This is a genomic window from Agreia bicolorata (assembly GCF_000938265.1).
In the GTDB taxonomy this organism is placed as follows: domain Bacteria; phylum Actinomycetota; class Actinomycetes; order Actinomycetales; family Microbacteriaceae; genus Agreia; species Agreia bicolorata.
The window spans coordinates 1-57671 of sequence record NZ_JYFC01000004.1 but is presented as its reverse complement, the minus strand read 5'-3'; the positions used below and the strand labels follow the sequence as shown (position 1 = coordinate 57671).

Annotated in this window: 49 protein-coding genes (1 of these 49 running past the window's edge); 12 read left to right on the top strand and 37 right to left on the bottom strand. The window is 65.4% G+C overall.

What is annotated here, in order from left to right; all coding sequences use genetic code 11:
- Nucleotides 1–492, bottom strand: partial view of a MetQ/NlpA family ABC transporter substrate-binding protein gene (locus tag TZ00_RS10475; protein ID WP_044441594.1) — the 5' portion only. 405 nt of this gene lie to the left of the window's left edge; the window shows 492 of its 897 coding nt (coding positions 1–492); the start codon lies at nt 490–492; its stop codon lies beyond the left edge, outside the window.
- Between the two features lie 166 nt (nt 493–658).
- Here TZ00_RS10475 and TZ00_RS10470 point away from each other — a divergent pair, with 166 nt between their 5' ends.
- The gene (locus TZ00_RS10470; protein WP_202965845.1) at nt 659–2410 is read left to right on the top strand and encodes a M1 family metallopeptidase; all 1752 of its coding nucleotides are present in this window, start codon (nt 659–661) and stop codon (nt 2408–2410) included.
- Here TZ00_RS10470 and TZ00_RS10465 read toward each other — a convergent pair.
- The 7 genes from TZ00_RS10465 to TZ00_RS10435 form a co-directional block, all read right to left on the bottom strand.
- Nucleotides 2380–2937, bottom strand: a complete 558-nt coding sequence (locus TZ00_RS10465; protein WP_152631164.1) for a hypothetical protein — start codon at nt 2935–2937, stop codon at nt 2380–2382. The genes TZ00_RS10470 and TZ00_RS10465 overlap by 31 nt on opposite strands.
- Nucleotides 2938–3041: 104 nt before the next feature.
- Nucleotides 3042–4586, bottom strand: coding sequence for a serine hydrolase domain-containing protein (locus TZ00_RS10460; RefSeq protein WP_161793762.1), 1545 nt, complete (start codon nt 4584–4586; stop codon nt 3042–3044).
- 43 nt (nt 4587–4629) lie between these two features.
- Nucleotides 4630–5286: a histidine phosphatase family protein gene (locus TZ00_RS10455; protein ID WP_044441592.1), complete on the bottom strand. Its 657-nt coding sequence runs from the start codon at nt 5284–5286 to the stop codon at nt 4630–4632.
- Between the two features lie 74 nt (nt 5287–5360).
- Entirely contained in the window at nt 5361–6338 is a 978-nt protein-coding gene (locus tag TZ00_RS10450; RefSeq protein WP_044441591.1) for an NAD-dependent epimerase/dehydratase family protein, read from the bottom strand.
- Nucleotides 6335–9007 (bottom strand): alpha/beta fold hydrolase, encoded by a 2673-nt coding sequence (locus TZ00_RS10445; RefSeq protein ID WP_044441907.1) that lies wholly within the window; start codon nt 9005–9007, stop codon nt 6335–6337. Before TZ00_RS10445 ends, TZ00_RS10450 begins: the two co-directional genes overlap by 4 nt.
- A 77-nt stretch (nt 9008–9084) precedes the next feature.
- Nucleotides 9085–10107 carry a 3-oxoacyl-ACP synthase III gene (locus tag TZ00_RS10440; protein ID WP_044441590.1) on the bottom strand — a complete coding sequence of 341 codons (1023 nt, stop codon included), beginning with the start codon at nt 10105–10107 and terminating at the stop codon, nt 9085–9087.
- A gap of 189 nt (nt 10108–10296) precedes the next feature.
- Nucleotides 10297–11157 carry an SDR family oxidoreductase gene (locus TZ00_RS10435; RefSeq protein ID WP_044441589.1) on the bottom strand — a complete coding sequence of 287 codons (861 nt, stop codon included), beginning with the start codon at nt 11155–11157 and terminating at the stop codon, nt 10297–10299.
- Between the two features lie 89 nt (nt 11158–11246).
- On the opposite strand from TZ00_RS10435, the gene TZ00_RS10430 reads away from it, so the two are divergent.
- The gene (locus TZ00_RS10430) at nt 11247–11636 is read left to right on the top strand and encodes a winged helix-turn-helix transcriptional regulator (protein ID WP_044441587.1); all 390 of its coding nucleotides are present in this window, start codon (nt 11247–11249) and stop codon (nt 11634–11636) included.
- A 99-nt stretch (nt 11637–11735) separates the two neighbouring features.
- On the opposite strand, the gene TZ00_RS10425 is transcribed toward TZ00_RS10430, so the two are convergent.
- The 6 genes from TZ00_RS10425 to nrdH all read right to left on the bottom strand — a co-directional run bounded on the left by TZ00_RS10425 (nt 11736) and on the right by nrdH (nt 17723).
- On the bottom strand, nt 11736–13226 hold the full coding sequence (locus TZ00_RS10425; protein ID WP_044441906.1) for an MFS transporter: 1491 nt from the start codon (nt 13224–13226) through the stop codon (nt 11736–11738).
- A gap of 187 nt (nt 13227–13413) precedes the next feature.
- Nucleotides 13414–13857, bottom strand: a complete 444-nt coding sequence (locus TZ00_RS10420; protein WP_166428665.1) for an SRPBCC family protein — start codon at nt 13855–13857, stop codon at nt 13414–13416.
- 9 nt (nt 13858–13866) lie between these two features.
- Entirely contained in the window at nt 13867–14841 is a 975-nt protein-coding gene (nrdF, locus tag TZ00_RS10415; protein WP_044441586.1) for a class 1b ribonucleoside-diphosphate reductase subunit beta, read from the bottom strand.
- A 53-nt stretch (nt 14842–14894) separates the two neighbouring features.
- Complete coding sequence (gene nrdE, locus TZ00_RS10410) at nt 14895–17000, bottom strand: class 1b ribonucleoside-diphosphate reductase subunit alpha (protein ID WP_044441585.1); 2106 nt, start codon at nt 16998–17000, stop codon at nt 14895–14897.
- 35 nt (nt 17001–17035) lie between these two features.
- Nucleotides 17036–17446, bottom strand: coding sequence for a class Ib ribonucleoside-diphosphate reductase assembly flavoprotein NrdI (gene nrdI, locus TZ00_RS10405; RefSeq protein ID WP_238579669.1), 411 nt, complete (start codon nt 17444–17446; stop codon nt 17036–17038).
- Between the two features lie 43 nt (nt 17447–17489).
- Nucleotides 17490–17723 (bottom strand): glutaredoxin-like protein NrdH, encoded by a 234-nt coding sequence (gene nrdH / locus TZ00_RS10400; protein WP_044441583.1) that lies wholly within the window; start codon nt 17721–17723, stop codon nt 17490–17492.
- A 288-nt stretch (nt 17724–18011) separates the two neighbouring features.
- Between nrdH and TZ00_RS18885 the strand changes: the two genes are divergently transcribed.
- On the top strand, nt 18012–19628 hold the full coding sequence (locus tag TZ00_RS18885) for an HNH endonuclease signature motif containing protein (protein WP_084606046.1): 1617 nt from the start codon (nt 18012–18014) through the stop codon (nt 19626–19628).
- Nucleotides 19629–19675: 47 nt separating this feature from the next.
- Here the strand turns inward: TZ00_RS18885 and TZ00_RS10390 are convergent, their stop codons facing one another.
- The 14 genes from TZ00_RS10390 to TZ00_RS10325 form a co-directional block, all read right to left on the bottom strand.
- Nucleotides 19676–20704: a methionine synthase gene (locus tag TZ00_RS10390; protein WP_044441582.1), complete on the bottom strand. Its 1029-nt coding sequence runs from the start codon at nt 20702–20704 to the stop codon at nt 19676–19678.
- The gene (locus TZ00_RS10385) at nt 20701–21711 is read right to left on the bottom strand and encodes a DUF1852 domain-containing protein (RefSeq protein WP_044441581.1); all 1011 of its coding nucleotides are present in this window, start codon (nt 21709–21711) and stop codon (nt 20701–20703) included. Before TZ00_RS10385 ends, TZ00_RS10390 begins: the two co-directional genes overlap by 4 nt.
- Before the next feature lie 239 nt (nt 21712–21950).
- A complete protein-coding gene (locus TZ00_RS10380; protein ID WP_044441580.1) occupies nt 21951–23933 on the bottom strand; it encodes a S9 family peptidase in 1983 nt (660 codons plus the stop codon).
- 9 nt (nt 23934–23942) lie between these two features.
- On the bottom strand, nt 23943–24635 hold the full coding sequence (locus TZ00_RS10375; protein WP_044441579.1) for a DedA family protein: 693 nt from the start codon (nt 24633–24635) through the stop codon (nt 23943–23945).
- A 114-nt stretch (nt 24636–24749) separates the two neighbouring features.
- A complete protein-coding gene (locus tag TZ00_RS10370; RefSeq protein WP_044441578.1) occupies nt 24750–25919 on the bottom strand; it encodes a N(5)-(carboxyethyl)ornithine synthase in 1170 nt (389 codons plus the stop codon).
- 22 nt (nt 25920–25941) lie between these two features.
- Complete coding sequence (locus TZ00_RS10365; RefSeq protein WP_044441902.1) at nt 25942–27243, bottom strand: APC family permease; 1302 nt, start codon at nt 27241–27243, stop codon at nt 25942–25944.
- 92 nt (nt 27244–27335) lie between these two features.
- Entirely contained in the window at nt 27336–28493 is a 1158-nt protein-coding gene (locus TZ00_RS10360) for a cystathionine gamma-synthase (RefSeq protein WP_044441577.1), read from the bottom strand.
- 62 nt (nt 28494–28555) lie between these two features.
- Nucleotides 28556–29920: a cystathionine beta-synthase gene (locus TZ00_RS10355; RefSeq protein WP_044441575.1), complete on the bottom strand. Its 1365-nt coding sequence runs from the start codon at nt 29918–29920 to the stop codon at nt 28556–28558.
- 54 nt (nt 29921–29974) lie between these two features.
- The gene (locus TZ00_RS10350; protein WP_044441574.1) at nt 29975–31408 is read right to left on the bottom strand and encodes a mechanosensitive ion channel family protein; all 1434 of its coding nucleotides are present in this window, start codon (nt 31406–31408) and stop codon (nt 29975–29977) included.
- A complete protein-coding gene (locus TZ00_RS10345) occupies nt 31405–33471 on the bottom strand; it encodes an adenylate/guanylate cyclase domain-containing protein (RefSeq protein ID WP_044441901.1) in 2067 nt (688 codons plus the stop codon). The genes TZ00_RS10350 and TZ00_RS10345 overlap by 4 nt, the downstream gene beginning before the upstream one ends.
- Before the next feature lie 193 nt (nt 33472–33664).
- The gene (locus TZ00_RS10340; RefSeq protein ID WP_044441572.1) at nt 33665–35572 is read right to left on the bottom strand and encodes an ABC transporter ATP-binding protein; all 1908 of its coding nucleotides are present in this window, start codon (nt 35570–35572) and stop codon (nt 33665–33667) included.
- A 99-nt stretch (nt 35573–35671) separates the two neighbouring features.
- Nucleotides 35672–36634, bottom strand: a complete 963-nt coding sequence (locus TZ00_RS10335) for a carbohydrate ABC transporter permease (RefSeq protein ID WP_044441570.1) — start codon at nt 36632–36634, stop codon at nt 35672–35674.
- Entirely contained in the window at nt 36631–37974 is a 1344-nt protein-coding gene (locus tag TZ00_RS10330; RefSeq protein WP_078713235.1) for a carbohydrate ABC transporter permease, read from the bottom strand. Before TZ00_RS10330 ends, TZ00_RS10335 begins: the two co-directional genes overlap by 4 nt.
- 166 nt (nt 37975–38140) lie before the next feature.
- On the bottom strand, nt 38141–39466 hold the full coding sequence (locus tag TZ00_RS10325) for an ABC transporter substrate-binding protein (RefSeq protein ID WP_044441569.1): 1326 nt from the start codon (nt 39464–39466) through the stop codon (nt 38141–38143).
- A gap of 305 nt (nt 39467–39771) precedes the next feature.
- Between TZ00_RS10325 and TZ00_RS10320 the strand changes: the two genes are divergently transcribed.
- On the top strand, nt 39772–40800 hold the full coding sequence (locus TZ00_RS10320) for a LacI family DNA-binding transcriptional regulator (protein WP_044441568.1): 1029 nt from the start codon (nt 39772–39774) through the stop codon (nt 40798–40800).
- A gap of 84 nt (nt 40801–40884) precedes the next feature.
- Here TZ00_RS10320 and TZ00_RS10315 read toward each other — a convergent pair whose 3' ends face one another.
- The 3 genes from TZ00_RS10315 to rplJ all read right to left on the bottom strand — a co-directional run bounded on the left by TZ00_RS10315 (nt 40885) and on the right by rplJ (nt 42869).
- Nucleotides 40885–41634 carry a hypothetical protein gene (locus TZ00_RS10315; RefSeq protein WP_044441567.1) on the bottom strand — a complete coding sequence of 250 codons (750 nt, stop codon included), beginning with the start codon at nt 41632–41634 and terminating at the stop codon, nt 40885–40887.
- A 248-nt stretch (nt 41635–41882) separates the two neighbouring features.
- Nucleotides 41883–42266 carry a 50S ribosomal protein L7/L12 gene (rplL, locus tag TZ00_RS10310; RefSeq protein ID WP_044441566.1) on the bottom strand — a complete coding sequence of 128 codons (384 nt, stop codon included), beginning with the start codon at nt 42264–42266 and terminating at the stop codon, nt 41883–41885.
- Nucleotides 42267–42356: 90 nt separating this feature from the next.
- Complete coding sequence (rplJ, locus tag TZ00_RS10305; protein WP_044441564.1) at nt 42357–42869, bottom strand: 50S ribosomal protein L10; 513 nt, start codon at nt 42867–42869, stop codon at nt 42357–42359.
- Between the two features lie 324 nt (nt 42870–43193).
- Between rplJ and TZ00_RS18880 the strand changes: the two genes are divergently transcribed.
- Nucleotides 43194–43667, top strand: coding sequence for a DUF4190 domain-containing protein (locus TZ00_RS18880; protein ID WP_052521480.1), 474 nt, complete (start codon nt 43194–43196; stop codon nt 43665–43667).
- Here TZ00_RS18880 and TZ00_RS10295 read toward each other — a convergent pair.
- The 3 genes from TZ00_RS10295 to TZ00_RS10285 are packed head-to-tail and all read right to left on the bottom strand — an operon-like array spanning nt 43658 to nt 46887.
- Entirely contained in the window at nt 43658–44584 is a 927-nt protein-coding gene (locus TZ00_RS10295) for a TolB family protein (RefSeq protein ID WP_238579654.1), read from the bottom strand. The genes TZ00_RS18880 and TZ00_RS10295 overlap by 10 nt on opposite strands.
- A 24-nt stretch (nt 44585–44608) precedes the next feature.
- Nucleotides 44609–46117: a sensor histidine kinase gene (locus tag TZ00_RS10290; protein ID WP_044441563.1), complete on the bottom strand. Its 1509-nt coding sequence runs from the start codon at nt 46115–46117 to the stop codon at nt 44609–44611.
- Between the two features lie 29 nt (nt 46118–46146).
- Nucleotides 46147–46887: a response regulator transcription factor gene (locus TZ00_RS10285; RefSeq protein WP_044441562.1), complete on the bottom strand. Its 741-nt coding sequence runs from the start codon at nt 46885–46887 to the stop codon at nt 46147–46149.
- A gap of 180 nt (nt 46888–47067) precedes the next feature.
- Between TZ00_RS10285 and TZ00_RS10280 the strand changes: the two genes are divergently transcribed.
- Both TZ00_RS10280 and TZ00_RS10275 read left to right on the top strand, forming a co-directional pair.
- Nucleotides 47068–48567 carry an ABC transporter permease gene (locus TZ00_RS10280; RefSeq protein WP_044441561.1) on the top strand — a complete coding sequence of 500 codons (1500 nt, stop codon included), beginning with the start codon at nt 47068–47070 and terminating at the stop codon, nt 48565–48567.
- A 34-nt stretch (nt 48568–48601) separates the two neighbouring features.
- Nucleotides 48602–49270 (top strand): ABC transporter ATP-binding protein, encoded by a 669-nt coding sequence (locus tag TZ00_RS10275; RefSeq protein ID WP_044441894.1) that lies wholly within the window; start codon nt 48602–48604, stop codon nt 49268–49270.
- A gap of 1 nt (nt 49271) precedes the next feature.
- Here TZ00_RS10275 and TZ00_RS10270 read toward each other — a convergent pair whose 3' ends face one another.
- Nucleotides 49272–50111, bottom strand: a complete 840-nt coding sequence (locus TZ00_RS10270) for an NAD-dependent epimerase/dehydratase family protein (RefSeq protein WP_044441560.1) — start codon at nt 50109–50111, stop codon at nt 49272–49274.
- Nucleotides 50112–50222: 111 nt separating this feature from the next.
- On the opposite strand from TZ00_RS10270, the gene TZ00_RS10265 reads away from it, so the two are divergent.
- Nucleotides 50223–50837 carry a YqaJ viral recombinase family protein gene (locus TZ00_RS10265; RefSeq protein WP_044441558.1) on the top strand — a complete coding sequence of 205 codons (615 nt, stop codon included), beginning with the start codon at nt 50223–50225 and terminating at the stop codon, nt 50835–50837.
- Here the strand turns inward: TZ00_RS10265 and TZ00_RS10260 are convergent.
- Complete coding sequence (locus TZ00_RS10260; RefSeq protein WP_052521479.1) at nt 50818–51483, bottom strand: DUF998 domain-containing protein; 666 nt, start codon at nt 51481–51483, stop codon at nt 50818–50820. The genes TZ00_RS10265 and TZ00_RS10260 overlap by 20 nt on opposite strands.
- 189 nt (nt 51484–51672) lie before the next feature.
- On the opposite strand from TZ00_RS10260, the gene TZ00_RS10255 reads away from it, so the two are divergent.
- Together TZ00_RS10255 and TZ00_RS10250 are read left to right on the top strand one after the other, a co-directional pair.
- Nucleotides 51673–52695 (top strand): NADP-dependent oxidoreductase, encoded by a 1023-nt coding sequence (locus TZ00_RS10255; protein WP_044441554.1) that lies wholly within the window; start codon nt 51673–51675, stop codon nt 52693–52695.
- A 54-nt stretch (nt 52696–52749) separates the two neighbouring features.
- Nucleotides 52750–54189, top strand: a complete 1440-nt coding sequence (locus tag TZ00_RS10250) for an RNB domain-containing ribonuclease (protein ID WP_044441892.1) — start codon at nt 52750–52752, stop codon at nt 54187–54189.
- Here the strand turns inward: TZ00_RS10250 and TZ00_RS10245 are convergent.
- Entirely contained in the window at nt 54186–54827 is a 642-nt protein-coding gene (locus TZ00_RS10245) for a TetR/AcrR family transcriptional regulator (RefSeq protein WP_238579653.1), read from the bottom strand. The genes TZ00_RS10250 and TZ00_RS10245 overlap by 4 nt on opposite strands.
- A gap of 76 nt (nt 54828–54903) precedes the next feature.
- Here TZ00_RS10245 and TZ00_RS10240 point away from each other — a divergent pair, with 76 nt between their 5' ends.
- Both TZ00_RS10240 and TZ00_RS10235 read left to right on the top strand, forming a co-directional pair.
- On the top strand, nt 54904–56343 hold the full coding sequence (locus TZ00_RS10240; protein WP_044441550.1) for a DHA2 family efflux MFS transporter permease subunit: 1440 nt from the start codon (nt 54904–54906) through the stop codon (nt 56341–56343).
- An 82-nt stretch (nt 56344–56425) separates the two neighbouring features.
- Entirely contained in the window at nt 56426–57643 is a 1218-nt protein-coding gene (locus TZ00_RS10235) for an IS481 family transposase (RefSeq protein ID WP_044441548.1), read from the top strand.
- Nucleotides 57644–57671 lie beyond the last annotated feature (28 nt).

Sequence of the window (57671 nt, the reverse complement as noted above, 5' to 3'; positions counted from 1 at the left end):
TCCGTCTTTCAGCTCGACCAGGCCGGCCGACTGCAGCACGAGCAGGGCGCGCGACAGATTGGACTCGTCGTTCGGAATGGCGACGGTGTCGCCCTTCTTGATGTCCTTCACCGACGTGTACTTCGTGGAGTAGAGCGCGAGCGGGTAGATGGCCGTAGCTCCGACGGGCACGAGATTCTCGCCCGATGCCTCGTTGTACTGGGCGAGATACACGATGTGCTGGAACTGGTTGAGGTCGATCTCGTCCTCGGAGAGAGCGGGGTTCGGCTGCGGGTACTCGGTGAAATCGACGATGTCGACCGAGATGCCCTCGTCGGCTGCGGCCTTCTTGTAGATCTCCCAGTAGGGGTCGCTGGCGCCGACGACGCCGAGCTTCACGGGGTTGTCGGCGGTGCCCTTCTCAGCGTCGGCTGCGGATCCGGCGCACCCCGCGAGTGCTGCGATGAGGGGAAGAGTGGCTGCTGCGGCCAGGATCTTCTTGGAGAGAGACATGGTGCTTCCTTTCGTGGAGCAGGTGCTTTCGTGGAGCAGCTGTCCACGCTACGTACACCCCGAACGGGTCACGAAACGAAGATGTAACAAAGCGACTTGCGCTGTGTCTGGCGCCGATCGCTCAGATCCCGATAAAGTCTCGAGAGTTGAACGAGATGGGGATTCTGTGACGACGTGTGTTCTTGCTGCGACCGGGTTCGATTCGGGGCCGCTGCTCCTCGTTATCGCCGTCGTTCTTCTTGCTGCGGGAAGCGCGGCCTGGCTGCTGCTCGGCCGACGTAAGCGCGGCGCGAGCGCGGCGGTGTTCGCGGCCGTTCCGCTTCTTGTGCTTGCCCTCATTGCATCGGGCGGCGTCTCCGCCACTCCAGCCAGCGCTGCAGAACTGTGCCCGCCGGGGATGAGCGCTCCCGTGACGACGACCCCCACCACGACCGGCCCTGTCACGCCCATCGACTTCGAGCCCGGCGCCGCCGGAATCGGCGACAGCTACTTTCCGCTCGACGGCAACGGCGGCTACGACGTGCAGCACTACGACCTCGACCTCGCCTATGCTCCGGACACCGACGTGATCTCAGGCACGACCACCGTTACCGCGGTCGCCACCCAGAACCTCTCGGCGTTCAACCTCGACTTCGACACGCGCGATGTGAACGGCGACGACGCCATCACGATCTCATCGATCACCGTCGATGGCGAGGCCGCCACCTGGAGCCTCGCCTCCACCCAGATCAGCAAGTCCACCGGCCAGCCGCAGGCCGAGGGGTCGGGCGACGACAACGCCACGCCCCCGCGCACCGAGCTGACCGTCGTGCCGCCCGCGGGCATCCCGCTCGGCGCCACCATCACGACGGCCGTCACCTACAGTGGCGTGCCGATCGTCGTCGACGACGCCTTCGGCCCTGCCGGAATGTTCCCAACGCCGACCGGCGCGGTCGTCGTTGGACAGCCCCGCGTCGCGGCGACCTGGTTCCCATCGAACGACCACCCGAGCGACAAGGCCACGTTCTCAACGCGCATGACCGTTCCCACGGGTCTCAAGGTCATCGGCAACGGGCGCCTTGCAGGGCAGTCCACCACCGGCGGCTTCGACACCTTCGACTGGGAGATGGAGAAGCCGATGGCGACCTATCTCGCGACGGCGACGGTGGGTGACTTCGACGTCGAACCCACAACGGTCGACGGAATCACCTACGTCGACGCGATCGACCAGACACTCTTCGACCGCGACGTCGACGGCGCGCCCGGGGTCAAGGTGGGCGACATCGCTTCGCAGATCTTCGCGACCGAGCCCGAGGTCATCGACTTCCTGTCGACGTACTTCGGCCCCTATCCCTTCTCCGAAGCCGGTGGCATTGCCATCGGCTACATCGACGAGGGGTCAGGAACAGACCTTCCGTACGCACTCGAAAACCAGACTCGGCCGATCTATCCCGCATGGGCGTTCCCGGCCGACGTCGACGCCAGTGTGGTCGTGCATGAACTCGCTCACCAGTGGTACGGCGACAACCTGTCGATGAACCGCTGGTCGGACATCTGGCTCAATGAGGGCTTCGCGACCTATGCCGAGTGGCTATGGGAGGAGCACCAGGGCGGCAAGACGACGCAGCAGAGCTTCGATTCGAAGTATTCCCGTTCCTCGAACTCGCCGTTCTGGCAGACCATCGTCGCAGACCCTGGCGCGGCCGGAATCTTCGACGATGCTGTGTACTCCCGCGGCGCCATGACCCTGCAGGCCCTGCGCGTCGAGGTCGGCGACGACGCGTTCTTCGCCATCCTCAAGGGATGGGCCACGGAGAACGCCGGTACCTCGGTGTCGACGGCCCAGTTCGTCGACTACGCCGAGAGTGTCTCGGGCAAGGACCTCACCGACTTCTTCAACACGTGGATCTACACGGCAGGAAAGCCTGCGCTCGACTGAGCGACCGCGCGGACTCGCCACCGTGCCAGAACCAGCAGCGCCAGGCCGACGGCCAGCAGAACGATCGCCAGCGCCCCGAACACCACAGCCCCGACGATGGAGAAAAAGGACACAACAGGACCCACGGTGAAGCGGCCATCCGGCACAGGACCGTCGCAGGTGATCTGGAGCACGCCTGACGCGGCGGTGGCGAAGCTTCCCTGCGCGTCCCAGCGCTCCGGCAGCAGCAGTCCCTGTTGAGTCATCTCGGGCCTGAGACCGATCTCCTCACCGTCGAGATCGCCGGTGCATGAGATGTCGCCCCACTGGTCGTTGGGCGTGACATACACGGCGTGGTCTCCGCGCGACACCTCCACCGTCATCGTCTCGCCGAACGGCACAGACGGTGCCAGCTGAAACCCGGCGCCGAGTACCAGGAACGCTCCGCCCAGCAGCGCGATCACTCCCAGGGCGCTGAGGATCAACCCGCCGACGGTCAGCGCGCGCGACGGTGGTGTCTTGGCCTTCGACTCGTGCATACGCACCATTTCGTTCGATCTCCCACCCACCGCGGAAGTTCCAACGAGCCTACAAGCGACCGCTCTCGTGTCACGATGGGGAGTTCTTCCCCTCGACAAGAGCTGGCCTCCGACTATTCGGTCGGCGTGACGGGTTCGATTGGCCGGTAGTGGCGCAGCACCGGCGAGAGCGGGGTAGTCGGCGTGCGCACCGCCACGTCGAAGCGCTGCAGCATCGCCGGCGTGGTCGGCGTCAGCTCGATGCGGCACTCCAGCTCGCCCGTGCGGCCGGGAATCGTCCAGGCGACGTGAGCCGGCGCGACAGACCAGGTGAGCCGGGCGTCGAGCGGCGGCGTGCCGTCGGCATCCAGAACCCCGCCAACCTCGGCGATCGCAGCCGCGATGCGCGCGTCGCGCACCTCGGCCGGCACGTCGCCGAGCAGGTTCGGGCTGAAGATCGTGGGCGGCACGGCGGCATCGAGGATGCGCCTCGAACCGCGAACGGCCGCGTCGACGGCGAGGGCGGCCTCCACGGTCGACGGCCACAGCGGGATGCGCCGAGCGGGTTCGTCGAGCTCGCCGAGCACCAAGCGCAGCATGCCGGCCGCCGCGACGGACAGCTTGAGCCCGTTGGTGTTGCCGAAGACCACGGCGCCGATGCCCGACTCGAGGTGCCAGCGCATGTTCGACGACCAGCCGGGCAGGCCACCCGAATGCTGGGCGAAGAGCCCGAATCGCACGTCGTGCTCCACATAGAGGCCGAGCCCGTAGCCCTGCGCCTCGAGGGTCGGTTCGGCGGTGTGGTCGGCCGCGCCCGGCGCGACGGTATGGATGCGCTGCATCTCACGTCGCGATGCCCGGCTGAGAATGGCGTCGTCGATGTTCGACGGGTCGAAGGCGCTGGAGAGCCACGCGCTCCACCGGGCGATGTCTGGTGGCGTGCTGAACATGCTCGCCGCGCAGGCCCCGATGCCTCCGCCCACGACGGGGCGAGAGACCCAGCTCGCGCCTTTGTCATAGCTCGTGTAGCCGTGCGCGATGCCGTCGCCGAGCTCGCCGTCGCCCGCGAAATCGGCGGGCTTGTAGCCCGTGCTCGTCAGTCCGAGCGGCTCGAGGAACGTCTCGCGTGCGAACTGTTCGAAGCCCTGACCGGCCAGATCTTCGACGATCACGCCCAGCAGCCAGAAACCCACGTTGGAGTACTGGAATCCCGTACCCGGGAGGCCAGCGAAGCCGAGCCCCGCCTCCACGACGGCCAGAAAGTCGGCACGCGAGAGGGCTAGCTCGTGATCGGCCCACCCGTTGTCCTCCGGCAGCCCCGAGGAGTTGCTCATAAGCATCCGAACCGTCACGGGCTGCACCACGCCGGCGTCGTCGACCGGGTCGCGGAACTGCGGCACCAGGTCGGAGACACGGTCGTCGAGCGACAGCAGTCCGCGGTCGCGCAGCACGAGCACCGCGGCGATGCAGAAGCTCTTCGACATCGAGGCGATGCGGTAGATCGTCTGTGCGCCGGGGGCACGGCCGTCGAGTTGGAACTCGCCGACTCCGTGGTGGAACAGCACACCATGGCGATCGAACACGGCGTAGCTGAGCGACGGGCTCACCAGCTCGGTGTCGTCGAACCACGCGCGCAGGCGTGAGACGACATCGGGCGAGAGCGTGGTTGCGCGGGTCACGAGTGCTCCGTTCAGGGTCAGAAGGATGAGAGGGTGCGCGGGGTCAGCGGGTTTCGGATGCCGGGCCGGCGTGGGCAGCGTCGTCGACCGCCGAGCCACCGATGGCCTGGCCCATCCAGGTGAGCGCGCGCCAGCCCGACTCCGGGGTGCCCTCGAGCACAACGACGCCTGTATTGCTGAGCGAGTGTTCGGCAGAGAAGTCGGCGCTCACGTTCTCGGCGCGGGCGCCCACCCAGGAACGGATGATCGCACCGTGCGACACGATCGCGACGGCGGGGAAGCCGGTGGCCGCGGCCTCCGCGATGACCTCGTCGTAGCGGGTGTACACCTCGACGCCCGACTCGGCCCCGGGCATCCGGCGGTCGACATCGCCGTCGGCCCAGGCGATGACGGTCTCCATGTAGGTGCGCACGGCATCGGTGTCGTTGCGCATCTCGAGGTCACCTGCATCCACCTCGCGAAGGCCTGCGCGGATCTCTACCGTGAGGCCGCGGGCCTCGGCGAGCGGAGCAGCGGTGAGCTGGGCACGCAGCTGCGTCGAGGCGAAGATCGCTCCGATCGGCTCGGCGACGAGGCCGGCGGGAACGGCGTCTGCCTGCTCGAGACCGAGCTCGGTGAGGCCGGGGCCGGGGATCGCGGTGTCGAGGGCCCCGATGATGTTCGACGGGGTCTGGCCATGACGGATCAGCAATAGACGCATCCTTCGAGATTACCGGCCCCGCTCGTCGAGCCTGTCGAGACGCACCCCTTCGACAAGCTCAGGCAACGGACCGCTCAGCGCGGAGTAGCGGAGTAGTGCCCAGCCAGCCGCCGCAGCCCCTCGTCGAGGCTCACCGCGGGCCGCCATTGCAGCTCCGAGCGGGTGCGGCGCTGGTCGAACCAGTGCGCCGTCGACAGCTGCTCAGCAAGAAAGCGCGTCATCGGGGGCTCGTCCGCTCCCGGCTTGACGCGCCACACCACCTCGATCAGAGAACCGGCGGCACGGGCGACGCCCGCCGGAACGCTCCACGCGGGCGCGGCAACGCCTGCCGCCGCGCAGATTCCGCCCAGCAGCTCGGCCACCGGCCGCGGCTCACCGTTGGTGATCACGTAGGCATTGCCGTGCACCTCGTCGACTCGTTCGAGGGCGGCGGCGATCGCGGAGGCCGCGTTGTCGATGTACGTCGAGTCGATCAGGGCGGCGCCACGATCGAGCAGGGGAAGCCTGCCCGCACGCGCCCGCTCGACAATGCGCTCGACGAGCTGCGTGTCGCCCGGTCCCCACACCAGGTGCGGCCGCACGGCGACCACCCGCAGCGACCCGGAGTCGGACCCCAGCGCCAGCAGCTCCGCGAGCGCCTTCGTGCGGGCGTACTCGCCGCGCGCGTGCCGAGGGTCGGCCGGCTGCGCGTCGTCGCCGACGATGGATGCCCCGGCGTGCGCCACCGACGGCGACGACACGAACACGAGGCGGCCGACTCCTGCGTCGCGCATCGATGCGAGAAGAGCGCGGGTGCCCTCGACGTTCACGGCCTCGAACTCGGCCGGGTCGCCCGCCAACGAGACCTTCGCGGCCAGGTGCACCACGGCATCCATGCCCTCGACGGCCCGCGCGACGTCGGCCGTCGAGGTCAGCGACCCAAGAACGTCGTCGACACCGTCGACACCGGATGGCCGCCGCTGGAACGTGCGCACCTCGTGCCCGGCGACGGCAATCTCGCGCGCGACGGCTCCGCCGAGAAAGCCGCTGGCTCCCGTGACGAGAACCCTCACGGCGCGCTCAACTTCGCGCCCGAGAGCACACCCTCGGCCCAGCGCGACAGGGCCGAGCGGTCGATCTTCGAGTTGTGCCGAATGTCGGTGGGCAGGGCGGCGACGACCAGCACCGCCGCGATGTCGAGCCCTGTCGCGTGGCGAACGGCCGCTGCCAGCTCGCTGTCGCCGAGCGCGGCAGGGCGGCTCGCGGCAGGCTCGGTCTCGAGCACGGCGACGAGCTGCTGCGTGCCGCGAGGGCCGATGCCGGCGAGGGCCGCCCTGTTCACTCCGAGCAGCGACTCGATCTTCTGCTCGGGACCGACCGGGGTGATCACTCCGGCGGCCGTGACGATCACGTGGGGAAGGCGGCCCTCCACCCAGAGGCGTCCGGCGGAGTCGAGATGTCCGACGTCTCCGGTGCGGTGCCACCTCTCGCCCTGGTCGCCGGCCGAGGCCGGAACCGAGTCGGCGTCCGCCACGCGGTTCGTCGCCCAGAGCCTGTCGTATGACTGTTTCAGGTGCGGAGCCGAGAGCACGATCTCACCCGTGACACCCGGCTGCTCGCTCGGCTCGCCACCGGGCATCCCATTCTCGTCGAGAGCCGCGATGCGCACGCGCACCGACCCTGCGGGAGCTCCGACGCAGACGCCGCCGGCGTGCTCGCCATCGGGCAGCGCGGCGGCATCGTCTGCGGCAGCGCGGATGCCCTCGAGCGTGATGTCGGTCATGAGCAGTCCCTCGGTCATGCCGTAGGGGGTGTGCGGGGTGGCGTTCGGCATCAGGCGACCGGCCGCCGCAAGCAGCGACTCGGGCACGGGGGCGCCGGCCGAGAGAAAGGTCTTCACGCCCGCGAGGGCCGCGGTGTCGGCGAGGCCCAGGGCATCCGAGGTGGCGACCACGTTCGCGAGCGCGGCCGGTGAGAGAAAGACGACCGACGCATCCACCGCCGCCGCGGCCTCGGCCGTGGCCTTCGCGGTGAGCGTGCGCGGCGAGGTGACATTCATGTCGGGGGTGACCGAGCGGGCACCGAGGGCAGGGCCGAGCAGGGCGAAGGGAGCGAATCCGGCGACGAGGCCGGTGCCCACGCCGATGTCGTACTGCGACGAGAGGGCGTCACGCACGGCCTCGAGCTGGGCGTGCGTGTACACGACGCCCTTGGCCGGCCCCGTCGATCCCGACGTGAAGAGAACGGCGGCCACAGCGGATGCCGCGGGCGGCTCGGGCAGAGATTCGTCGGCTCCCAGCCGCGCGATTTCGCCGAGGGAGTGACGCACGCCGAGTGCGAGCGCGGTGGGCAGGGGAAGCGTGGCGGTGGAGATCTTCTGGCCGGGCCAGGAGAACGCGCGGGCCACAGTGAGTCCTGGGAGGGCGCCGATCACGTGGTCGGGGCGGGCGCCGCGCACGGCGCGGGTCAGGCCCGGCAGGCCGAGGCCCGCGTCGGCGACGACCACGACCGCGCCGATGCGCAGGCAGGCGTAGAGCACCGCGGTGAGGTCGGCGCTCGGCGGGATGAGAAGGGAGACGCGGTCGCCGGGCTTGACTCCTGCGCGCACGAGGCCGGCGGCAAGCTGGCGCACCCGCCTCGACAGCAGCCTCCACGAGACGGCGCGGTAAGGCTTCATGTCGACGAGCGCGATATCGGTGCTGCCGCGCAGCTCGTCAAGCACGCTCCAGAGGGGTCGCTTCGAAGCCTTTTGTTCCCTGAGCTTGTCGACGGGGAGCTCGTCGACGGAATCGGTTCCCTTCGACAGGCTCAGGGAACGGGCCTCCAGCCAGCCCAGAACAACCGGCGCGTACTCCACGTCCTCCGCGATCATGTGCCCGGCGCCCTCGAACCTGTGGATGTCGGCCTGCGGCATCCGCTCGGCGAGATCGTCGAGATACGTGTCGGAGAAGATCGGGTCTCGCGGCCCCCACAGCATGAGCGAAGGAACACCGAGCTCGCGCACTCCGGCGGCGATGCGCTCGAGCTCGTTCCACGAGCGGTGCTGCTCGTCGACCGGGATGTCGGCCACGAACGCGCCGATGCCGCCTCGCCTGTCGGCGGAGCGGTAGGGCGCCCGGTATCCGTTCTTGACGTCGGCGGCGAGCGCCGGATGCGCGAGCGCCAGCGTCGTCTCGAGAAAGGCGGGCGTTGCCACGGTCGCGCGCCCCAGCATGCCGCGCTGCAGAGTAAGGCGCAGCGGCCACGGGATGGCCCGGTCTTCGGGCTGGTGAATCGCGGTGTTCAGCAGCACGACGCCGGCGAGCAGCTCGGAGTGGTCGACCGCCCAGCCCATCGAGACGACGCCGCCCCAGTCATGGCCGACGGTGACGACGGGGCCGGTGAGCTCGAGGGCATCTGTGAGAGCCGAGAGATCGGCGACCCGGCGCTCTAGCCCACGCTCGGTGCCCGTGCGCTCCGAGAAGCCCATCTCTAGCTGGTCGACGGCGACGACCCGCCACACGCCACTCGAGACCAAGCCGGAGCCTGTCTCTGCGGCCGTGGTGGCGGCATCCGTCGCGGCGGCCACGAGCCCACGCCACAGATACGACCAGGTGGGGTTGCCGTGAACGCAGAGCAGCGTTCCCACAGGCGTCACGCCGAGCTCGTCGAGCACGGGACCGTTGTCGAGCAGGTGCCAGGTGGCCGAACGACCGGAGTCGCCGTCGGCAACCGTAACGAGACGCGAGAATCGCGCATCCATGCCCGGCAGACCTGCCGGGGGAAGCGATGCGGGTGCGGTGCGACCCGCCGACCGGGGCAGGCGGGAGGAACCGTGACTCACCAGGCGATCTCCATCATGGAGGTGTTGAGGCCCGAGCCGACGCCCATCAGCAGAACGCGATTGCCGCGCACGAGCTTCGAGGCCTCTTGAGCGAGCGTGATCGGAATCGACGCGGGGCCGACGTTGCCGAGCAGGGGGAAGGTCACGGGAACGCGGGTCGCGTCGAGGTTCGCGGCCTTGACGATGGCGTTGGTGTGCACCGACGAGACCTGGTGCATGATGTAGCGGTCCATGTGCGACCAGCTCCATTGGCGCTTGGCGTCTTTCCAGGCGCTGACCACGAGCTCCATGCCGCCCTTGAGCAGCGCCTTCGCGTCGGTGAACATGCCGTCGACGCTTCCGACGCAGAGGTCGTTGAACTGGGTGGCCGCGCGGGTGATGCCGCCGAGCATGCGATGGCCCTCCGGATGCAGGTCGGCCCGGCCGATCACGGCCGCCGCGGCCCCCGAGCCCAGTGTGAGGCTCGCGAACTCGCTCATGAAGTCCTTGCGCTTGATGCCCTCGCGGCCCAGGCGCTCGATGGTGTTGACCTGGATCTCGTCGGCATCTTCGCCGTCGATGATCACCGCGTAGTCGATCTGGCCCGCGTCGATGAGCTGGCCCGCGAGCGCCATGCCGTTCACGAATCCGAGGCAGGCGTTGGCGATGTCGAAGTTGGTGGCCGAGCTCGGCAACCCCAGACCGTGATGGATGCGCACAGCGACCGACGGCTCGAGATGCTTGCGGGTCACCGAGGTGTTGATGAGCAGGCCCACCTGGTCGGGCCGGATGCCCGCCTCGGCGAGTGCCTTCTTGCCCGCCTCGATGGCGGCATCGTCGAAGGTCTGGCCCTCGCCCCAGTTGCGTCGCTCGTGCACTCCGGCGACGCGCTGCAGGAGCCCGGTGGGAAGCTTGAGGCGTTTGAGCGAGGGAGCGAGGCGACGATCGATCTCGGCTGATGTCGTGATTCGGGTCGCCATGGTGGTTGCGACCGACAGAAGTGCGACATTGCGGTGAGTCGTCGTAGCGTTTCCGTCCAACGGAGGTTCCTATCGAGTTGTGTTCGTGGGGTGCGGCTCGCAAACTGAGCGATCGTCCACAGGAGAGTTTAGTTCCTCACAAGCTGGGGGTTGCCCTGCTTGACTCTCACTGCCCCGGCGCGGGGGTTCCTGCCGAGCGCGGTGGCTGGGCCACGGCGCTGGGCGGGAACTCCCGCGTTCGCGCTGGCGCTACTTGACCGCGGCCGCGATAGCGTCGACAAGAGGCGTGCTCTCGCGCCCGAGAAGCCGCTGCAGGTCTCGGGATTCGGTGAACAGGTCACCGCGGCTCGTCGCAACCTCAAGGGCGGTCACGAAGCCTGCGGTTCCGGCGTCGAGTCCGACGCTCTCGAGGATCGCCGTGTTCTCTTCTGGGGTGACATCGCGATAGACGATGGTCGTGCCGGTCGCCGACGACAGCGCCGCCGCGAGGTCGCTCATCGTGAACGCGGGAGCCCCACCCAGCTCGTAGACAGCGTTCTCGTGGCCCTGCTGCACGAGCGCCGCCGCTGCGGCGGCCGCGAAGTCTGCGCGAGTCGCAGCCGAGACGCGACCGTCGCCCGACGCTCCGACGATCTCTCCCGTAGCGCGGTACTGCTCGACCTGACCGAGATAGTTCTCGATGTACCAGCCGTTGCGCAGAATGGTGAAGGCGACACCGGATGCCCGCAGCGCCTCTTCGGTCGCCTTGTGCTCAGGGGCCAGAACGAGCTCGGTGGTGTCGGCACGCAGCACGCTCGTGTAGACGATGCGTGAGACACCGGCGGCCTTCGCCGCCTCGATCACGTTGGTGTGCTGCGCGACGCGCTGGCCCACCTCGCTGCCGGAGACCAGCAGCAGCGCATCGACGCCGGCGAGCGCGCCGGCGAGAGTGTCGGGAGCGGAGTAATCGGCGGTGCGCACCTCGACGCCCTGCTCTGCGAGGTCGGCGACCTTCGACGGGGTGCGAACGAGGGCGACGATGTCGCCCGCAGCGACTCCCGACTCGATGAGTGAGGCGATAGCGTGGCGCCCAAACGGTCCTGATGCTCCGGTGACGGCGTAGGTGGTCATGATGTTGCTCCTTCTCAAAGGCTTTCGTTCGTGTAGCACTAACTATTACACAGTACCCACGAATGCGCAGCGCGCGCTACGATAGGGGCATGACAGATCAGGAAACTCCGAGCAACGAGCTCGTAACCTCTGTCTTCGCGCGCGACTGCACCTCGCGCGCGGCCCTCGAAGACGTCTCGACGAAGTGGTCGAGCCTGGCCCTTCTCGCGCTCGGCGAAGGCGACTTCCGCTTCAACGCACTGCGGCGCAAGGTCGAGGGAGTCAGCGAGAAAATGCTCTCGCAGACACTGCAGACTCTCGAGCGCGACGGAATGGTCACCCGCGAGGTGCACTCGACCATTCCGCCCCGCGTGGAGTACTCCCTCACCGCGCTCGGCACCCTCGTCGCCGAGAACCTGCGCACCCTCGCCGACCTGCTCGAGGCATCCGCCCCCGACATCGGCACGTCACGCGCCACCTACGACGAGGCCCGCGCGTAGCACGCCTCGCGCGGCATCCGCGCCCCATTGGTACATCCGCGCCCGGTCGTCCGGTAGCGGATGCGCCGAACGGGCGCGGACACCGGGCGTGCTGCGGCGCTAGTGACCCGTGTTCGTGCGGCGAGGAAGCGCGAACACCAGAATGAACGCCAGCACCGCGAAGCCGAGCGAAACGACCATCGCGGCGGCCGCGGCATCCGTGAACCCGGTGGCCACCGCATCCGCCGTCTTGCCGCCGATGACCAGGCTGCCGAAGAATACGCTGCCGATCACCGCGATGCCCACGGCGCTTCCGATGCGCTGCACGGCACCGATCACGCCACTGGCCGCGCCCGCCTCACGCGGGTCGACGGTCGCCACGATGAACTGCGCGTTCGGGGCGATGAACAGCCCGTTGCCGAGACCGGCGATGAGCAGTGGCGCGATGAGCAGCCAGTTGGTGAGGTCTGCGGCGTTCGTCAGCAGCAGCACGAGCCACAGCCAGGCAAGACCGATGACGACCAGCAGGGTTCCGATGATGAGAACCGTCCGGCCGAGGCGCTGCGTCAGTCTGTTGCTCTGCGAGCTGCCCACGATGCTTCCGATCGCGAACGGAATCGACACGATGCCCGACTCGAGGGCGGTGTGACCGAGGCCCGACTGCCAGAGGATCGAGATCGTGAAGAAGATGCTGGTGAAGGCGGCGAAGTAGACCAGGGCGAGGATGACTCCCCCGGTGAACGCGGGATGCGAGAACAGCCGCGGCGGAACCAGAGGGCTGCGTCCGCGCTTCGTGTAAGCGACCTCCCACGCGCCGAACGCGACCATCAGCAGCGCGCCCGCGATCAGCGAGAGGATGGTCCAGAGCGGCCAGCCCGTGTCCTGGCCCTCGATCAGCGGAACGAGCAACGCGATGAGGCTCGCCGACACCAGCACGAGTCCGATCCAGTCGAGGCCCGAGCGATCGGCGTGGCTCGCCTCCTCCTCGCTCTGCTTCGGCAGCAGGATGGCCGCCGCCACGAGCGTCGCGATGCCGATGGGCAGGTTGACCCAGAACACGAGCCGCCATCCGTCGGTCTCGCCGAACGCCTGAATGAGCAGGCCACCGATGATCGGGCCCAGAGCCGACGAGACTCCGATGACGGCGCCCATGATGGCGAAGGCCTTGCCGCGCACGCGACCGGGGAAGAGCAGCTGGATGAACGCGGTCACAGCGGGCACGAACACACCGCCGGCGAGACCCTGAACGACGCGCGCGATCACCAGCTGCACGTCGTCTTGCGCGAGCCCGCAGAAGAGGCTGGCGATCGTGAACAGGGCGAGGCCGGTGAAGAAGACCCACTTGTGCCCGATGCGGTCGCCGATGCGGCCGGCGGGAATCAGCGCGAGACCGAACGCAAGCGCATAGCCGGAGATGATCCACGAGAGCGTGCCCTCGCTCGCGTCGAGCGTGGTGCGGATCGTCGGCAGCGCCACGTTGACGATGGTGGTGTCGAGCAAAGCCATGAACATGCCGGCGAGCAGCACGATAAGCGCCTGCCACGCCCGCCGCGAAACGACGGGAGCGGCGGAGGAGGAAGAGGGGTTGTCGCCCCGGGTAGTTTCAGCCACGAACGGGCCTTTCAGAATCAAAACCAGCCGTACGAACCAATCGCACGAACGAAGCCCGGGTGCGGGACAACTCCAGAATCATACGCGTGCGGTCGCCCCGTGGCATACCCATTGCGCGTTCGCGCCACAAGAAGTGCCGCTCGATCGTTTCACCGAGTGGCGAACAAGCCATGCCCGGTGGCACAGATCATGACGCGGCCAGAAACCTGCCTCGTTCTTCGATGAGCCGTCGCAAGTAGGGGGCGAGCGCAACCTTTTCGACCAGGCGTCCGAGCGGACCGAAGGGCGCCACGAACTCCACGCGATCGACCATGACTGATCCACCGCTCGCCGGCTCGAAGCGATGTTCGTGCCGAAAGCTCAGGAAGGGGCCTTTGGTCTGCTCGTCGACGAACCGGTGGGGCGCGTCGAACTCGGTGACCTTGCTCGTCAACCTGAAGACGATGCCGAAGTGCCTTGCACTCCACGTGACGTCTTGGCCCAGACCGATGAGTCCGTCAGTCACCCCGGCCACAGCCTTCTCGCCTGAGGCGGCCTGTGACCGGGTGTGGCTGTCGATACTCCTCGCCAGATCGAACATCTCGTGATCGGGCTTGGTCGAGTGCGTCACGCACTCGAAGGAGACGGCCACGCGCCAGGCCTAGAAGTCCCAGTCCTCGTCTTCGGTGACAACGGCCTTGCCGATGACGTACGACGAGCCCGAGCCCGAGAAGAAGTCGTGGTTCTCGTCGGCATTCGGCGAGAGCGCCGACAGAATGGCCGGGTTCACGTCGGTGACGGTCTTCGGGAACATGGCCTCGTAGCCGAGGTTCATCAGCGCCTTGTTGGCGTTGTAGTGCAGGAACTTCTTGACGTCTTCGGTCAGACCGACCTCGTCGTAGAGGTCTTGCGTGTACTGCACCTCGTTGTCGTAGAGCTCGTAGAGCAGCGAGAACGTGTAGTCCTTGATCTCGTCGCGACGCTCCTGGCTGACCGCCTCGAGTCCCTTCTGGAACTTGTAGCCGATGTAGTAACCGTGCACGGCCTCGTCGCGAATGATGAGGCGGATCATGTCGGCCGTGTTCGTGAGCTTGGCGCGGCTCGACCAGTACATCGGCAGGTAGAAGCCCGAGTAGAAGAGGAACGACTCGAGCAGGGTCGAGGCGACCTTGCGCTTCAGGGGGTCGTCCCCGGTGTAGTAGTCCATGACGATCTGAGCCTTCTTCTGAAGGTTCTCGTTCTCGGTCGACCAACGGAACGCCTCGTCGATGTCTTTGGTGTTCGACAGCGTGGAGAAGATCGACGAGTAGCTCTTGGCGTGCACGCTCTCCATAAACGCGATGTTCGTGTACACGGCCTCTTCGTGCGGCGTGATCGCATCCGGAATCAGGCTGACCGCACCCACCGTGCCCTGGATCGTGTCGAGCAGGGTGAGGCCGGTGAACACGCGCATGGTGAGCTGCTGCTCGGCCGGCGTCAGCGTGTTCCACGACTGCACGTCGTTCGAGAGCGGAATCTTCTCGGGCAACCAGAAGTTGTTGACGAGCCGGTTCCACACCTCGACGTCTTTCTCGTCCTCGATGCGGTTCCAGTTGATCGCGTTGACGTGCGACACGAGCTTGAGCTTCTCGACCATGGTCTATTTTCTTTCGTTCACTGAGCTTGTCGAAGTGGAGGTGCCGCGGAACGCTAGAGCGCGCAAGAAACGCAACCCTCGACCTCGGTGCCCTCGAGGGCCATCTGGCGAAGACGGATGTAGTAGATCGTCTTGATGCCCTTGCGCCATGCGTAGATCTGCGCCTTGTTGATGTCGCGAGTGGTGGCGGTGTCCTTGAAGAACAGCGTCAGCGAAAGACCCTGGTCGACGTGCTGCGTTGCCGCGGCGTAGGTGTCGATGATCTTCTCGGCACCGATCTCGTACGAGTCCTGGTAGTACTCCAGGTTGTCGTTCGTCATGAACGGGGCCGGGAAGTAGACGCGACCCAGCTTGCCTTCCTTGCGGATCTCGATCTTCGCCGCGATCGGGTGGATCGACGCGGTGGAGTTGTTGATGTACGAGATCGAGCCGGTGGGCGGCACGGCCTGCAGGTTCTGGTTGTAGATGCCGTGCTCCATAACGGATGCCTTCAGCTGGTCCCAGTCGGCCTGCGTCGGGATGTGCACGCCGGCCGTGTCGAAGAGCTCGCGAACGCGGTCGGTAGCGGGTACCCACTCGGCGTCGGTGTACTTGTCGAAGAAGGTGCCGGATGCGTAGGTCGAGTCCTCGAAGCCCTCGAACTTCACGCCGCGCTCGATCGCGATGGCGTTCGAGGCGCGCAGGGCGTGGAACAGCACCGTGTAGAAGTAGATGTTTGTGAAGTCGATGCCCTCTTCGGAGCCGTAGAAGATGCGCTCACGAGCGAGGTAGCCGTGCAGGTTCATCTGGCCGAGGCCGATGGCGTGCGACTTGTCGTTGCCGTCTTCGATGGAGCGCACCGAGTGGATGTGGCTCATGTCGGAGACCGCGGAGAGGCCGCGGATCGCCGTCTCGACCGTAAGGCCGAAGTCGGGCGCATCCATTGCCAGCGCGATGTTCATCGAGCCGAGGTTGCACGAGATGTCTTTGCCGATCGTGTCGTACGACAGGTCTTCGTTGTAGGTGGTCGGCGTGTTGACCTGCAGAATCTCAGAGCACAGGTTCGACATGTTGATGCGGCCCTTGATGGGGTTCGCCGCGTTCACCGTGTCTTCGAACATGATGTACGGGTAGCCCGACTCGAACTGGATCTCGGCGATCGTCTGGAAGAAGTCGCGGGCTTTGATCTTGGTCTTCTTGATGCGCGAGTCGTCGACCATCTCGTGGTACTTCTCGCTGACCGAGATGTCGCCGAACGGCACACCGTAGACGCGCTCGACGTCGTAGGGCGAGAACAGGTACATGTCCTCGTCTTTCTTCGCGAGCTCGAAGGTGATGTCGGGAACGACGACACCGAGCGAGAGCGTCTTGATGCGGATCTTCTCGTCGGCGTTCTCACGCTTGGTGTCGAGGAAGCGCATGATGTCGGGGTGGTGCGCGTGCAGGTAGACCGCGCCGGCACCCTGGCGGGCGCCCAGCTGGTTGGCGTAGCTGAAGGAGTCTTCGAGCAGCTTCATGACCGGGATGATGCCCGACGACTGGTTCTCGATCTGCTTGATGGGAGCACCCGACTCGCGGATGTTCGACAGCAGCAGGGCGACGCCGCCGCCGCGCTTCGAGAGCTGCAGGCTCGAGTTGATGCCGCGCGAGATCGACTCCATGTTGTCTTCGATGCGAAGCAGGAAGCAGGAGACGAGCTCGCCGCGCTGGGCCTTGCCCGTATTGAGGAAGGTGGGGGTGGCCGGCTGGAAGCGGCCGCCGATGATCTCGTTGACCAGGTTGATGGCGAGCTGCTCGTTGCCGCCGGCAAGGCCGAGCGACGTCATCACGACGCGGTCTTCGAAGCGCTCGAGGTAGCGCTTTCCGTCGAACGTCTTGAGCGTGTACGACGTGTAGTACTTGAACGCACCGAGGAAGGTGTCGAAGCGGAACTTCTTGGAGTAGGCCAGGTCGTTGAGCTTCGTGATGAACTCGAACGAGTACTGCTCGATGATCTCGGCCTCGTAGTACTCCTTCTCGACCAGGTAGTCGAGCCGCTCGCGCAGCGAGTGGAAGAAGACCGTGTTCTGGTTGACGTGCTGCAGGAAGTACTCGCGCGCAGCCTCTTTGTCTTTGTCGAACTGGATCTCGCCGTTCGGGCCGTAGAGGTTGAGCATCGCGTTGAGCGAGTGGTAATCCATCTGCACGCGACCGGGGGTCTCGATGCGGGTGTCTTCTACTGCTGCTGTGGGGACGTCCAAAACGCTTCCAATCCATCGTGGACGGCATTCACGTCGTCCGGGGTTCCGAATACTTCGAATTTGTAGAGGTGGGGTACTGCGCATTTGCGGGAGACGATGTCTCCCGCCTTGCAGAAGGCTTCCCCGAAGTTGGTGTTGCCGGCGGAGATGACTCCGCGGATCAGGGATCTGTTGTTCTCGTCATTGAGGAACGAGATCACCTGTTTGGGAACCGCCCCACCCTCGGTGCCCCCACCGTAGGTGGGGAGCACGAGGACGAACGGTTCGGTGGCCACGAGTCTCGGCTGCCATTTGTGAAGAGGGATGCGATCGGCCGGCATCCCGAGCTTCTCGACGAAGCGGTGGGTATTGCCCGAGACCGACGAGAAGTAGACCAGGTTCGACACGGTGGGGATCGTGTCGACCACCGCGGCGAGTGACACGGGGTGACTAGCCGGCGAGGCGGGCCAGCTCATCGATCTTGTCGGGGCGGAATCCCGACCAGTGGTCGTTGTCGGTGATGACGACCGGAGCCTGCAGGTAGCCGAGCTCCTTGACAGCGGCGAGAGCCTTCTCGTCGACCGACACGTCGAAGATCTCGTACTCGAGGCCCTTGTTCTCGAGGGCACGGTAGGTGGCCGTGCACTGCACGCAGGAGGGCTTCGTGTAAACCGTGATTGCCATGAAAATGCGCCTTTCAGACGAAGGAGATGGATGGAATGTTCTGTATTGGTTTTGGTGCTGGCGGGGTGAATATCGGGCCTTTCGGCCTCGTCACCGTGCCGGGAGTTCAATACTACATATAGGGATGGGTCTCTTCGAGTGCCACTAGATGAAGTGTTACACCCGTGTAATTCTCCACACGAAGTGCACACCCTTATCAACGTTTTCTCCACAAGAAAAATGCCTGAAATTCAGGGTTGATCTCCTCCCTTGTGGATAACTCGGCGCTCAAAAAACTTTCCAAAAAAGATGCGGCCATCGGCGCGCTCGGCGTGTCGCGTCGAGTGTCCCCCACCTCGAACGAGTACCGGCAACCCCCCTCTGCGCCACAGCTCCGCATCAAATAATCCTATTCGAACACTTGTTCGATTGGGCGACATTCGATACTATATTTATATGGCACATATATTCGATTCTCTTCGAGCTATTACAGCTCAGGTATCGAATATGCATGCCACCACCGACATTGCATCGCTCTCATCCGAAGAAGTCACAACGTTTATGCGTCTCGCGGGGCAGCTTCGCCAAGAGGTCGACCGTGCGCTTGCTTGGGGGTCAGCGGAGATCAACCAACGCTCGCGCCGCGAGTTGGGCAGCAGAGGGCTCGCGAAGACCGAGGGGTACGTCAATCCTCAGTCGCTGATTGCGGCTTTGATGGGCTCGACGAAAGCCGATGCACGCAAGATCGACCACCTGGGCAAGTCACTCATGGATGCGTCGCCAGTGTTGTTTCCGCCAGCCGCCGGTTCTACGGGCACAGATACACGCGACGGTCTCCCCGAGTTGGCTCGACCGTGGTTCGCGGCGACCGCCGAGTCCATGCGCGCGGGCGACATCAGTCCCGACAGATTCGAGGCGTTGCGCGCCGGGCTCGGCGAAGCATCCGAGGTCATCCCTGCGGACGCCTTAGCAGCGGCGGCAGAACGCATTCTGCAACTGCTCCACCCCGAAGATTCACCTGAGACCGTCTACCGCGACGCCGCGAACGCACGTGCGTTTCTCGATCGGGCTGGAGTCGCCGAAAAAGAACGGCAGCAGCTCGCCGACCAAGAAGCAAAAGTGTGGACCGACCGTGAGGGGATGGTTCACCTCCGAGCCATCTTTGCGCCGGAAGATGGTGCGTGGTTCATCAACACTCTGAACTTGGTTCTCGGACCGAGGATCGGCGGGCCACGCTTTGTGCACGGCAAAGCCGCCGCGGCCGCGAAAACCATCGAAGACGACGCCCGCAGCCCCGAGCAGATCCGCGCCTCGGTGCTCGTCGACCTGCTCAAAGCGGGCGCGCTCACCGACCAGAACGCGATCCTCTCCCAGAAACGCCCAGCCGTGCAGATCGTTGTCACAGCCGCAGAGCTCACACGCCCAGACGGCGACGGCATCGCGTTCGTCCAGGGCACAGGAATTCCCGTATCGATGAACACGGTAGATCGGCTCGCCTGCGACACGGGAGCCGTGCCTATTGTTCGAAACTCCGACGGGTCACCCTTAGATCTAGGCCGTGAAGTCCGCCTCTACACCAGGGCACAACGCCTCGTTATCGCCGCACTTCAGGGTGGATGCGCGAGAGACGGGTGCGATGCCCCGGCAGCATTCTGTGAGGTCCACCACATCACACACTGGTGCGAAGGCGGCAAGACCGACATCGATGATGGAATCCTGCTTTGTCGGTTCCACCACATGCAACTGCACAACCAGGGCCATCGCATCATCCGGGTTCCCGGACAACCCTACGAAGACTCGTACTACTGGGTGCCCTCGAAATTCGGTGATATCGAGCAGACACCAATAAAACTGAGGTTCCGGGGCGTTGCGCATCACAACGCCCAGGCCACCCCCGACCCCTCACTCCGCGCGGCAGCATCATGACCCGCACCATGGCCTCGGAACAAGGACCGCCGACGCGGGCTGCGAAGCTACGCCGACAGCTCAGCCCGAAGGAGATCTGCGCCTGCGCCCAGCGCGGCGAGCTTTGCTCGGGCAACGTTTCGAGGCAGGGGCGCCATGCCGCAGTTGGTCGAGGGGTAGAGCTTGTCGGCATCCACGAACTGAAGTGCCCGCCGCAGAGTGTGAGCGACTTCTTCGGGTGTCTCGATGGCGGTGGTCGCCACGTCGATGGCTCCGACCATCACTTTCTTGCCCCGGATGAGCTCGATCAGATCTATGGGCACATGCGAGTTGTGACATTCGAGCGAGACGATATCGATATCCGACGCTTGCAGCTTGGGGAAGATGCCTTCGTATTCACGCCACTCCGCCCCCAGGGTCTCCTTCCAGTCGGTGTTGGCCTTGATGCCGTAGCCGTAACAGACGTGCACCGCGGTCTCGCATGTGAGCCCCTCGATCGCCTTCTCCAGAACGGCCACGCCCCAGTCGTTCACCTCGTCGAAGAAGACGTTGAACGCGGGCTCGTCGAATTGGATGATGTCGACGCCCGCGGCCTGCAACTCCTTGGCCTCCTGATTGAGGATGGTGGCGAATTCCCAAGCCAGCTTTTCGCGGCTCTGGTAGTGAGCGTCGTAGAGGGTGTCGACCATGGTCATGGGTCCAGGCAGAGCCCACTTGATGGGCTGGTCGGTCTGTTCTCGAAGGAACCGGGCGTCGTCGACAAAGACCGGCTTCTCGCGAGACACGGCACCGACGACCGTCGGCACCGATGCGTCATAGCGGTCGCGAATCCTGACCGTCTCACGCTTCTCGAAATCAACTCCACTGAGGTGCTCGATGAAGGTGGTGACGAAGTGCTGTCGGGTCTGCTCGCCATCGCTCACGATGTCGATGCCCGCCTGTCGCTGATCCGCCAGCGACAGGCGCAGAGCATCGTGCGTGCCCTCCGCCAGCTCGTCACCGCTCAGCTTCCACGGAGACCAGAGCGTCTCGGGTTGCGCAAGCCACGAGGGCTTGGGCAGGCTTCCAGCGGTCGACGTGGGAAGAAACTTGTTCACAACCGTGCTCCCTTCAGATCGACATGATCAACCGTGAAGTCTGTTGACCATTCTTCGAGGGCCGTCTTATAGGGCTTCATGAAGTGCTCCTCGGCGAATTTTCCCTGCTCAACTGCGAGTCGACTGCGCTCCTCCCGGTCGTAGACGATCGACGTCGTCGAGAAGCTTGGATTCGTCAGGCTCGGCTGATACGTCGCCCCCGCTGCGGAGTGGGCGTTATAGATCTCTGGTCGGTAGATCTTCTGGAAGGTCTCCATCGTGCTGATCGTCGCGGCCAGCTCGAGGTCGGTGTAGTCATCCAGCAGATCGCCGAGGTGATAGAAGGCCAGAGGTGCAACGCCGTTCGGCGGCATGAAGAATCGCACCTGCAATCCCATCTTCTCGAAGTAGGCATCCGTCAGCGAGTACTCGCTCTGTCGATACTCGACGCCCAGGATCGGATGCTGATTCTCGGTGCGATGGTAGACCTTGCTGCTCGACACGCTCAGGCAGATGACGGGCGGCTTGCCGAAACGCTGGGCGTAGGCGTCGGAGTGCAGAAAACTCTTGAACAGGTTGCCGTGCAATTCTCCGAATCCATGCGGCAAGCCTTCGGCCGATGGGCTCGCGCTGTGGGCGGGCAGCACAATGCTGAAGTCGTAGTCCCGCACGTACGACGAGAAGTTGTTGCCCACGATGCCCTCGATGCGTTCACCGGAACGGCGGTCGACGATGGTGGTCTGCAGCACCTCGATCAGGGGCACGGCGTCGCCGAGGCCTTCGCCATCGACATCGACGCTCACAGAGATGATGTCGAGTTCGACCGAGTACCGCTTGCCGTCTTCGTTATCTCGCTGAGCCAGTTCATTGAACCGATCGTCGATCATCGTGAACGTGCGGCGCAGATTCTCGAGGCGGTTCTCGCCCCGGGCGAGGTTGGCGAAGTTCGTCGTGATGCGCGTGGTGCCGAGAGGGCGGTAGTCCTCGTCGAAACGAGTGCTCGCGATAGAGAAGGCTACATTCGTCATCGACAGAACCCCGCCCGGGCGAGAATGACGTGTGCGCCTGTGAGGCGGGCGTTCATGATGGTGACCATAGCGGTGTGCTCCTCGAATTGGGAAGCCGCGATGGCGCGACTCCACGGATGGCGATGTCGCAGGCGTGTCCCGATAGGGACGCGAGGCTTCGTTGTGCGCACTGCCCTAGCAGGCTACGGCAGCGTTGCGTGATCACGCGCCGAATGACCTCACGTTACGTCGCGCGTAACTCAGCCCTTCATCTCGAGCACCGGAACGTCGACCGGAACAAAGCCCATGACCTGCCCGTAGAACGACAGCTCGGCCTCGGTGGCCGAGATGATCGTGGATGCGCGCCTGAAGCCGTGCGACTCACCCTCGTAGGCGAGATACGCATATCTCAGGCCCTTCGCCTCGAGCGCGTCTCTGAAACGCTCGGCCTGCGAGGGCGGAACCACCTTGTCGTCGAGCCCCTGCAGAAGCAGCACGGGGCACGACAGCCCGTCGACGTTGTTCAGCGGCGCCCGCTGCTCGTAGAGGGCTGCGGCCTCGGGCAGCGGACCGACGAGCCCGTCGAGGTAGCGTGACTCGAAGTCGTGCGTCTCTGCGGCGAACAGGGTGAGTTCGGCGACCCCGAAGTAGGAGGCACCGCAGGCGAAGACGTCGGACTGTGTCAGCGAGGCCAGCACAGTCCACCCGCCGGCCGAGCCACCGCGGATCGCCAGCCGGTCGCCGTCGGCGATGCCGGCCTCTGCAAGCCCGCGCACAGCGGCAACCGTGTCGTCGACATCGACGACGCCCCACTGCCCGCGCAAGCGATCGCGGTACTCACGGCCATAGCCGGTGGAGCCTCCGTAGTTGATGTCGACGACGCCGATTCCCCGCGACGTGAAGTAGGCGATCGCCGGGTTCAGCGCTGGCACCGTGCGACTCGTCGGTCCCCCGTGCACGAAGGCCACGAACGGAGGACGCTCGCCATCGGGTGCCGTGAAGTCGGGGTTCGCCGGCTCGTACACGAAGGTGTGCACCGGCCTCTCGTGGGTTCCGAAGGTGCGGGCGACGGCCGTCGGCAGATACTGCCGGTCGGGCAGATCGTCAACAGACAACCGGATGTCGGTGAGCGCGCGGGTCTGCAGGTCGAGTTCTCGAAGCCCCGACGCCAGAACCGCGCTGCCGCCCGTGACCAGGATGCGATCGCCACGACGAGCGCCGAAGGAGACGGAGTCGATCTCGAGAGGCAGCTCGGTGAGCTCGCCCGTCTGCACGTCGAGGATCGCGGCCTGATCGGTGCCGAAGGTGCGCACCGTCAGCAGTCTGTCGGCGTCGAGCACCGTGTACCACGTGGTGCCCAGCATCCACAGTGCACCGCCGAAATCGAACGACGCCGCATACAGAGGGCGAAGCTCGACCGGCTCGGTGCCGCTCGACGCGAAGGCGCTGTTGAACTCGGCGAGATAGAGGTTCCACCAGCCGGTGCGGTCGCTGATGACGAAGAGGGCGTCATCGCCTCGCCACTCGGGCTGCAGAACCGTTTCGGTGGTGCTGCCGGCCAGGGTGCGCCACTCGCGCACCTGCCCTGCCTCGTCGAGACTGCCGACCCTCAGCTCCGTGCCGTCCCACGGCATCTGCGGGTGCTCCCAGGCGATCCACGCGATCTTCGTTCCGTCGGGCGAGATGCGCGGCGACGCAAGAAAGTGCGACCCCGAGACGATAGACCGGATGCGCCCCGCGTCGCTCGCCGCGCTGCCGTCGAGCGGAATAGCCACGATGTCGCGGGTGAGCTCGGAGCCCGTGTGCGTCTCACGGACCGCGATGATCTCGGCACCGTGCTGCTGGAGCTCCGCGAATCGCATTGCCAGGCCGTCGGGCGTCAGAGGGCTGGGAACGGCGTCGACCGTGTCGACGTCGAGCCGGTACACCCGCTGATCGTCGAAGTTCGCGAAGACGAGAACCGGCGGGCCGTCGGCGAGGCCTGCCACGGTCCACGCACCCCCTCCGTATTCGTGCACCCGGGTGCGTGCGTTCCACGGGGCGGGCAGCACATCGACCGGCTCACCGTCGGCACCGGCACGACGAATCGAGAGCCGGCCGCCCTCAGTCGGCCTCAGCTCTTGCCACCACACCTCATCGCCCGCGTACGCTCCGCCGCCGACAGGGTGGCCCGAGCTCGCAAGCGACTCGGCGCTGATGGGTGAGGTCCACGTTCCGTACGGAGCGATGCGAGAGTCGGTCATGCATCCACGCTACAACGAGGTGCCGAGAGCCAGATCGCCGGATGGCGCGGCCGGCAGATCGGCCACCCCGGGCGCCCGCGCATCCGGTTTCGCAGCCGCCCGCCGAGCGGCCCGCCGGGCGGCGCGAGACATCACGCGGTCGACGAGCAGTCCGAGAAGCACGGCCGAGACCGCGGCGATGAGCGCGGAGAGAAGCGGATTGTCTTGAATCCATGTCGAGGCGATGAGCGCGACGACGAACATGTACAGCGACCACGAGACACCGGCCACAATGCTGAGCGGCACGAAGGTGCGCCGCGACAGGCCGACGCTGCCCGCGGTCAGATTCACGGCGATGCGGCCCACGGGAATGTACCGGCCCGTGATGATGAGGCTGGCCGGACGCGCCTGCAGTTGCGTCGCGGCGCCCGAGATCGCCGCACGCATCGGGCGGCTGCGCATCCATCGGTATCTCGTTGTGCCCACCCGTCGGCCGATCTCGAACACGATGTTGTCGCCCACGATCGCACCCACCGCCGCGACCAGCACGAGCGGAACGAGCAGCGCCGGCGAGCCGCCGACGGCGACGGCCACCGCCGCGACGAGCACGATGTCACTGGGAACGGGAGGGAAGAACGCGTCGAGCATGCAGACAGCGAAGACGACGAGAAGTACCCAGGGCGACGACACGGCTCCGACGAGCACATCGGTGAGCTGTTCCATGGCGCCTTTCGGGATGACTGCGGGTGTAGCTCCACCGTAGAAAAGGCGAAGGGAGGAGCACATCCACCCGGGGGACCACGCGCGTCGCACCCCGGTCTCATCGTCGACGCTAGGTTATGACTGCACCGCCGGATAGGGGTATTCGGTTGAACGTTTCTGGAATTCCAGGATCGCCTCGTTGCGCACCAGGCCACCCTCTATCTCGATCGAGCGTCGGATCGTCTCCGACTCCGTCCACGACGACGAGCCCTCCATCACTGTGCGTAGGAAGGGCATCAGGGCCTCGCTGATCTCCCAGGTCGTCGAGTTCCAGAGCAGCGAGGGGCTGTGGTCGACCGCGTAATAGTTGGTCGAGTCGCCGACCGTGAACATGGGGTCGGCGAACGTCGTGGCCCTCGCCCACTCGAAGCCCATGCCCTCGTCGACCGACACGTCGACGATGAGGCTGCCAGGCCGGAACGCGCCGAGGTCTTCGGTGCGCAGATAGGTGAGCGGCGCGTTCGGATCCTGCAGCGTGCAGTTGACCACGATGTCGTTCTCGGCGAGAAAGGGAGCGAGCAGCACCGGCCCGTCCTCCGTGTTCACCGTGCTCTCGAACGGCGCCTCATCGTTGTGCTCGAACTGAATGATGTCGACCGACGGAATAGGAGAACCCACGGCCGCGATCCCTCGGTTGGTCAGCACCCGCACATCGTGGATGCCGTGGGCATTCAGAGCGGTGACGGCCCCGCGGGCGGTCGCGCCGAATCCGATCACCACGGCCGTGAGCCTGCGGCCGTAGTCGCCGGTCGATCCGCAGAGCTGCAGGGAGTGGATGACCGAGCAGTACCCGGCGAGCTCGTTGTTCTTGTGAAAGACGTGCAGCCCGAAGCCACCGTCGGACTGCCAGTGGTTCATGGCCTCCCACGCGATGAGGGTGAGCCGTTTGTCGATGGCGAGCTGGGTGATCTCCCGGTCTTGCACGCAATGCGGCCAGCCCCACAGAACCTGGCCGTCGCGCAGGTCTTCGAGATCGGATGCTTGGGGCTTGGGCAGCAGCACCACGTCGGCGAGTTCGATGATCTCGTCGCGCGTCGCCATGGCCCCGACCAGCGGCTCGAGCTCGGAGTCGTGGATGCCGAACCGCCGGCCGTAACCGCGCTCCAGGATCATGTTCGCCCGCAGATCGTCGTCGATGCGCTCGAGGTGGGCGGGGTGAAGAGGAAGGCGCCTTTCGTCGGCCTTGCGTGACGTGGCCATCACGCCGAGGCGCAGCAGGCCGGGCGCGGATGTGGTTTCGCTCATACCTGACCCTAGGGCACGGGCCTCACTCCACGACGCGATGTCGCCGGCCCCGAGGCCGACGAGCCGCTGTCATCGCCAGGGCGGCGACGGCGAGAACGATCGGCGGCAGCAGGTTGGGCCCCGCGAGAACGAGAAGGCCGGCCACGAGCACGGTGGACACGGCCGCGAGCCACCAGCCGACCGAGAACCGCTCGAGCAGACGGAGAGCGGCGACCACCCCCAGGGCGTAGACCGCGACCATGCAGCTCGTGTGGATCAGGATGAACGGGGTGAGGCGGCCGTCTGCGAGCACCATGAGCGTGAAGTCGACAGCGGCCAACCCCGCCACGAGGGCGAGCGCGCGACGAGGAACACGGCCGGAATCCGCACCCTGGGCGAACCACCGCGGCAGGTCCCCGTCGCGGCCGAGAGATGCGCCGAGCTTCGCGAAGGCGCCGAGATAGGCGTTCAGCACACCGAGGGCGACGACCGCTGCGATGGATGCGACGACGGGGCGACCCCAGGCAGGTGCGGTTGCCTCGACGAGATCGAGCAGCGGAACGGTGCTCGACCCCGCCGAGTCACCGAGAACCGCGACGGTGACCCATTGCAGTGCGAGGTAGGAGGCCCCGACGATCACGATCGCGACCGCCGTCGATAGGGGGATGTTCAGGCGCGGTCTGCGGAACTCGCCGGCGATGTGCGTCACGGCCTCCCAGCCGGCGAACGCCCAGACGAAGAGGCTGACGGCGACGCCGACACCCGCCCACCCGTGCGGGAGGAAGGGCTCGAAGTTCCGCTCGTCGGAGGCCGGGGCGGCGGTTGCCACGACACCGACGATGACGACCACGAGAAGACCGGACAGCGCGAGCTGCACCCTGCCCGACAAGCGCAGGCCGACGATGTTCACGAGCAGAGGCAGTCCGAGCAGAAAAGGGGCGAGAACGAAGCTCCACGACCGATCCACCTGCAGCACCGCGACCACGTACTCTGCGCCGAGCAACGCCACGACCGGGGTTCCGAAGCTCACCCCGAAGAAGAACCAGTACCCCGCCATGCGGGCGGCCGTCGGCCCGAGTGCGAGACGCACGAATGTTGCCACGCCGCCGGCATCCGGATGCCGTGCCGCAAGTGCCGCGAAGGTGCCCGCCAGCGGAATGGACAGCACGATGAGCGCTCCGACCGCGACGAGCGAGCCCGGACCAGCGGCCGCCGCCGCGAGGGAGGGCAGTACGAGGATGCCCGTTCCCAGCACGGCCGCGACATACAGCGCCGTGCCCTGGGCGAGTCCGACACTGCCGTGCGAAGTCGACACGTCGGGAGCCGGGGCGACGGAGGTGGTCATCTGCCCAGTCTGCAGCGCGAGCACGGCTGGCGCGATGGCAGAATTGTCACAACGCAGCGAAATACTGCCACGGTGACCGTGGCTATGCGACCCTACTTCTTGGGCAGCGCCTGTTCGATGTCGGCGAGCAGGTCGTCTGCGCCCTCGATGCCAACGGAGAGACGGATGAGGTTCTCGGGAACCTCGAGCGCCGTTCCCTTGACCGATGCGTGTGTCATCTCGGTCGGGTAGCCCACGAGCGACTCGACGCCTCCCAGCGACTCGGCGAGCGAGAACAGCTTGGTCGACTCGGCGAACTTGCGCGCCGCCTTCGGTCCGGCCTTGAAGGCGAGTGAGAGCATTCCACCCGGGCGACGCATCTGTCTCTTCGCGAGCTCGTGTCCGGGGTGCGATTCGAGCCCCGGATAGAACACGGTCTCGATAGCAGGGTGCCCCACGAGGTACTCCGCGATCTTCTGCGCGTTGTCGCTGTGGCGTTCCATGCGCACGGCGAGAGTCTTGATTCCTCGAACCGTGAGCCAGGCATCCATCGGGCCAGACACCGCGCCGGCCGCGAACTGCTGAAAGCGCACCTTCTCGTGCAACTCGTCGTCGTCGAGCACGAGCGCGCCACCGAGAACATCGGAGTGGCCGCCCAGGTACTTGGTGGTCGAGTGCACAACGACATCGGCGCCGAGCGCCAACGGCTGCTGGAGGTAGGGCGACGCGAAGGTGTTGTCGACGACGACCAGGGCGCCGGCGGCATGGCCGATCTCGGCCAGCTCGGCGACATCGCTGACCTTCATCAACGGATTCGACGGAGTCTCGAGCCAGAGCACCTTTGTCTTGCCCGGGATGACCGCCTTGGCGACGGCCTGCAGGTTCATCATCTCGACGGTGTCGTTCTCGACACCCCAGCGGCCGAAGATGCGATTGATCAGGCGGTGCGTTCCGCCATAGACGTCGTTGCCGAGCACCACGTGGTCGCCGGGTTCGAGCACGGCGCGCAGCAGCGCGTCTTCAGCAGCGAGACCCGACGAGAACGACAGCCCGTGCTTCGCACCCTCGAGGGCCGCGACCAGCGTCTCGAGCGACGAGCGGGTGGGGTTGCCGCCTCGGGCGTACTCGTAGCCGCCACGGAAACCGCCGATGCCGTCTTGCACGAAGGTCGACGTCTGGTAGATCGGCGGAATGATCGCGCCGGTCGTCGGGTCGAACTCCTGCCCGGCGTGAACGGCGACGGTCTCGAACTGCTGCTTTTTCTGGGGCATGTCTACTTTCAAGTCTCTTCGGGTGCGTTTTATTCGACCGAGCGCTCTACTCGGTGAGGAATCTATTCGCTGAGGAAGGTGAGCAGGTCGTGCCTGGTGATCACGGCGACGGGCTTGCCATCGTCGGTCACCAGCAGGGCGCCCGCCTTGCCGAGAAAACGTCGCGCCGAGGCGACAGACTCGTGGATGCCGATGAGCGGCAGAGGATCGCTGGCGAAGGCCCCGACGTGATCGGTCATCTCGGCGCGCCCTGAGAAGACCTCTTCGAGCAGGCTCTGCTCGTTGAGCGAGCCCGTGACCTCGCCCATCACCACGGGCGGCTCGGCCGAGAGCATCGGCAGCTGCGAGACGCCGTAGCTCGTCATGATCTGAATGGCGTCGCGCACGGTGTCGCTGGGGTGTGCGTGCACGAGCGCGGGCAGACCGCCGGTCTTCGATTTCAGGATGTCGCCGACCGTGGCCTCGTCGGTGGCGTCTGCGAAACCGTAGCTGCGCATCCACTTGTCGTTGAAGATCTTGCCGAGATACCCGCGGCCGCCGTCTGGGAGGAGCACAACGACGACATCGTCTGGGCCGAGCTTCGCGGCGGCCTTGAGGGCCGCAGCAACCGCAAGCCCCGAGGATCCGCCGACGAGCAGGCCCTCTTCGCGCGCGAGCCGACGGGTGAGCGCGAACGACTCGGCGTCGCTCGCGGCGATGATCTCGTCGACCACGCTGGCATCGTAGGCTTCGGGCCAGAAGTCCTCTCCCACGCCCTCGACCAGATACGGCCTGCCGGTTCCGCCAGAGTAGACCGAGCCCTCGGGGTCGGCCCCGATGATCGTGACCTCGCCGCCCGACACCTCTTTGAGGTAGCGTCCGACGCCCGAGATGGTTCCGCCTGTTCCCACGCCGGCCACGAAGTGCGTGATCTTGCCCTCGGTGTCTGCCCAGATCTCGGGGCCGGTCGTCTCGTAGTGGCTGAGAGGCCCGTTGGGGTTGGAGTACTGGTTCGGCTTGAACGCTCCGGGAATCTCGCGGGCGAGCCGATCGGAGACCGAGTAATAGGAGTTGGGGTCTTCCGGCGCGACCGATGTGGGCGTCACCACGATCTCTGCGCCGTAGGCGGTGAGCACGTTGCGCTTGTCTTCGCCGACTTTGTCGGGAAGCACGAACACGCAACGGTAGCCGCGCTGCTGAGCCACGAGAGCGAGACCGATGCCGGTGTTGCCCGAGGTGGGCTCGACGATCGTGCCGCCCGGCTTCAACTTGCCCTCACGCTCGGCGGCGTCGATGATGCGCGTCGCGATGCGGTCTTTCGACGAGCCGCCGGGGTTCAGATACTCGATCTTTGCGAGCACCGTGGCTTGGATGCCCTCGGTGACGCTGTTGAGTTTGACGAGGGGCGTGTTGCCCACGAGATCGATGACCGTGTTCGCGTATTTCACCTCACGAAACTATCACCGACACCTGTCGGCCAGTCTCCGCAGGCAGCCGAAGCATCAGATGGCTATCGTGCCCGACGAGGCCTGAGCGGCCACGAGTGCCGCCTCTGCAAGAGCGCGCCGGTTGTCGAGCGTCTGGCCGATCCGGCGAGCGAGCGACGGATGCCTGCGCACCATCTCGTCGACGACCGAGGTGGGCACACGCAGCACGGTCACCGGGCGGCCCGCGCTCACCACCGTCGTTGTCTTCTGCCGTGTGAGCGCGGCCTGCCCGATGAACTCGCCGCGCTCGACGACACCGATGCGCAGCCTGCCCGTCTCGTACGGCACTGACAGCTCGAGAACGCCGCTCAAAACGACGCGCACGCAATCGGGAACGACCCCCACCTTCTGCAGCAGCTCCCCCGCACCGAACTGCTCGATCCGACAGGAATCCACGACGCCATCGAGATCCTCCTGCGGCAGACCGAGCTCGGAACCCGCAAAGCCGAGGGCCTCGACCACGTTCTCTCGGGTGTTCACCGGGTCGGTCGTGTCGCCGTCGAGCCCCAGGTCGTGACGCCGCGCCGCGTACCACAGCCATGCCAGAAAGAGCGAGACGGTCTCACCCTCGGCCGCCGGATTCGTCACCGGAAGACTCACTGTGTATGCGGCCTTGCCCTCATAGCTCACCGTCGGCCTCGCGCCGCTGTCGAGCTGCGGCAGCGCCGACGCAGTCTCGACGAGCATGTTCACCACCGCGTGCGGCGCATCATCGGTCGTGAAGGTCAGCGGCACGGTGGCCATATAGCCATCGACGGGCTGGCTCAGATTGGTGAACGAACCACCGGCGAGCGAGGAGTTCGGCATGATCTGAATACCGTTGCCGGTGTCGATGTGCACCGAGCGCCAGTTGACCTCGACGACCCGGCCCCGAACGGCCCCGACCTCGAGAAAGTCGCCGAGTTTGAACGGCTGCTCGAAGAGCAGAAGCAGGCCCGAGATGATCGACCCCACCGCGTTCTGCAGCGCCAGGCCGATCACGATGGATGTCACCCCCAGCGCCGCGAAGAGACCCCCGACATCCGCACCCCACACCCACGAGAAGAGGATGGCGAGACCCACGAGAATGAGCGCGAGCCGCGCGAGGGTGATGAAGATGGAGGGCAGGCGCTCGCGCCAGCTGCCCTCGCGCGCGTTACCGAAGATGGCGACATTGAAGGCGGAGAGAACGAGCAGGATGAGCAGGAATCCGAGCACGGTGCCGACGACGCGCACCCACGTCAGATCGAAGCTCTGCTCCGACGCGAAGGTGAGCAGCGCGAAGATGGCCGCCACGGGAAGGACGAAGTTTCGGAGCAGGCGAACCGGCTTGGCGGCTGGAGAGTTGCGTCTCTGCAGGGCGCCATAGACCTCGGTGAGAACGACGAGCAGAACCGGCAACGCAATGACCACGCCCAAGGCCCAGCCGAACCACGGCTCTTTCCAGAGATCGATCACGGCTGTCGTCATCCCCTCTGCGTGGAGATCTGCCAGACCGATTGCTGCCCGGCCTTCGTCTCGATCGTGCCCACCTCGGTCAGGTTCGGCAACTCGCCCAGCTTGCCGCGCACTCTCTGGCTGATGAAGACGCCGGGCTTGCCGGCGAGGGCCTGCACCCGGTTGGCGATGTTCACGGCGTCGCCCCACATGTCGTAGGCGATCGACGATCGTCCCACGAGTCCGCTGGTCACCGTTCCTGTGTCGATGCCGACGCGCAGCGACAGGTTCGCCTCGTGCTGTGCGTTGAACCGTTCGACGATGCGGATCATCTCCAGAGCGAAGTCCACGGTGCGGCGCGCGCTGTCGACCCTCGGAACGATCAGCCCGCAGCTCGCCAGGTAGCCCTCGCGCAGAGTGCGCACCTTCTCGACGCCCTTCTCCTGCGCCGTCTCGTCGAACTGGCGCACGAGGTCGTTGAGCAGGGCGAGTTCTTTCTCGGCACCCAGACCGGCGGCGAAGTCGTCGAAACCGACGAGGTCCGCGAACAGCACCGAGACATCCTGATGATCCTCGGCGATGGTTTCATCGCCGTCGCGATAGCGCCGGGCAACAGACTCGGGCATCAGCGTGTGCAGGATCTTGTCGTTCTCGGCCTGCTGCTCGTCGATCAGTGCCTGCTTCACCTGGAGGCTGCGGCTCATGTCGTTGAAGGCCAGCGCGAGATCGCCGAACTCGTCTCGGGTGTTGGTCGTGACCTCGACACCGAGATCACCACCTGCCACCTGCCGCACGGCTCCGACGAGACGCCTCACCGGCCGGGCGAACACCTGAGCGAGAAGCAGCGACAGCAAGGAGACGAGCACAAGCAGCACCGCGATCGAGAGAACGAGGTTGCGGGTGAAGTCGGCCACGGGCGCGAACGCTTCAGCAGAGGTGATGCTCGCCACGATGACCCACTGCTGACCGGGAATGTCGAGCGGCCCATAGGCGGCGAGAGTTTCACGGCCCAGATAGCTCTGAGCGACCATCACCCCCGTCTTGCCCTGCTGCGCCTCGCGCACCGGCGCTGTGTCGACGGTTTGCAGAGCGACCGTGCCCTTCACATCGACCGCGCGCTGCGCGACGTCAGGAGCCAGACCGCCGGAGATGGCCCGCTCGCGATACTGCTCCGGGTCGTCAATCAGCAGGCGCGAGACCGAGCGCATCGTGTCGTCGGAGCCGACGATGTAGGCCTCGCCCGTGTCGCCGAGGCCGTCCCTCTTCCACTGCTCGTCGCCGGTCATCACGGCGTTGATCGAGGCGATGGGAAGCTGCACGGCCAAGACGCCGACGACATCACCGTTCTGACCGATCGGCGAGACTCCCCACGCGGTCGGCACCGCGAGGCTCGGCTGATAGCGCTCGAAGTCGGTGATCTGCACGAAGTCGACGACGTTCGAATTCAGAGCAGCAGTGTAGGCACTGGCGAGGTTCGACCCCTTGTAGGGGCCCGTATTCACGTTGGACCCGAGATCGACTCCCTTGTAAACGGAGTAGACGATATTTCCCTTGGTGTCGAGGATCAGCGCATCCTCGTACTGATTGAGCTTGGCCATCTCGCGAAAATACGGGTTGTATTTCTCGTTGACAGCCGACCAGGCGCTGCCGTCGCCCGCGTTGTCAACGAGAGCCGCTGCATCGAAATCCCCGGACGACGGAACCGTGTAGTGATTCTGCAGGTAGGTCTCTGCGCTCGTCTGCGGAACGAACACGTCAGAGACGCTCGTCGAGCCGGAGCGTTCGTTGAGCAGAGGAATGAAGGTGTTGTCGTAGTACGCGTCCACCGCGGCGGTCTGGGCCGGGTCGATCGGCTGGCTCTGCAGCTGTGCGAACGCGTCGCTGAATTCCACCGCGGCCTGGTTGCCCGTCGCACCGATCGAATCGAGGGTCAGACCGCTCCGGATGTTCGAAAAGAGCGACTCGACGGCATCCGATTTCGCCTCGCGCAGGTTGGTCATGCGATCGAACTCGGCCTGCCGCAGGCCATCCGTGCCCGAGGTGTAGCCGATGTACCCGACCACGAGCGTCGAGCCTATGCTGACGCCGAGCAGCATGATCAGCAGTTTCGACTGAATGCTCAGCCCCCGCCGCACGAACGCTCCGGCCGACGAACCGAGTCGTCCGGGCCTTCGAGCCCCTCTCGAGAGAGAACTGTCCCCTGACATAGCGCCCCGATCCCCGTTACGTAAGGCGCTACCCCACTGCCGCCCCTCTGGGTGCAACTCTAGCCACACGCGTCACAGTGCACTACGAAATTTCGCGCTGCTGCGCATAGAGCGTCGAGTAGACACCGCCGGCGTCGATGAGCTCCGCATGAGTTCCACGCTCGACCACCTCGCCGTCGTCGATCACGAAGATCACGTCGGCAGACAGCACCGTCGAGAGCCGGTGAGCGATCGCAATGGTCGTGCGACCTCGGGATGCCGTGTCGAGCGCCGCCTGCACGACCCGTTCCGAGATGGTGTCGAGGGCGCTGGTCGCCTCGTCGAGAATGAGCACCGCAGGATCTTTCAGCAGAACGCGGGCGATCGCAATGCGCTGCTTCTCGCCACCGGAGAGCCGGTAGCCCCGCTCCCCCACCACGGTGTCGTATCCGGCGGGGAAGCTCATGACGCGGTCGTGGATGTTCGCCTGACGCGCCGCGTCCTCGATTTCGGCCTGCGTCGCATCCGGTCTCGCGTAGCGCAGGTTCTCGGCGATGGTCGCGTGAAAGAGGTAGGTCTCCTGGCTGACGATTCCGAGATTCGCCACGAGCGAGTCCTGGCTGAGCTCGCGCACGTCTGTGTCGGCGAAGCGGACGGTGCCGCCCGTCGCTTCGTAGAACCGCGGCACGAGGTACGACACCGTCGTCTTGCCCGCGCCCGAAGGGCCGACGAAGGCCGCGAACTGCCCCGGCTCGATCACGAATGACACCCCATTCAGCGTCGGGCGAGAGTCGTCCTCGGCATCCGGGTAGCGAAAGACGACGTCGTCGAATTCGACGCGACCGAGGCGGGTCGTGTCGACCGACCGTGCATCCGGCGCGTCGGCGATGGCCGGCGTGAGGTCGAGGTACTCGAAGATGCGGGCGAACAGAGCGCTCGAGGTCTGCAGGTCGAGGGCCACGCGCATGAGTCCGAGAAGGGGGAACAGCAATCGAGCCTGCACCGTGGTGAACGCCACGATGGTGCCGGCCGTGATGTCGGGCGCGCCGCCGACGAGCAGCCATCCGGCAACGAGGTAGACGATGGCCGGGATCGCCGACAGAAAAATGTTGACCATGGCGAAGAACCACTGGCCGCTCATCTGCTGACTCACCTGCAGCCGCACCTGGGTGGCATTCTCGTCTGCGTAGCGGGCGATCTCGGTCTGCTGCCGATTGAAACTCTTCGAGAGCAGAATGCCTGACACGCTCAGGGTCTCCTGCGTGATCGCTGTCATGTCTGAGAGCGATTCCTGGGTCTTCGTCGCGATGCGGGCGCGCACCTGCCCCACCCGGCGCTGCGCGAGAACCAGGATGGGCATAAGCACGAGGGCCACGATGGTGAGCTGCCAGTTCAGCAGCACCATGGCAACGACCGCCGCGATGAGCGTGACGGTGTTTCCGAGAATCGACGAGATGGTGTTGGTCAGCACGCTGGCCACGCCGCCAACGTCGTTCTGCAGCCGTGACTGGATGACGCCCGTCTTCGTCTTGGTGAAGAAGCTCAGTTCCATCGCCTCGAGGTGCGTGAAGAGTCGCACGCGAAGCGCGCCCATCACGCTGTTGCCGACCTTCGCCGTGAGGTAGGTCTGCCAGACACTCAGCAGGCTCGACACGATGTAGATCACGATCATAAGACCGACGATCTCGACCAGCACCGGCAGGTTCGGGCCCTGGATGATCGAGCCTGCGTCTCCCGTATCGCCCCCTGCGCCTGTCGAAGAGCCCGCAGAAGGGAAGAGACCGTCGTCGAACGCCCGCTGCGTGAGAAGAGGCGGGATCACCGTGAGGCCCGCGCCGAGCAGCACGAGCACGATCGTGCCGATGATCGGCGTGCGGTAGGGCGAGAAAAGCGAGAGGATGCGACTCAGCAGGTGGTCGATCTTCGGCGCACTCTTGTTCAGTTCTTTCTGCAGACCTACATCGCCGGCGCTCACGCCACCTCGATGGCCGCCGCCGCCTCGCATACTCATCTGTTCAACCTACCCGCCGTTTAACGCACGAGACCCCCCGACGGGCTCGAGGAACGAACCGTTCCCTGAGCCCGTCGAAGGGCCTCCTCGTCGAGGGGCTCAGCCCTTCGTCGCTCCGGCGAGCAGGCCTCGAACGAAGAAGCGCTGCAGCGAGAAGAACACGATGAGCGGAACGATGATCGAGATGAACGCACCGGCCGACTGCAGGAACCACTGGTTGCCCCACGTGCCCGACAGTGAGTTGAGCGTCTGGGTCAGCGGCAGCGAAGTCGACGGCGCGAAGATCGTCGCCACGAGCAGATCGTTCCAGACCCAGAGGAACTGGAAGATGGCGAACGACGCGATCGCAGGCGTGGCCAGCGGAAGCACGATACGGAAGAAGATCTGTCCGTGTCCGGCTCCGTCGACGCGCGCGGCCTCGATCACCTCACCCGGAATCTCCGAGATGAAGTTGTGCAGCATAAAGATGGCCAGCGGCAGGGCGAAGATCGCGTGGGCGATCCAGACCGTCGCGAAGCTGTGCTCGGCGTCACGCAGTTCGAACCCCGGGAAGATGCCCACACCGTTGACGGTGAGGCCCTTCGAGAAGAGGCTGAGCAACGGAACGAGCGCCATCTGAATCGGCACGATCTGCAGCGCGAAGACACCGACGAACACGATGTTCTTGAACTTGAAATCGATCCACGCGAAGGCATAGGCCGCGAGCGAGGCGATGACGAGCGGGAACACGGTCGCCGGAATCGTGATGCCGAGCGAGTTGATGAACGACTGACCCAGCGTGAGAGCCGTGCCGCCCGAGTTCAGCGCCTGCGCGTAGTTGTCGAGCGTGAACGACGGGTTCACGAACACGGTCCACCAACCGGTCGACTGTGTGTCTGGACCGGGCCGGAACGAGGTGACGAAGAGGCCGAAGGTGGGGATGGTCCAGATGACGGCGATGATGATCGCCGCGATCGTGGCGCCCTTCGAGGTGAGGCGCTTCTGCGCCATCTTTTCGCTCTTCTGGGTTGCCCGAGCGACCTGACGCTTCGACCGGGTGTCGACGAGAGTGTCGGTGGTCATCGGATCTCCCTCTGCTTGCGCATTTGGTTGGCGTTGTAGATGATCAGCGGCAGCACGAACAGGAACAGCACCACGGCCAGTGCCGCCGAGTGTCCGTAGCTCTGGAAACGCTGCTGCTGGTTGACCATCTCGAAGCCGAGCACAGTCGTGTTGGCGCGACCACCAGTCATCACAGCGACGATGTCGTACACCTTGAGGGAGCCGATGGCGATTGTCGTGAGAACGACGATCAAGGACGAGCGGATGCCGGGCACGGTCACGTTGCGGAACCGCTGCCAGGCGTTGGTGCCGTCGAGCTCGGCGGCCTCCATCTGCTCGGTCGGCACGCCCTTGATGGCCGCCGACAGAATCACCATGGCGAATCCGGTCTGGGTCCAGATGAAGACCACGAGCAGGAGCAGGGTGTTGATGAGGGGCTGAGCGTCGAGCCACGAGACGGGCTGACCGCCGAATGCCGTGATGATGGCGTTCAGCAGACCGACCTGCTCGCCTTGGCGGTTGTCGTAGATGAACTTCCAGATGATTCCGGCACCGACGAACGAGATAGCCATCGGCATGAACACCAGCGACTTGAGATACTTCTCACCACGCGCCTTGTCGATGAACACGGCGTAGGCAAGACCGATCATCGTCGAGAACACGGGGGCCACGAGCACCCAGATCAGGGTGTTGACGACCGACCAGAAGCCTTCGGGGTTCGTGAAGACCCAGAAGTAGTTCTCGAGCCCTACGAAAGTGGTCGTGGTCTTGTCGAAGAACGACTGGTAGATAGTGGCGATCGTCGGGTAGATGAGCCCGAGCGCGAGCAGCAGCACCGCCGGGGCCATGAACGTGACGAGCTGGAAGAGGTAGCCCGCTCCCTGCCGAGACCGGTAGTCGGCGAAGAAGAGCAGGGCTCCGACGACGAGGGCGATGACGAGAACCCAGATGAGTGCGTTCTGGTACGGACGCAGAAGCATCAGGGCCAGCACAGGAATCACGAAGCACGCGGCGAGCCGCAGCCAGAAGTAGAAGTTGCCCGATCGTGGCGCGTACTCGATGAGAACGAGGATGAGCGCGATCACGAGACCGAAGATCACGATGATGATCGGAATCTGCACGAGAGGGTTCAGGTTTCCCATCCACCGAAAGAGGCTGTTCAGCGAGAAGCCCAGGGAGACAGGCTTGGCCTGGTCATTCGGGGGGCTCGTGATCAGCAGTACGAAGACCACGGCCAGAATGACCGCGGCTCCCGCGACGACCAGCTTGGTCGTGCGTGCCGAGGGCTGCGGCCTCGGCGATTCATGTGGCTCCGGTGGGGGTGCTGACACCGGAGGCGTCGTCGTTCGTGTGTCGGACATGAATACCCTTTCGAGTACAACGGTGGACTCTTGGATTGGCCAACAGTAGCGCTTAAAGAATGGGCGCATAGACCTTTCGGTCGGCAGGGCCGAGAGTGGGGACCGCCCCGTTGTGCGAGCGGCCCCCACGGGCGCCGGGCAAGTCTGCCCGGCAGGTGGTTATGCGTTAGTTCTGGTATCCGGCCTGGATGTCACTGAGCACCGTGTCGGTGTCCTTGCCATCGATCCAGCTGACCATGCCCTTCCAGAACGAACCGGAACCGACGGTCGACGGCATCAGGTCTGAGCCATCGAAACGAACGGTCGTGTTCGAGTCTTGGAGGAGCTTCATGGCGTCCTGCAGAAGCGGGCTGGATGCCTTGGAGGGGTCAGCGTTGAGGTTGGCCGAGATGACTCCACCGAGGCTGACGCGGGCGTCAGCGAACTCGGGTGTTGCCATGTAAGCGGTGACCTTCTTGACTGCATCCGAGTCGGTGAACGGTGTGACGAACTCGCCGCCGACCTCGATGTTGGCCGAGCCTGCCTCGATGCCCGGAAGAACGAATCCGTAGACGTCTCCGTCAGGGGCGACAGTGGGGGTCTTGCCCGCAGCGGTCTTGACATCGAGGAAGTTGCTCGAGAGGAACGAGGCCTGGTGGGTCAGCGGGCAGCTGCCGTCGGCGACCTTGGCCGCGACGTCACCGAATGCGGTGGAGTTGATGCTCTTGACGTCGCCGTAGCCCGCGTTCACATAGGCCGGGTTCAGGAGGATCTCGCCGACGGAGTCGAAGGCCTTCTTGATGGCGGGGTCGGTGAACTTGGTGTCTCCAGCAACCCAGCTGTCGTAGACATCGGGGCCGGACTGGCGGAGCACGAGGTCTTCGATCCAGTCGGTTCCGGGCCAGCCCGAAGCGGCGTCAGAGGCGAAGCCGGCACACCAGGGCGCCTTTCCAGTCTTCTCCTGGATCGTCTTGGTCAGTGCGAGCGTCTCGTCCCACGTGGTGGGAACGGTGACGCCCCACTCCTTGAACTGCGCTGGCGAGTACCAGACGTAGCCCTTGATACTGGCGAGCATCGGGGCGGCGTAGAACTTGCCGTCGAACGTGCCGTACTTCTTCCAGTCGGGCGACCAGTTCTTGTCGACGTTGTCGCTGGTCTGCTGATCGGCCTCTTTCACTTCGCCGGTGTCGACGAGAGTCTTGAGCAGACCGGGCTGGGGAACGATGGCGATGTCGGGGGCGGAGCCACCCGTGACCTTCGTGACGATGTTGCCCTCGAAGCTCTTGTCACCCGTGTACTCGACCTTGATGCCGGTGTCTTTGGTGAATGCGTCGAAGCTCTTGTTCAGCGCGTCGGCCTCGGAGCCGGTGATGCCGCCGGAGATCTTGACGGTCTGGCCCTCGGTGGAACCGGAACCGGAGCCGCTGTCTTCGGCGCAGCCGACGAGAGCAAGTCCGACGATGGTGGCGATGGCGATAGGTGCTGCGATACGGCGATGCAGGGAAACCCGCATTTCTCCTCCTCATTGAGTCGAGAACAGATCGTCAGGACTGCCGATCTGCCTGCCGGTTGAGTGACCGGACTAGGACGGCCCAACCGCGCGAACAGGCCGCGGGGAGGGCAGGTAGGAAAACCTTTCCATGAGTCCCATGGAAGCACAACCCCCCGAGCTGCAGAACAAAATTCCGTAACGATTCGATACCGAGAGCGCTCTCAGGATTCGGTCCCACTAGGGCCTCGGCGCTATGGTTAGCCTCGGGAATGTGACGGGGACGTTACAATTCTGGAACCGATTGCAGACGAGGGGGTCAGCCAGGAATGTCGGGTATCGAAGACGTCGCGCTTCGAGCGGGAGTGTCGAAAGCCACCGTCTCGCGCGCACTGAGCGGCCGAGGCTACGTCTCGTCGGTCACCCGTAACAAGGTAGAGAACGCGGCCAGCGAACTGGGCTACGTGGTCTCATCGAACGCCTCGAGTCTGGTCACCGGTCGAACGAACAACGTCGGCGTGATCATCCCCGTCATCAATCAGTGGTTCTTCGGCAGCATCATCGAGGGCGTCGAACGCGCACTCATCGAGCGGGGCTACGACCTGATGCTCTACAACCTCACGAAAAACACCGAGGCCCGCAGCCGAGTCTTCGAGTACTTCCTGGTTCGCAAGCGGGTCGACGCGATCATCGCCGTGACACTAGAGATCTCCCCCGACGAGGCCGCCTCACTGCTCGCCCTCGGCAAACCCATCGCTGGAATTGGCGGGCCTCTCGCCGGCATCCCCACCCTCAGCATCGACGACGTCGCCGCGGCGCGTCTCGCAACCGAACACCTCATCGCCCTGGGCCACCGCAACATCATGCACGTGGGCGGCGATTCGGCTGAGCTGATGGACTTCCACGTGCACTCCAAGCGCCTGCAGGGATTCATGGATGCCCTTGGAGCCGCCGGCCTGCCGTTCAGCGACGAGTCCTACGTGGCGACGCACTTCGACATTCCGGGCGGATACGCCGCCGGCAAGCAGATTCTCGGCGACCCTCGGCGCCGGCCGACCGCCATCTTCGCGGCGGCCGACGAGGTGGCGATCGGAGTCATCCTCGCCGCTCGAGAACTGGGCATCTCCGTTCCCGACGATCTGTCGGTGATCGGCATCGACAATCATCCGCTCGCCGACCTCTTCGGACTCACCTCGATCGCCCAGAAGCCGGCGAAGCAGGGCGAACAGGCCGTCGACCTGGTGATTCGGCAACTCGAGACGGCCGGCTGGACGCCCCCGAACATCCACACGACAGTGCCCGCGCAGCTCGTGATGCGCTCAAGCACCTCCGCCCCGCGCGCCGGCGCGCCCCGCTGACCGCGGGTCTTCTCGCCCGGCGCGGTGGCAGAACCACCGCGAGACGCGAGAACACCCGCGCTGGGCAACGCTCGACGACGAAAGCTAGTCGCGCTCTCCACGGAACGCCCGGCCGCTCGACGCGAGGAACTCGTCGAAAGACACACGGGCACGACGGCGTCGATCGCCTCGTTCGTGCCCGACGACGCGCACCCGGGGCTCGGGCTTCTTCGTGCGCAGGCGTTCGGGGCGCCAGCGATCCGGCCACCACGTATGGGCGAGCGAGAACGCGAACAGGAGCCACCCGGGCACGAGCAGCCAGCCATTCGGCGCTCCCTCACCGCCGAGAACGGCTGACGCAACGAGGAGCCCGGCGCCGATAGCCGCGCCGACGAGGGCCAGTTCGCCATTGCGGATCCACCAGAGCCTCGCGCGGCGGGCTACACGCAACGGCAGTCCGAGTAGAACGACAAAAGAGGTTGTCAAAATGGCAGCAAATACGGCGGCAACCAGACAGAGCAGCAGCGAACCGACGCCGTTATCGGCGTATCCGCCGGCCAGCAGCAGAATGCTGCCGGCGACAGAGAGCGTGGCAGCGGTCGCAATCACCTGGACGGCGAGGGCGCCGAGCTGCACGGCTCCGCGGGCCACGGGCGGGGCAACAGCCTTGGCCGTGCCGACCGCGCGGGCGGCGGCGGCGCGAATGGTCGGCCTGGACCGCTTGTCATTCACGGGCGGAGCGTCTTCGGCCCGGGAGCCGGAACCCTGGCGGGAGGAGCCTCCGGACGCTGAGCCTTCCGACGCGGAGCCCCAAGCGGCGGTGGGCGGAGGCGTGTCGTCGTAGACGGTGGCCATGACGTGACTCCTCTCGCGCGGGGATCGGTCCACTCAGGATACCCGCGCTCCCTCGCATCCCACCCTGTGCGAGCATGTTGCCCCTCGCGACGGATGTTGCCGGCCGCCCGGCAACATCCGTCGCGAGCAGCAACATTCGGCGAGGGCACAGACAGCGGGAACACAGAGGGCAGGAACACAGAAGGCCCCCGCACCTTCAGTGCGGGGGCCTTCTGATTCAGTAGTGTGCTCCGAAGCCGGAGCGCAGACTACTTGAGGGTGACGGTTGCGCCAGCCTCTTCGAGCTGAGCCTTGGCCTTCTCGGCGGTCTCCTTGTTGGCGCCCTCGAGGACAGCCTTGGGAGCGCCGTCAACGAGTGCCTTCGCCTCTCCGAGACCGAGGCTCGTGAGGGCGCGCACCTCCTTGATGACCTGGATCTTCTTCTCGCCAGCCGACTCGAGGACGACGTCGAAGGAATCCTTCTCCTCGACCTCTTCGACGGCGGCGGCAGCGCCACCGGCCGCGGCGACCGCGACGGGGGCAGCAGCGGTGACCTCGAAGGTCTCCTCGAACGCCTTGACGAACTCGCTCAGCTCAATGAGCGTGAGCTCCTTGAACGCGTCGAGCAGCTCTGCAGTTGACAGCTTTGCCATGATTTTCTCCTTGTTTCCCCTTCGACAAGCTCAGGGAACGGTTTGGTGTTACCTGCGCACAACGCTCAGGGAACGGTTTGTTGAAGGGTGTTAGTTACTTGACTGCTTCTCGCGCAGCGCATCGACCGTGCGAACGGCCTTCGACAGCGGTGCGTTGAAGAGGTATGCGGCACCGAACAGCGAGGCCTTGAAGGCGCCTGCGAGCTTCGCAAGCAGCACCTCCCGGGATTCGAGGTCGGCGAGCTTCGAGACCTCTTCGGCGGTCAGGGGGTTACCGTCGAAGTAACCGCCCTTCACAACGAGAAGAGGGTTTGCCTTGGCAAAGTCGCGCAGGGACTTCGCGACGGCGACAGGGTCACCGTGAACGAATGCGATGGCGGACGGGCCGGCGAGTTCGTCGTCGAACGACGAGATGCCGGCGTTGTTGGCCGCAATCTTGGTCAGCGTGTTCTTTACCACGGCGTAGCTAGCGTGCTCACGAAGGGTGCCGCGCAGCGTCTTAAGCTGGGCGACCGTGAGACCGCGGTACTCGGTCAGCAGAACGGCGGTCGAGCTCTGGAAAAGTTCCGTGAGTTCGGCAACCGAGGCTTCCTTGTTCGCCATGGCGCTCCTTGTGGTTTCAATGCCGGTAGCCCCGGGTTCACCCCACAAAAAAAGCTCCGGCGCAGGAGGCCGGAGCGAATGCACACGAGTGTGCGTTTACTGACGTATCCCTGCGCAGGTCTTCACGGACGTGAACCTTCGATCACAGCGTCTGCTTTCGAACGAGTCGAATGCGGGCACAGCGATAACCGGCGGTCTTTGGCTTCGTTCACCATACGTCATGCGCCGGAGCCATGCAAGTGCGCCGAAGAATCATGCCGTGGTACTACCCGAACACATCCCCGGTCCGATGCCCGAATAGCGCCTCGTTCGTAGCGTTGAAGCATGACAACTTCGACACTCACCCCAGACACTCCAAACGTTCCTGACGCTGACACTGACACGACCGCGAACACCACCAACCAACTGCCGACCTCCGAGCAGCCGACCGTCCAGCTTCCCCCGGCCCAGCCGGTCGCCCCGCAGCCTGTCGCCCAGCAGCCGGCGCCGGCCCAGCCGACCGCACAGCAGCCCGCCACTCCCGCATCCCCTCACTACGACTACCCGCCCGTTCGACCCACGAACGTGCTGGGCATCATCACCCTGGTTCTCGGTGTGCTCGGATTCGCGATCGTGCCCGTGATCACCGGCCACATCGCCTTGGCGCAGATCAAGCGCACCGGCGACGACGGCCGCGGTATCACCATCGCGGGCCTTGTTCTCGGATACGTCGGCCTCGCGGGCTACGTGCTCGCCGCGCTGTTCTTCTTCGGCGCACTGTTCCTCGGATTCATCGGAGCAGTGAGCTCCTACCGGTGATCGGCGGTCGGCCCGCCGGTCGCCGCCTGCGTCGTCGGATAGGCGACGTAGGCGACGCGGCGGCCATCCGGAGACCAGCCGGGCACGTTCGTCGTGCCCTGCCCGCCCAGAAATGAATCGATCACCCTCTCGTCGCCCGACGAGAGGTCGATCAGCCTCAGTTCGACCTCGAGGTTCGGCGGATGGCCCGTCGTTCCTGCGGGATAGCTGAGGTAGAGCACATGCCGGCCATCGGGCGAAGGATGCGGAAACCAGTTCACCCGATCGTCGTGCGTCACGCGCTGCAGTTCTGTGCCGTCGACGCGCATGCGGAACAGCTGCGCGTGACCCGGGTACTCCCTCTCGCGCTCCGAGTTGAACCAGATGGTCTCGCCGTCGGCAGAGAAATCGCATCCGTCGTCGGCGAAGGCATCGTCGGTGAGCTGCGTGTGCGGGCCACCCGACACGGGCAGCGTGTAGACGTTGGTCACCCAATCGCCGGATGCATCGAGGCCGCCCCCGATGGCGGCGAGCGTCTGTCCGTCGGGCGACACACCGTGCAGGTAGTACTTGAAGCGGAGCGCCGGATCGGACGGCTCGGTGATGCGGCTCGCCGCCCCTCCCCGCCACGGGATGCGATACAGCTGACCGTCGCGCGCTGATACCAGTAGGTGGTCACCGGCGGGCGAGATGACGTGGTCGTTGTTCAGCACGAGCGGAGCAGGCACCGCGATAGGTTCGAGCTCCGAAGAACCGTCTGCACGCAGCCGCACCAGAGAACCCTCGACGTTGAGCACGAGCCACTCGCCGTCGGGATGCCAGTTCGGCGCCTCGACGAAGCGTTCCGTCGAGCTGAAGACGACAGTCGCCTCTCCCGCATCGAGGTCGTAGACGCGCACCTCAGCGCGCTGGTTCGCCTGCAGGGTCAGAAAGGCCATGCCACCATTGTGGCTTCCGACCGCTCAGTTCGAGCCGCGGCCGAGAACCGCTTCGCCGAGCGGCGAGTGTCCACGCAACGGCAGAACGATCCGAAACTCCGTGTTTCCCGGCCGCGACGCGACCTCAACGCTGCCGCCATGCGCGTCGACCACAGCACGCACGATCGCGAGGCCGAGGCCCGTCGACGTCGAGCCGGCCTGGCGGAACCGCGAGGTGTCCCCGCGCACGAACCGCTCGAACAGCGTGTCTACGAGCAGGGGATCGATGCCGGGGCCGTCATCAGAAACGGTGATGATCGCGCTCGAGGATCCGGATGCATCGACCTTCGACGCGAGCGACACTGTCACCTCGGTACCGGCGGGCGTGTGCACCCGTGCGTTCGCCAGCAGGTTCGACACGACCTGGTAGAGCCTCGGGCCGTCGCCGGACACCTCGATCGGTTCCTCGGGCAGGTCGAGCACCCACTCGTGCTCGCCCGCGGCGACGTGAGCATCGCTGACCGCATCGACCAGCAAGCGTGTGAGGTCGACCGGGGCATTCTCAATCGCCGGGCCCTCGTCGAGCCGAGCAAGCAGGAGCAGATCCTCGACGAGGCTCGTCATACGCGTGGCCTCGGACTCGATGCGCCCGAGAGAATGGCTGACATCGACGGGCAGCTCGAAGTCGCCGCGTCTGGTCAGTTCCGCATAGCCGCGGATCGAGGCGAGAGGTGTTCGAAGCTCGTGGCTGGCATCGGCCACGAACTGGCGCATCTTATTCTCGCTCGCCTGTCTCGAAGCGAGAGCGGAGGCCAGATGGCCGAGCATCTTGTTGAGCGAAGCGCCCACCCTGCCGACCTCGGTGCGCAGGTCGGCGTCGGCATCCGGAACCCGCTCGGCGAGCACGACGTCGCCGCGATCAAGCCGAAGTCGGGTGACGCGGGTCGCCATCGCCTCCACACGATCGAGCGGCCGCAGGGCGAGACGGATGAGCACAGTTCCGAGCAGGGCGGCCACGATGAGGCCGCCGACGGTAACGGCAACAGTCACGATCACCAGCTGCGTGACCGTCGCCGTGACATCAGACAGGGGAAGCCCCACGATGATGCCGTCACCGCTGGGAGACCGGTCGAACGCCACCCGGTAGTCGCCGAGCGAGCCTCCCAGACTCACCGTCTGTGGAGCTTTGGTGACGATCAGTGCCGACAGTATGTCGAGCTGCTCGGTCGAGAGCTGCTGCACCACTCCAGCGGAATCGACGATCGCAGCCCGGTCTACGACACCAGAGCGTGTGAAGCCGCCGAGGGTGCCGGCGGCCTGTCCCGGCCCACCCACGAAAGCAGGATCGCCCGACGAACCCGTGCCCGTCAGGCCTGATTCTGGCCGATGCCTGTCGATCGACGTCAGTGACCTGTTCGTGGCCGTCTGCAGCTGAGAGTCGAGACGATCCAGCAGAAATCCATTCAGCGCGACGGATGAGACCACGCCGATGGTCAGTCCGACGAGGGTGATAAGGGCGAGGACACTCAGGATGAGCCGGTTGCGCAGAGTCATGGATCGCACGGGTGCAGGCCTGCCCGCTCTCAGGCCGGCTTGAGAATGTAGCCGGCGCCGCGCACGGTGTGGATCATCTGCGTGCGGCCGGCATCCACTTTCTTGCGCAGGTATGAGATGTAGATCTCGACCACACTGGAGCGCCCTCCGAAGTCGTAGCTCCAGACCCGGTCGAGGATCTGCGCCTTCGACAGCACGCGGCGGGGATTGCGCATCAGAAATCTCAGCAACTCGAATTCGGTGGCCGTGAGCTCGATCGGTGCACCCCCGCGGTGCACCTCATGACTGTCCTCATTGAGCACGAGGTCACCGATCACGACCTCGGGGTCGAATGCGTCGGTGAGCGTGAGCGTCGAACGCCGGATGAGTCCGCGTAGGCGAGCCACCAGTTCTTCGAGGCTGAATGGCTTGGTCACGTAGTCGTCGCCGCCCGCCGTCAACCCGGCGATGCGATCGTCGAGCGCATCCTTTGCCGTGAGAAACAGCACCGGCGTCTCCTGTCCGCCCGCACGCAGGCGCTGCAGCACGGCGAGTCCATCGATGTCAGGAAGCATGATGTCGAGGACGATCACGTCGGGTGTGAATTCGCGAGCAATCCGCAGGGCCGCCTGACCGTCGCCGGCTGTTCTGATCTCCCAGCCCTCGTAGCGCAGAGCCATCTGCAGCAGCTCGGTAAGCGTGGCCTCGTCGTCGACGACGAGCGCTCGCACCGGCGAGCCGTCGGCCCTAGTGATTCTCGGGCGGGCGGCGGAATCTACTGTCTCTGTCACAAGTCCCCACTATCAACGTGATTCCTATGCAATTCCTATGAGCGAGGCATTGATCACCTGTGGACTCGGTGCCGATGAGCTCTTAGGGCATTCATAGCCTCGCCATAAGCATCGCCCGGCTGGCATCCATACGGTGTGACCGCAGAACACCCCCGTCCACCCGCCTTCTCAAGGAGCAGCATGTTCATCACCTACCTTCGGCGAGAACTCGTCAACCGGCGAAAGCAGACCATCATCATCGCCGTCGGCATGGCCCTCGCGATCGCTCTCGTCATCATCGTCAACTCCGTGGCGGCGGGAGTCAAGGATGCCCAGACCGCGGTGCTCGGGAGCGTCTACGGGGTCGGAACCGACATCACCATCTCGAAGGCCGCGGCGGCACCCGGGGCGAACGGCACGGCGGGGCCGGGCCAGCGCTTCGACTTCGGACCCGGCGCCGGCTCGACGGCGGCTGGCACCACCGCCGTCGCCAGCTCACGCCTGACGGCCGGCAGGAGCACCGCCACATTCGACGCCGCTTCGCTCGGCACGGTCACTGGCGAGGCTGGCGTCTCGGCAGCGGCCGGTGTGCTCTCTCTCAACAACACGACATTCGACGGCAAACTGCCCGACGTCAACCGCACGGAGCAGGGTTCCGATCGCGCACAGACAGGCGATGGCTCGGCGCCGACGGACGGTCCGGGTGGCACCGGCGGATCCTCGTTCAACATCAACTCGTTCACGGTGCTGGGCCTCGATCCCTCCGAGTCGGCAGTCGGCCCGCTCTCGTCCGTCACACTGACCGACGGCCGCACCCTCGCATCCGACGACACCGGCACGGATGTCGCCGTTCTCGACAGCGCTTATGCGACAACGGCAGGTCTGTCGGTCGGAGGCACGATCGACATCGGCGGCACGTCGTTCCAGATCGTGGGTCTCGTCGAATCGTCGAGCGGAGACGCCACGACGGCGTCGAACGTCTACATCCCGCTCGATGTCGCCCAGAACCTGAGCGGCGAAAGCGGCAAGATCTCCAGCATCTATGTGCAAGCCACATCGTCGGACGACATCGCCACCCTCAAGACCTCGCTCGAGGCAGCATTGCCCGACAACACCGTGAGCACCCAGTCCGACCTTGCTTCGAGCGTGTCGGGGTCGCTCTCGACCGCGTCAACCCTCGTTGGCAACCTCGGCACCTGGCTGTCGATCATTGTGCTGGCCGCGGCTTTCCTGATCGCAATTCTGTTCACCATCTCCGGAGTCACCCGACGCACCCGTGAGTTCGGAACGCTCAAGGCCATCGGCTGGAGCAACCGTCGCATCGTCGGACAGATCGCCGGGGAATCTGTGGTGCAGGGTCTCCTCGGCGGCATCGCGGGCGTTGCGATCGGGCTCGTCGGCGTGCTCGTGGTGAACCTCGTGGCCCCCACGCTGACCGCGAGCGCGTCGGGTCGAGTGGGCGGTGGATTCGCAGGCCGAGGTATCGAGGCGGCCGGTGGACCCGGCGCGGCCGGCGGCCGCTTCGGACAGGCCGCCCACGCCGCGGCGACCTCCGACGTGGTGCTGAACGCACCCGTGACGGTGTCTGTCATTCTCATCGCCGTGGCGCTCGCGCTGGCCGGCGGACTGCTTGCCGGCGCGGTCGGCGGGTGGCGAGCCTCACGTCTTCGGCCCGCCGAGGCGCTTCGTTCCGTCGCCTGATCTGTTCTCGATTCTCATTCCGAAGGAGCTTCACATGTATCAACTCACCCACGTCACGAAGAGCTATTCAGGGTCGAAGAACACGGTCACGGCCCTCAAAGATGTGACCCTGACCATTCCCAAAGGTCAGATGGTCGCAATTCAGGGGCCCACCGGCGGAGGCAAGTCGACGCTGCTGCAGATGCTCGGCGCTCTCGACCGGCCCACCTCCGGCGAGGTCGTTCTCGGCGACTCGACCCTGTCGAAGCTGGGCGACACCAAGCTGGCTCGCATCCGTGCACGAGAGATCGGCTTTGTCTTCCAGGGATTCAATCTGATTCCCACCCTCTCTGCGCTCGAGAATGTCGAGACCGCACTGGCGCCCCTCGGGCTCTCGAACGAGGAGCGCACCTCCCGGGCATCCGCCGCCCTCGAGTCGGTGAGCCTCGGCGAGCGCATGCGTCATCTGCCCGCCGAGCTGTCCGGCGGTCAGCAGCAGCGCGTCGCGATCGCGCGGGCCATCGTAAAGAACCCCGAGGTGCTGCTTGCCGACGAGCCCACGGGAAGCCTCGACGAGGACACCCGCGACGAGATTATGGAGCTGCTCGAGGGAATCTGGCGTGAGAAGCAGCTGACGCTGATCATCGTGACCCACGACTCGGCGGTCGCGAAACGCGCCGAACGCCGGCTGCACATCAAGAACGGAACAGTGAAGGAGCTGTAGTTCAGTCGCGCCAGCTGTGCTTCGGGTCGTAACCGAGCAGGCGACGAGCCTTATCGATCGATAGCAGCGTCTTCGTGTTGTCGAGGTCGCCCCGCGTCTCGACACCCGGGAACACCTCGGCGACCAGCTCGGAGTTCGTGCGACTCATCACGGTGTCGGGAGACGCGATGATGAAGCGGTCGAAACCGGTGTGCTGCCACTCGAGCGCCTTCAGAACGGCCTGAGCGCCGTCGCGGGCGTCGATGTATCCCCAGAGATTCCATTTGCGCAGCATCGCATCGGCGTCGAACGACGGGAACTCCGCGTAGTCCGACTCATGCATCACGTTCGAGAAACGCAGGGCCACGATCTTGAGGTCGGGGTTCCACCTCGTGAGCTCGATCGCCATCGTCTCTTCGAGGTGCTTCACGAGCGAGTAGGTGCTCTCAGGCCGCGCAGGGTACTCCTCGTCGACGGGAATGTAGGGCGGCGGCACATCGAACGGCAGCCCGAGAACGGTCTCGCTCGAGGCGTAGACGATGTTCGTGATTCCGGCCCGCTCGGCCGCCTTGAACACGTGGTAAGTGCCGAGCATGTTGTTCTCGAACGTCACCACATCGCTCCGGATGCCCGGGGCCGGGATCGCGGCCAAGTGCACGATCGCATCGAAACCGTCGGGTCCGTCGTCGACGCTGTGGAAGGCATCCACGACATCGCCGTAGTTCGCCAGGTCGAGTCGCACGAAGCCGGACCCCCGTTCGCCGACGACGTCGAAGTTGGTCACTGTGTGCCCCTGCTCGCGCAGATAAGGCAGCACCACGCTGCCGAGCTTTCCAGAACCGCCGGTCAGTGCAATACGCATTCAAAACTCCCATGTCGTGAGGCGAGCGCTCGGCTTCGATGATCAAAGCCGCCGCGTCATCCCAGTCTGTCACCGGTCGTGAGCGAGAATAGGCACGTGACTCTCCAGCCCATGCTCTCCTTCCCCTGGGAAGAGGAGCAGAAGCCGGCCCGGCCCGCGCACCTTGATCGCCTCGTCGCAGACGGCACGAACCGTGTCGAGTGGCTGCGCGCACGCAGCCGCGGCGTCACCGCAACCGACGTGGCCCGCCTCACCGGCCCACAGAACCTCGAGTCCGTGGCCTACGACAAGATCAACGGCACGGGCTTCGGCGGCAACATCTTCACCGATCACGGCAAAGACCGCGAGCCTCACATCGCACGCTACGTGCGCGCCATGTTCGGTGTTCTGCCGAGTTCGTCACTGTTCCACGCCGAGGGCGAGAAGCGGCACCTCGCAACTCCCGACGGCGTCGCGGTCACCAAGCGCGGCACGGTCGAGCTGGCCGAGATCAAGACCACGAACAAGGCGTGGCGCTCGATCCCGCGCCACTACCTGCGCCAGGTGTGGTGGCAGCAGTACGTGCTCGGCGCCGAGCGCACCATCGTGGTGTGGGAACAGCACGACAACTTCATGCCCGTCGACCCCGAGCCGCAGAGCCGCTGGGTCGACCGCGACGAGAACGAGATCGCGCGTCTCGTGAACCTGGCCGACAAGCTGCTGGCGCTCATCCAACCTGGCCGTTAGCCGGCACCGTTAGGAGCAGAGCGACCGCGAGAATCGCCAACCACAGCAGGGCGACCGTTGTCGCGGCGAATTCGAGCAGGCCGCCCACGTGCTGCATAAATCGGGCAAGAGACAGGATGCCGCCGGCTCCGGCGACCACGGCCACCACAACGGCCGACACCAACGAGAGGCGGGCGAGCCGCGGGTGGTCGTGGGCCGCCGCAACCTGGAGCATCGCAACGCACGCCGCAGCGAATCCAATCACGGCGATGAGGGTGTGGGTGAAGTCCTGCCACGTGAATGAGGCTCCCACGGGCAGAGGACACCCGGTTGTGCATGTCACCTGCGAGGCGAACACGAACGCCACCCCTGCGATCAGCAGAGAGACAGAGGGCGTGGTGAGAGCGAGGATGCGCATCCGCGAGCGCAGATGCGTCGCGTCGGCGGCGACGATGAGAGCGGCGACCGCGACGAGCAGCAGAGCCCAGCGGAACGCCCACGCCGTCGGCTCCCCATCTGCCCCGAGTTCACTCACGTAGACGAAGCGGTTCGCGGCGATGCGTGCACCCCACAACAATGCGAGGCCAGCGAGCACCGCCACGGCCGCCGCCACCAGTAGCGGACGGGCCACCCGGGGCGGTGCTGCGCGAGAGAGGCGGAAAGTCACGATCTACGAATGGTAACGGCGGCGAAGTTTGTTTGCCTCCAAGGAACACCGCCGTAACACCGGTGAATCATTCGACCGATTGACTGGAGCGTGCGGGAAGCCCGAACGACCCACACACTCGACAGGTCGCATATTCCCTGTCGAGAATCCCTCACGGGACGCCCAGAACCCGCCGATGAAAGGCCAGCGATGACGCCGCACGAGACCAATTCGATCACCCCGAGCCTCGTCAGCGCTCCCCCGTCGTCGCCGCCCGCGCTGATGAAGGCGGTCGTGTTCGACGCGCCAGGAGGCCCTGATGTTCTGCACCTGACCGACGTGCCGACGCCGGCTCGGATCGGCTCCGAGGTGCTCGTGAAGGTCTCTGCAGCGGGCATCAACCCGATCGACGCGAAGACCCGATCGGGTGCAGGAGTATCCGTCGGCATCCCGTTCTACCCGACCGTCATCGGTCGTGACTTCTGCGGAATCGTCGTCGAGAGCCCCTACGACGGGCATCCGCTCAAGCCCGGCGACGAGGTCTACGGCATCAGTGCGGCTCCCCGCACATTCGGTTCATACGCGCAGTATGTGGCCGTTCCAAGCCTGCAGGTCGCACGCAAGCCGCGGCGACTCACTCCCATCGAGGCCGCTGCCGTTCCGACCGCAGCGCTCACGGCGTGGGGCCTCGTCGTCGACGTGGCGAAGGCGCACGAGGGGCAGCGCGTGCTCATCCACGCGGGCGCGGGCGGCGTGGGCCATCTCGCCGTGCAGCTGGCTGCCTACTTCGGCGCACGCGTGACCGCGACGACCTCGGGTAACAACGTGAGCTGGCTGCGCGAGCTGGGCGCCGAAGAAGTCATCGACCACACGACGACGCGCTTCGAAGACAGAGTGTCGGATGTCGACGTCGTGATCGATCTGGTCGGCAACGTTCACGACAACACCGGAACACGCTCGCTTGGAGTGCTGCGCCACGGAGGACTCATCATCTCGGTTCCGACCGGCAGCTGGCCCGGGTTCGCGACAGAGGCCGAAGAGGCGGGGGTTCGGTGGAGCGGGTATTCGGTCTCACCGGATGCAGCCTGCCTGGCCGTCATCTCGAGACTCATCGACTCCGGCGATCTGCATGTGCACGTCACCGAGATCTTTCCACTCGAAGAGGCATCCGAGGCGCACGCGCAGCTCGAGCGAGGGCACACACGGGGAAAGATCGTGCTCGAAGTTCCCTAGATCACAGCCCACCCTCCGCCTGGTGTGTCGGACGCGCCGCGTACGCTGGGGCGCGTGACCCGATTTCCGCTCAGGCTGACGACATCCGCCGACGACCGTCTCGCCACGGCTATCGCGGCCATCCGCACCGACCTCGACCTGCCCGCGGCCTTTTCGGCATCCGTCGAGCTCGAAGCACAGCGTGCTGTAGCGGCCAACCCTCTGCCATATCTCGATCTCACCGATGTTCCATTCATCACGATCGATCCCGAGGGCTCGACCGACCTCGACCAGGCCGTGCAGATCGAACGCCTGGGCGAGGGCTATCTCGTGCGCTACGCGATCGCCGACGTGCCCGCGTTCGTCGAGCCGCTCGGCGAGATCGACGCAGAGGCGAGGCGCCGCGGGCAGACGTTCTACGCACCCGACGGCCGCATCCCGCTGCACCCCACGATCATCAGCGAGAGTGCCGCATCACTGCTGCCGAATGAGGTGCGGGGCGCGTTCGTGTGGCAGTTCTCGCTCGATGCCGACGGCGCCGTGCTGTCGACCGAGCTGTCGCGTGCGCGCATCCGGAGCATTCGCCAACTGTCTTATGTCGAGGCGCAGCACGAGATCGATGAGGGCGCGGGCCGGGATGCGGGCGGGCCCGACATCACGCTGATGCTGCTCGCCGAGATCGGCCCCGCCAGGCGTGCGCTCGAGCGGGTGCGCGGAGGTGCGAGCCTCTCCCGGCCCGAGCAGATCGTGTTCTCGCGCGACGGGCACTACACGCTCGAGCGCCGCTCGTCGCTGCCCGTCGAAGAGTGGAACGCGCAGATCTCGTTACTCACCGGCATGGAGGCGGCGCGCATCATGATCGCCGGTCGCGTCGGAATCCTGAGAACGATGCCCGCCCCCGACGCCGACACGGTAGAGCGGTTCAGGCTGCGCACCGAGGCACTCGGTCACCCCTGGCCCGAGTCCATGCCCTACGGGGAATATCTCGCGTCACTCGACTCGAACGATCCTCTCCAGCTAGCGATCACCCATGCCGCCGGCTCGCTGTTCCGCGGAGCCGGCTACACGGCATTCGACGGCGAGGTGCCCGAGCAGGTGATCCAGGCCGCCGTCGCCGCACCCTACGCGCACACGACCGCCCCGCTGCGCCGATTGGTCGATCGCTTCACGCTCGTGGTGTGCGAAGCTCTGTGCGCCGGCGAGACGCCGCCGCGGTGGGCCCGCGACGCCCTGCCCACCCTGCCAAAGATCATGGCGGCATCCGATTCGCGCGCGTCGCAACTCGACAACCGGTCGATCGCGGCGATCGAGGCCGCCCTGCTCTCCGACCGCATCGGCGATGTCTTCGATGCGTCGGTCATCTCGGCCAAGGAGAGTCGCGGTGTGATTCAGGTGATCGACCCCGCAGTCGACGCCCAATGCACGGGCCGTCTGACCCCCGGCGAGCGAGTGCGGGCTCGACTGGTCGAGGCCGACATCGAGACCGGCCGCGTTCTGTTCGAGCTCGTGGCCTAAGCGGGCCGGGCCGGGCGCTCGCTCGCGGCACACAGCACGGTGTCGAGCTTCGCCCCGAACGACAGAGTCATCAGCTCGGTCGCCGCCTCGTCGCCCTCGAAGTTGTCCGGCATACCGATGGCGAGGAGGGTGTTGATCAGCATGCCGTCGGCGAGAAAGCTGCGCACGTCGTCGGCGGGAATTGCGGCCTCGTCGCGCAGCAGCCGGTAGATCTCGAGGAACCCGGCGCGCGCACGTTGCCCGATCACCTCGTCGTGGCCCTGGATGAAGCCCTGCATCAGAGACATCAGGATTCCGCGATCTTCGATCAGATCGACGTAGGCCTGCCCGAGCCGCGCACCGAGTTCGTCTGCGGGAATCTCCCCCGAGTCGCGCAGACGGATGACTTCTCGAAAGGCCACGATGAGCTTGCCGAGGGCGCGTTCCATGACCTCGACGAACAGTTTCTCTTTTGTTCCGAACATGCGCACGACATAGGGCTGACTGATGCCGGCCGCCTGCGCGATCTGTTCGGTCGTTGTGCCCGCGTACCCCGTGCGGCCGAAGACCGCGCTGGCGTGCCCCAGAATCAGCTCCCGCCGCTCGGCGGCGGGCATGCGCTCGCGAATCGGATGCTCGGAAGGGTCGTCGTTGGTCACTCTTGACATGGTATCAGTCGATAACTTAGCCTCTAGTAATTAGTTGATTACTAACCCAGAACCGTGTGGAGAATTCATGTCTGTCGCCCGCCGCATTCCCGTCTGGCTTGCGCTCGTCGCGGCCTCGCTGCCGGTCTTTATGGCAACCCTCGACAACCTGGTCGTCACCAGCGCGCTGCCCGTCATCCACGAAGATCTCGGCGCCGGCGTCACCGAACTTCAGTGGATCACCAACGCCTACACACTGAGCTTCGCGTCACTGATGCTGCTCTTCGTGAGCCTGGGCGATCGCTTCGGCAGACGCCACTTCTTCGTCGGCGGCATCATTGTCTTCACCCTCTCGAGTGCTGCAGCGGCGCTCAGCACAGAACCGTGGATGCTTGTGCTCGCGCGGGCGCTGCAAGGCGCCGGTTCTGCGGCCATCATGCCGCTGTCACTCACGCTGCTCGTCGGCTCCGTCTCCACGCGCATGCGGCCCCTTGCGATCGGCATCTGGGGAGGCATCTCGGGACTCGGCGTCGCCCTCGGTCCGCTCATCGGCGGTGCCGTCGTCGAGGGGTGGAACTGGCAGGCCATCTTCTGGCTCAACGTGCCGCTGGGAATCGTGTCCGTTCCGCTCGCCATCGCCGCGCTGCCGAATTCCTACGGTGCCCGGGTGCGCGCTGACATCGTGGGAGTGATCCTTGCCGGCGTAGGAATTCTCGGCATCGTCTACGGAATCGTGCGCGGAAACGACGCCGGTTGGGCGAGCGGCGAGGTGCTCGTGACGCTCGTCGGCGGCGCTGTGCTGCTGGCCCTGTTCCTCGTGCGGGAGTCCAGAGTGTCTGCTCCCCTGCTCCCACTTCGCCTCTTTCGCGACCGCAGCTTCTCGATCGCCAACGCCGTGGGTCTGATCTTCAGCTTCGGTGCGTTCGGTGCGGTGTTCATCCTCATCCAGTTCCTGCAGATCGTGCAGGGCTACTCACCCCTCGAAGCGGGCGTGCTCACCACACCCTGGACCATGGCACCCATGGTCGTGGCGCCGCTCGCCGGGCTGATCGCACCCCGGGTGGGCACGCGCATCCTGATCGTCGCCGGTCTCGCGTCGCTCGCCATCGGCATCGGGTGGCTGGCCGCCACGATGGCTCCGGATGCGACATACCCGGTCATGCTCCCGGGCTTCATTTTCGCGGGGCTCGGCATGGGCCTCGTCTTCGCGCCGAGCTCTACGGCCGTGCTGGTGAACATGGCGCCGGCCGACCACGCAAAGGCATCGGGGGCAAACTCCACCCTGCGCGAGATCGGCGTCGCGTTGGGAATCGCCGTGCTCACCGCCGTCTTCACGGGCGCGGGCGGCCAGCTCACGCCGACCGGCTACGTGGATGCCGCGGTTCCCGCCGTGTTCGTCGGTGCGGGCGCGCTGGTTCTCGCCACCGTGATTGCACTTTTCCTACCCGCGGGGCGCAGCACGGATCCGAGCGGAGATGCGTCTGTGCCGCGCGACTTGGCGCAAATCGACCTATCTCGCGGAATATGAGTCTGTTCTGTCTCGTTGCTTTTCTGACAGTTCTGTCTCGGGACCTGCCTGACAGTTCTATGGTTTCTTGGACGATCAGTGGATGGCATATGACCCCGCCCGGACTGATCTTCGTTTGATCGTTGCGACCTGGCCTGCGGACGCTCCGCGGGGTGCCGTGACCCGCTTCTGCCGCGAGAACAGGGTGTCTCGGGAGTGGTTCTACGCGACGAGGAAACGGCTTCTCGAGGATCCTCTTCCGCAGGCATTGATGCCGCGATCCAGTAGACCGTCGAGTTCGCCGGGCAAAACATCGGCGCTGATCGAGTCGCTCGCGATCGAAGCGCGCGCCCGGCTGAAGTCAGCCGGTTGGGACTACGGCCCAATCTCGGTCGCGTTCGAGCTCGCGCGCCTCGGAATCGCACCCCCGTCCAGGTCGACACTGGCAAGGATCTTCACCCGAAACGGTCTCGTCACACCGCAACCGAAGAAGCGGCCGAAGTCGTCTTACATCCGGTTCCGATACGCAGCACCGAACGAGTGTTGGCAGATCGATGCGATGGACTGGACCCTCGCGAACGGAACCGTCATTGCTGTGTTTCAACTCAACGACGACCACTCTCGGCTTCAGATCGCGTCTCTCGCCGCCCGGTCAGAGAACGCTGAAGACGCCGTCCGAGTAGTGACCACTGGCATCGCTCGCCACGGTGTTCCGCAACGACTGCTCTCTGACAACGGAACAGCCCTGAACCCGTCCCGGCGTGGCTGGACTGGTGAGCTGACCGCGCTGATGCTCTCTCTCGGCGTCCAACCCATCACCTCCAGCGTTGGACACCCTCAAACGCAAGGGAAAAACGAGCGCGGGCACGCAACGCTGAAACAGTGGCTCCGAGCCCAATCCCGAGCCCTCGATCTCGTCGAGCTACAGGGCCAACTCGACAAATTCGACCAGCACTACAACGAGCACCGCCCGCACCAATCATTGGGCATGATGACCCCGCTCGCGTGCTACACCGCGACACCAAAAAGCCCCACACCGGCGCTACCGACATCACCCCACCCAGCAGCGCCGCAACACTTCGTTCGGACAGCAACCGCCGACGGAACCTTCCGCGTGGCCCGCATCAGAATCATGACGAGCAAAGCGCACGCCGGCCACACCTTCAACATCCTCCTCAGCCCACACACAATCCTGATCTTCGATCACCAGGGCACCCTCTTCGCCACCCACCCGAGACCTATCGACGGCAGCTACATCCCCAACGGCAAACCACGCGGCTTCCTGGCCACCCAAAAACCGTCAGACCCCACTGAGACATAAACCGTCAGGCACGTCCTGAGACATCACA

Excerpts from the sequence above, each read along its gene's own strand:
- TZ00_RS10385 (WP_044441581.1), bottom strand. The coding sequence starts at position 21,711 with ATGACGAATGTAGCCTTCTCTATCGCGAGCACTCGTTTCGACGAGGAC.
- TZ00_RS10315 (WP_044441567.1), bottom strand. The coding sequence starts at position 41,634 with ATGGCCACCGTCTACGACGACACGCCTCCGCCCACCGCCGCTTGGGGC.
- TZ00_RS10365 (WP_044441902.1), bottom strand. The coding sequence starts at position 27,243 with ATGACCACCTCCGTCGCCCCGGCTCCCGACGTGTCGACTTCGCACGGC.
- nrdE (WP_044441585.1), bottom strand. The coding sequence starts at position 17,000 with ATGGATTACCACTCGCTCAACGCGATGCTCAACCTCTACGGCCCGAAC.
- TZ00_RS10255 (WP_044441554.1), top strand. The coding sequence starts at position 51,673 with ATGACGCCGCACGAGACCAATTCGATCACCCCGAGCCTCGTCAGCGCT.
- rplJ (WP_044441564.1), bottom strand. The coding sequence starts at position 42,869 with ATGGCGAACAAGGAAGCCTCGGTTGCCGAACTCACGGAACTTTTCCAG.
- TZ00_RS10435 (WP_044441589.1), bottom strand. The coding sequence starts at position 11,157 with ATGACCACCTACGCCGTCACCGGAGCATCAGGACCGTTTGGGCGCCAC.
- TZ00_RS10235 (WP_044441548.1), top strand. The coding sequence starts at position 56,426 with ATGGCATATGACCCCGCCCGGACTGATCTTCGTTTGATCGTTGCGACC.
- TZ00_RS10270 (WP_044441560.1), bottom strand. The coding sequence starts at position 50,111 with ATGCGTATTGCACTGACCGGCGGTTCTGGAAAGCTCGGCAGCGTGGTG.
- TZ00_RS10330 (WP_078713235.1), bottom strand. The coding sequence starts at position 37,974 with ATGTCCGACACACGAACGACGACGCCTCCGGTGTCAGCACCCCCACCG.
- TZ00_RS10295 (WP_238579654.1), bottom strand. The coding sequence starts at position 44,584 with ATGGCCTTTCTGACCCTGCAGGCGAACCAGCGCGCTGAGGTGCGCGTC.
- TZ00_RS10375 (WP_044441579.1), bottom strand. The coding sequence starts at position 24,635 with ATGGAACAGCTCACCGATGTGCTCGTCGGAGCCGTGTCGTCGCCCTGG.
- TZ00_RS10380 (WP_044441580.1), bottom strand. The coding sequence starts at position 23,933 with ATGACCGACTCTCGCATCGCTCCGTACGGAACGTGGACCTCACCCATC.
- TZ00_RS10265 (WP_044441558.1), top strand. The coding sequence starts at position 50,223 with ATGCTCTCCTTCCCCTGGGAAGAGGAGCAGAAGCCGGCCCGGCCCGCG.
- TZ00_RS10370 (WP_044441578.1), bottom strand. The coding sequence starts at position 25,919 with ATGAGCGAAACCACATCCGCGCCCGGCCTGCTGCGCCTCGGCGTGATG.
- TZ00_RS10280 (WP_044441561.1), top strand. The coding sequence starts at position 47,068 with ATGTTCATCACCTACCTTCGGCGAGAACTCGTCAACCGGCGAAAGCAG.
- TZ00_RS10240 (WP_044441550.1), top strand. The coding sequence starts at position 54,904 with ATGTCTGTCGCCCGCCGCATTCCCGTCTGGCTTGCGCTCGTCGCGGCC.
- TZ00_RS10275 (WP_044441894.1), top strand. The coding sequence starts at position 48,602 with ATGTATCAACTCACCCACGTCACGAAGAGCTATTCAGGGTCGAAGAAC.
- TZ00_RS10465 (WP_152631164.1), bottom strand. The coding sequence starts at position 2,937 with ATGGTGCGTATGCACGAGTCGAAGGCCAAGACACCACCGTCGCGCGCG.
- TZ00_RS18880 (WP_052521480.1), top strand. The coding sequence starts at position 43,194 with ATGACAACTTCGACACTCACCCCAGACACTCCAAACGTTCCTGACGCT.
- nrdF (WP_044441586.1), bottom strand. The coding sequence starts at position 14,841 with ATGGTCGAGAAGCTCAAGCTCGTGTCGCACGTCAACGCGATCAACTGG.
- TZ00_RS10350 (WP_044441574.1), bottom strand. The coding sequence starts at position 31,408 with ATGACGACAGCCGTGATCGATCTCTGGAAAGAGCCGTGGTTCGGCTGG.
- TZ00_RS10320 (WP_044441568.1), top strand. The coding sequence starts at position 39,772 with ATGTCGGGTATCGAAGACGTCGCGCTTCGAGCGGGAGTGTCGAAAGCC.
- TZ00_RS10455 (WP_044441592.1), bottom strand. The coding sequence starts at position 5,286 with ATGCGTCTATTGCTGATCCGTCATGGCCAGACCCCGTCGAACATCATC.
- TZ00_RS10340 (WP_044441572.1), bottom strand. The coding sequence starts at position 35,572 with ATGAGTATGCGAGGCGGCGGCGGCCATCGAGGTGGCGTGAGCGCCGGC.
- rplL (WP_044441566.1), bottom strand. The coding sequence starts at position 42,266 with ATGGCAAAGCTGTCAACTGCAGAGCTGCTCGACGCGTTCAAGGAGCTC.
- TZ00_RS10345 (WP_044441901.1), bottom strand. The coding sequence starts at position 33,471 with ATGCTGCTCGGCGTCAGCATAGGCTCGACGCTCGTGGTCGGGTACATC.
- TZ00_RS10325 (WP_044441569.1), bottom strand. The coding sequence starts at position 39,466 with ATGCGGGTTTCCCTGCATCGCCGTATCGCAGCACCTATCGCCATCGCC.
- TZ00_RS10335 (WP_044441570.1), bottom strand. The coding sequence starts at position 36,634 with ATGACCACCGACACTCTCGTCGACACCCGGTCGAAGCGTCAGGTCGCT.
- TZ00_RS10445 (WP_044441907.1), bottom strand. The coding sequence starts at position 9,007 with ATGGATGCGCGATTCTCGCGTCTCGTTACGGTTGCCGACGGCGACTCC.
- TZ00_RS10430 (WP_044441587.1), top strand. The coding sequence starts at position 11,247 with ATGACAGATCAGGAAACTCCGAGCAACGAGCTCGTAACCTCTGTCTTC.
- TZ00_RS10360 (WP_044441577.1), bottom strand. The coding sequence starts at position 28,493 with ATGCCCCAGAAAAAGCAGCAGTTCGAGACCGTCGCCGTTCACGCCGGG.
- nrdH (WP_044441583.1), bottom strand. The coding sequence starts at position 17,723 with ATGGCAATCACGGTTTACACGAAGCCCTCCTGCGTGCAGTGCACGGCC.
- TZ00_RS10290 (WP_044441563.1), bottom strand. The coding sequence starts at position 46,117 with ATGACTCTGCGCAACCGGCTCATCCTGAGTGTCCTCGCCCTTATCACC.
- TZ00_RS18885 (WP_084606046.1), top strand. The coding sequence starts at position 18,012 with ATGCGGCCATCGGCGCGCTCGGCGTGTCGCGTCGAGTGTCCCCCACCT.